Source organism: Dactylosporangium sp. NPDC005555, from assembly GCF_040605635.1.
GTDB lineage: Bacteria > Actinomycetota > Actinomycetes > Mycobacteriales > Micromonosporaceae > Dactylosporangium.
In genome coordinates, this window is record NZ_JBEXDG010000028.1 from 1 (window position 1) to 56,381 (window position 56,381).

Consider the following 56,381-nt stretch of genomic DNA (forward strand, 5'->3'; position numbering starts at 1 on the left):
GCGCAACACCGGCTGCGGACACTGGGCCGGGCGCTGTCGCGGAAGACCGGCCCGGACCGCCGTACCGGGCAACGCCCGTCGAACCGGTGGCAGCGCGCCACCGCCAGACTCGGCCGGGCGCACGCCCGGGTTGCGAACCTGCGCCGAGACGGCCTGCACAAGCTCACCACCCGGCTGACCCGTGAGTACGGCACGGTCGTGGTCGAAGACCTCAACGTGTCCGGCATGCTGTCGAACCGGCGCCTGGCCCGGCACATCGCCGACGCCGGTTTCGCCGAGGTCCGCCGACAACTCACCTACAAGACCCAGTGGAACGGCGGCCGGCTGATCGTGGCCGACCGCTGGTATCCGTCCAGCAAGACCTGCTCGGGCTGCGGCACGGTGAAAACCAAGCTGGCCCTGTCCGAGCGCGAATACACCTGCGACGCCTGCGGCTTGGTCCTGGACCGGGACCTCAACGCCGCACGCAACCTCGCCGCTCTCGCGGCCGAGTACGACACCGCCGGGAGTGGCCCGGTGGCAGGACGTGGAGCCGACCAGAAGACCCGCCACGACGGGCAGGTGGCTGCGAAGCGTCAACCCGGCACGGCACCCGCCGGCAAGACCGGGACCGCCCCACCGCAAGGCGGGACTACTGACCGTGTGCTCACTAAAGCGCACTGAAAGGTAACGGTATCCGGTCACGGTGGCCACACCGGGGAACTCGGTGGAGGAGATCCTGCGCGTCGTCGGGGAGCTGGCGCCGCGGTATGAGCAGGTCGTCCTCGCCGGTTACCCGCCGTTCGTGAAGAACGTCGTCGACGAAGGCGTGCGCCGCGGCGTCGACTGGCCCGCGTACCGGGTGAAGATGCTGCTGGCCGGTGAGGTGTTCAGCGAGGCGTGGCGGGACCTGATGGGGCAGCGCGCCGGGATGACCCGCCCCGAGCGTGACTCGGTGTCGCTCTACGGCACCGCCGACGCGGGCGTCCTGGGCAACGAGACCCCGCTGAGCGTGCGCATCCGCCGGTTCCTGGCGTCGCGCCCGCCGCTGGCCCGCGAACTCTTCGGCGACCCGCGGCTGCCGACGCTCGTGCAGTACGACCCGATGCTGCGCTACTTCGAATGCGTCGACGGCACGTTGGTCTTCACCGGCGACGGCGGCGTGCCGCTGGTGCGCTACCACATCGCGGACGAGGGCGGCCTGCTCAGCCACGCCTCGCTGGTCGAATTCTGCGCGCGGCACGGCCTCGACGTGTCCGGGCCCGGCGACGACGAGCGCCCGTTCGTCTACGTCTTCGGCCGGTCGCTGTTCACCGTGTCGTACTTCGGCGCCAACATCTATCCGGAGAACGTCACCGTCGCCCTGGAGGACCCGACGCTCGCCGACCGGCTGACCGGCAGGTTCGTGATCCAGGTGCTGACCACCGCCGACGAGGACCGCCGCCTGTCCGTCGTCGTCGAACGCGCCCCGGACCGCCCGGCGCCCGATCCGGCCCGCGTCGCGGTGGCGGTGCACGAAACCCTCATGAGGCTCAACAGCGAGTTCGCCAACTACGTGCCGGCGGAGCACCGGACCCCGGTGGTCGAGGTCCGTGAGCCCGGCGACCCGGACTACTTCCCGGTCGGCGTCAAGCACCGCTACAGCCGCTGACCGGACGGGCGCGCTCACGGCTTCGGCTGGACCTCCTTCACCTCGGCGGACAGTTTGCCGCCCGGGCATTTGACCTTGATCTCGCTCCTGTTGGCGGGTGCGACGAGCACCGCCCTGACCTCGTCGGCGGGTCCGGGCCGGTACTCCTGCACGCTGTAGCCCGCGGCGGTGTCCAGGCTGAGGGCCTGCGCCTTCTTGCCGGCGCACTGGGCCCGCAGCACGCCGCCCAGGGCCTGGACCGTGACGCCGGGGGCGGGCGGTGGCGCCGTCGACGCGGGTGGTGTCGGGCCGGGTCCGATCGTCGGTGACGGCGGCGCGGTGCCCTCACCGGCGGGTCGGGCGGTGCCGGTCGTGGCGGCGCCGCTCTGCTCCGGGAGCGCCGCCGGGGCGCTCGTCCACGCCGCGGACGGGGCGGCGACGGCCGGGGCCGCGGCAGAGTCGACCGGCGCGCCTGCCGGGTTGTCGTTCGCGGGGTCGGCGCCGAACGCGATGAGGACCGCGGCCGTGCCCGCCGACGCCACCGCGGCGACAACGACGGCGACGACCGCCGTCCGCCGGCGACGACCGGGGTCGGGGGCGCCCGCGACAGGTGCCGCCGGTGCCGGCAACGGCACGACGATCGTGAACAGGTCGTCCGCCGAGGGCGCGGCGGCCTCGGGGAGCTCGTCCATCGAGGGCGCGACGGCCTCGGGGAGCTCGTCCGTCGGTGGGGGCGCGATGCCCGCGGCGGCGGCGAGCACGGCCGCCACCTCGGCGGCGGGCGGGCGGTCCGCCGGGTCCTTGGCCAGGCACCGGTCGCAGATCTCGTTGACCTCGCCGGGCACGCCGGGCATCGGCGTGAGGGGCTCGGGCTCGACGTAGACGTGCGCGTTGAGCATCTGCGACGGCGTGTCCGCCTCCCACGGCAGCTCGTCGGTGAGCGCGCGGTGGATGAGCAGGCCGAGGGCGTAGACGTCGGAGGCCGGCAGCACCTCGTCCCCGGTCAGCCGCTCCGGGGCGAGATACGCCGCGGTGCCCAGCAGCTGGCCGTCCTCGTCGAGGTCCGGTTGCCCGGCGATGGCGGCGAGCCCGAAGTCGACGACCTTCGCCCCGGACGGGGTCAGTATGACGTTGGCGGGCTTGACGTCGCGGTGGACCACGTTGCGGGCGTGGGCGGCGGCGAGCGCGGCGGCGACCTCGGCACACACGCGCAGGGCGGCCCGCGGCGGCAGCGGGCCCGCGGCGAGCCGCTGCGACAGCGTGCGCCCGGGCAGCAGCTCCATCACCACGTACGGCACGCGGTGACCGGAGCCCTCGGTCGCCTCGCCGTAGTCATAGATGTTGGCGACGTGCGGATGCTGCACCTGCGCGGCGGCCTGCGCCTCGGCCAGGACCCGGCGGCGGGCGGCCGGGGCGGCGGTCTGCGCACCGGCGAGGACCTTGACCGCGACATGGCGGTTCAGCAGCTCGTCGTGCGCCTTCCACACGACTGCCATCCCGCCGACGCCGAGCTCCTCGGTCAGCCGGTAGCGACCGGCGAGGACCTGATCCTGCAACATGCCGATCACCGTCCCCGGATCGGGCGCCTCCGACACATCGTCAAGATCCCAGGATGGTCACGGCCGGCGCCCGCGGACCGTCAGCGGCCGGCGCGCCAGCGGGGGGACCGCTCGGCGCGCGTCACGGCCTGCGACAGCTGGTCCGCCGAGATCAGCTCCTCGTGGGTGCCGGGCGCGCCGCACGCGAACGCCCCGGAGACGGCTCCCGCGAGGGCGCATTCCTCGACGGGACGACCGGCGAACCAGCGGCTCATGAAGGCCGTGCTGAACGCGTCGCCGGCGCCGTTGCTGTCCACGACCGGGCGCTCGGGCTCCGCCACCGGGAAGCGGCGCACCTGGCCGCCGGCGCGGGTCAGCACGCGGCAGCCGGCGTCGCCCTCGGTCGCGACGACGAGTTCGGCGGTGCCCGCGTCGAGCAGGAGGCGCATCAGGTCGTCGATCTTCTCGGGTACGGCGGCGGAGCTGAGGAAGACGATGTCCGCCTGGCGGGCGCACTCCAGCCCCCACGGGTTGACGCCGTCCCACGCGTGGATGTCGCAGGAGGTGGTGACGCCGAGCCGCCGGGCGTCCGCGAACGCGGCCATGTCCCGCCCGCTGACGTGCGCGTGCCGGGTCCGCTCCAGCAGCGGCAGGTAGAACTCCCGCGGCAGGGTCAGCCCGGCCGGGTGCCGCCCGTCGTAGAACGAGAACCGCCGCCCGGCCGCGTCGACCAGGTTGACGCTGCGCGGCGTCCCGTTCGGCGCGGGCAGGCTGCTGAAGTCGAGGCCGGCGGCGGCGTACCGCCGCAGGATCAGCTCGCCCTGCTGGTCGTCGCCCAGGAAGTCGACGAACCTGGTCCGCAACCCGAGCGAGTGGAACCCCAGCGCCACCCCGTTGCCGGAGTGCGCGACGTAGTCCTGGATCGGCGGGACGTGCATGTTGTCGCTCGCCGGGATCGCCAGGTCCGGCACCCGCACGATGGTGTCGACCCCGACCCCGCCGATCACCAGCACATCGAAGTCAGCCACGGGCGTGATCATATGCGGGTCACGCCGATCGGGGCGCCCCGTGCTCCGCCGGTCCCGGCGAGCGGCCCCGGCGTGCGTCTTCAGGCGACCGGCGGAGCGGGGGCGAGACCGGTGCAGCGACGCAGGTCGGCGAACTTCTTGGTGGCGGCCGTCGCGGCGCTGCCGGTGAGCGGCTTCGGCTGCCCGGTGCCCGAGACGACGGCCGGCACGAGTTCGGCGCCGGTGACCGAGCGGCCGCGGACGTGGACCTTGAGCACGCCGGTGTCGGCGGAGCCGACGTACCAGACGAAGTTGCCCAGACCGTAGGCCACGTAGGTCCGTCCGAGCCAGCCGTCGCCCTGCAGGACGTGCGCGTGGGCGCCGATGATCATGTCGGCGCCGGCGTCGGCGAGGGCCTTGGCGAAGGACTTCTGGTTGGCGTTGGGGCACGGGTCGGTCTCGGTGCCCCAGTGGTTGAACACGACGACGAGGTCGGCGTGGTCGCGGGCGGCCTTGACGGCGGCGACGGCGCGCGGCACGTCCCACGCGAGGGCGATCCCGGGCGTCGACGGACCGGCCTTCCAGCTTTCGGCGAGGGTGTGGATCTGGCTGTACCCGACGATCGCCACCCGCACGCCCCGGGCGGTCAGGACGAGCGGCGCGTACGCCTCGTCGGTCGTGCGCCCGCCGCCGAACGTGGGCACCCCGGCCGCGGCGGCCCCGTCGAGGGTGTCGGCGAACCCGGCCCGGCCGTAGTCGAGGGCGTGGTTGTTGGCGATCGACACGGCGTCGATCCCGGCGGCCTTCACCGCCTCGTACGCCGCGACGGGCGCCCGGAAGTGGAACTCCTTCGGCTCCGGTGTGCCCCGCGTGGTCACCGCGGTCTCAAGGTTGACGACGGCGAGGTCGGCGGCCGACAGCACCTCGGCGAGGGGCCCGATCGCGGTCGCCGGGTCCTTCAGCAGCCCCGCGGTCCGCCCGGTGAAGTGCACGTCCCCACCGAACGCCAGCGTCAGCTCCACGGGCGTCGGCGACGACGGCGACGGCGACGGCGGGGGCTGCAACGACGGCGACGGCGACGGGGTGCCGGCGACGGGGACCGGCGTGCCTGCGCTGCATCCGGCGAGCAGCAACGCTGCCGCCACGACCACTGCCTTCACAGCGCACAGCGTACGAGCAACGCGCCCGTGTCCGCTCAGCCCCGCAGGCTCCGGCGCAGTTCGGCCTTGGCGACCTTCCCGCCGGAGCCCCGGGGCAGGTCGGCCACGATCTCGAGGCGCTCCGGCCAGTTGTCCCGGGAGACCCCGCGGGCGTCCAGGTGCGCGCGCAACCCGTCCAGGTCGAGGGATGCCTCCTCGCGCAGGACCACGACGGCGCAGACCCGCTCGCCGAACGTCGGGTCGGGGACGGCGACCGCCGCCACCATCGCCACCGCCGGGTGCGAGCCGACGTGGTCCTCCACGGCCGCCGCGCTGATGTTCTTGCCGCCGCGGATGATGAAGTCGGACTTGCGGTCCACGACCCGCAGGTATCCGTCGGCGTCGACGGTGCAGATGTCGCCGGTGAGCATCCAGCCGTCGGCGGTGAAGAGCGTCTCGTTGGCGGCGGGATCGCCGAAGTACCCCAGGCAGGTCGCGGGACCGGCACAGGCGGCCTGGCCGGGCCCGCCGGCGGCGGTGACGTCCGTGCCGTCCGCCGCGAACAGCCGCACCCGCATCGCGTCGATCACCTTCCCCGCGGTCCGCAGCCGCTGGTCGGTGGTGTCGGTGACCGAGGTCCGCGACAGCGCCCCGGTCTCGTTCGAGCCGAAGAACTGCAGCACCTTCGCCCCGGTGCGCCGCTCGAACTCGGCGGCGCGCTCGAACGGCACGGCCTCTCCGCCGGTGAACATGACCCGCAGCGACGACAGGTCGACCTCGGACGCGAGCGGCGAGTTGAGCATCATGATGAACTGGGTGCTCACGCAGCAGACCACGGTGACCCGTTCGCGTTCGATGAGGCGCAGCGCCTCGTCGGCGGTGAAGCGGGGCATGACGACCGTGGGCGCGCCGAGGATCGTGGGCGTGAAGTTGGCGGTCCACTGCGCGAAGCCGTAGGGCGCCGGGATCAGCGTCAGGAACACGTCGTCGGTGCGCAGGTCGCCGCACTCGACGGCGAGCTCGTGGTAGTAGTACCACCGGTCCTGGTTGTGCACCACGCACTTCGGCATGCCCGTGGTGCCGGACGTGGAGTTCAGCAGGTGGATCTCGTCCCGGCGCAGCTCGTGCGGCCCCTTCGGCGCGTCGGCGGCGTCCGGGAGTTTGTCCAGCAGCAGGTGTACGCCGATGCCGAGTCCCTCGACGAGCGCGCTGACGGGCTCACCGCGGTGCAGCTCCTGGCTGACGAGGGCCGTCGCGCCGCCGACGGTCAGCAGGTGGCGGACCTCGAGGCGGGCGGCCCGCGGGCCGATGGCCACGACGATCATGCCGGCCTTCATCGCCGCGAGGTACACCACGTGCACCTCGACCCCGTCGGGCAGCAGCACACCGACGCGCGCGCCCCTGGGCAGCCCAGCGTCGGCGAGCCGGGCGGCGAACGCGGACGAGCGGGCGTCGAACTGCGCCCACGTGAGCCGGTCGTCGCCGGCGACGAACGCGACGCCGTCCGGCTGCGCGGCGGCGTGCCGGCGGACCGTGTCGGGCAGCGTCTCACCGTCGCGCACCTCGGCGAGCCGGTCGGCGACGTAACGCTCGTGGACACTGCCGGGCGCCGGCGCGGCACCGGCCGGGAACAGGTCGTGCACGAAAACCCCCAAGACCTCTACCAAACAAGCGCTTGGTTGTGCCATTCTGTTCCCGGCCCTTCGAGCATGTCAAGGTAGGGAGCGCCGCGTGCCGGATCTCTGGACCGCCCCCGACGGCACCCCGGCGGACCTCACCGTCCTGCCGCTGCTGCCCGTCCCGCAGGACGCTCACGTCGAGCAGCTCATCTGGTACGGCGACGGCGACAGCACCGGCGACGGCCCGCTGCGGCTGACCACGGTGGACGGCGCCGGCGGCGGGCGGGTCACGACCCTGCGCCTGCTGCGCGGCGACCGCCTCGTCGCCGACCTCCGCGTCCGCACCGGCCCGCCCCGCGACGAGTCCCCGCACCGCCTGCTGCGCACCGACCTGGGCCCCGGCGCCTCGTGCACCCGCACGTTCACGGTGACCGCGGACCAGACCACCGACCACGTCCCGGACACCGAGCCGGTGCTGAGCACGCCGGCACTCATCGCCTGCCTCGAGGACACCGCCGCCGACACGCTCCGCCCGCACTTCGCCCCGGCGACCGCGTCCCTCGGCACGTGGATCGGCATCCGGCACACCGGCCCCGCCCACACCGGCCAGCGGTTCATCGTCACCGCCACCCTCGCCGACGTCCGCGGCCGCCGCTACCTCTTCGACGTGCACGCCACCCTCGACGGCCGCCCGATCGGCGACGGCCAGGTCGCCCAGACCCTGGTCAGCCGCTGACCCGAGCCCGCACCCACCCGCCGAGGGCGGCGACCGCCGCACCGGCCACCTCCGTGCGGCCCGCCGCCGTCGCGGTGCTGACCGCCGCGGAGGACGCCGTCGCCGCCGTCACCGTTTTCGCCGACCCGGGCCTGGTAGCCCGGCTCAGTCCCGGCTGAACATCTACGATGCGCTGGTGGGCGATGACGCGGGGCGGCGGGCGGCGCTGGCGACGATGCACGAGCGGCACGATGCGGTGGCCGAGCGCGTCCAGCGGGTCTACGGGCTCCGCCTGCCGGGGCACCTGGCCGTCTTCTGCGCGTTCTGGAAGAGTGCGAGCGACGCCGAGCGGGCGGCGGTCGAGCATCTGATGGTCCGGCCGTTCGGGCTCACCGAGTATTTCGCCGACGGCGGGCTGGAGCGGCGGGCCCGGGACGGGCTCGACGAGCGCCTCCACGCCCGATACCGGTGTGACCCACCGGAGTTCGTGACGGTCCTGTCCGGTGGCAGCGACGGACTGCACTACGGGCTCTGGTACGACGACCCGGCCGAAGTGCCCACCCTCATCGTGCACAACTACGCCCGGGACAGCGCCGAGACCTGGGCGAACGGGTACCGCACCCTGCTCGGCGAGCTGCACGGGCTGACCACGGCCGTCCTCGACGAGCGCGACGACGACACGGTGGCCGCGCTGGTGGAGCCGCTGCTGGAGGCCCTGGACTGGTTCGTCGACGCGGACAACGAGGCCGTCGACGCGGACGGGCCGGTCCGGTGGTCGGGGGTGCGGCGGGAGAGCACGGCCGTGTCGGTCTTCCCGTTGCTGCCCAGCGACGCGGGCGACCCGCAGCTCGGCCGCTCCCACACCCGCCTCGAGGAGCTGCACGCCGGCGGCGCCGAGGCCGCGGCGTGGATCGCGCGGGCCGAGGCGGAGCTGGCAGCCGGCGAACCCGCGCTGGCCCTCGCCGTCGGCGGGGAACTGCACTGGCTGGCCGGCGACGAACACCGCGACGTCGCCCGACGGCTGCGCGCCGACGGGTACCGTCTCCTCGGCCGCGACGCGATCGCCGGGATCGTCGAGGTGCACGCCGCCGACGCGGGCCTCCGCGACGTCGACGTCCTCGTCGCTACAGGCTGACCCGGACCGTTTCCGGGACCGTCCACCACTGGTCGGGCCGGTCGACGACAGCCGCGGGTCCGGCCGCGCACTTTCGATCGGTGCTGCCAAAGTTTCGGACACCTCATCGAAACATCTGGACACATGGATCTAACGTCCATAGTGTTGGCGGCACGACCCTGAGAGCGCTCTCTCGATGATCCGTTCGGCGCGGATGCCGAAGGTGCGCTCCGCCCCCAGGGCCGACAACACGGCAGCTTCGGCTGCGGCGCGGCGGCGCGCGCCCTGCCTGGCGAGCCGGTCAGGAAAGGGAAACACGTGAAGCGACATCGGTCAGTGCGACGATGGCGGCCAATGGCGGCCGCCCTGCTCCTGGTCACCCCGGCGGTCAGCGTCCTCACCACGGCGGCCACCCCGGCCGCGGCGGCGATCAACGCCGCGGACTTCCAACAGGTCACGCTCGCCAAGGGCGTGGCGGAGACCGGCGAACCCATGGCCATCACCGTGCTGCCGGACCGTTCGGTCCTGCACACCGCGCGCAACGGCACGCTGCGGCGCACCGACGTGGCCGGCAACACCACCGTCATCGCCAACATCCCCGTGTACACCCACGACGAAGAGGGCCTGCAGGGCGTTGCCGCGGACCCGAACTTCGCCACCAACCGCTACATCTACCTGTACTACGCGCCGCCGTTGAACACCCCGGCCGGTGACGCGCCCGCCAGCGGCACCGCCGCCGACTGGACCACGTGGACCGGCGTCAACCGCCTGGCCCGGTTCACGCTCAACGCCGACAACACCGTCAACATGGCCAGCCAGGTCACGGTCCTGGACGTGCCGACCAACCGCGGCATGTGCTGCCACGTCGGCGGCGACATCGACTTCGACGCGGCTGGCAACCTCTACCTGTCCACCGGCGACGACTCCAACCCGTTCGAGTCCAACGGGTACTCGCCACTGGACGAGCGCACCAACCGCAACCCCGTCTACGACGCGCAGCGTTCCGCGGGCAACACCAACGACCTGCGGGGCAAGGTCCTGCGGATCAAGGTCAACGCCAACGGGACGTACTCGGTGCCGGCCGGGAACCTGTTCGCGCCGGGCACCGCGAACACCCGGCCCGAGATCTACGCGATGGGCTTCCGCAACCCGTTCCGGCTGAGCGTCGACAAGGCGACCGGCGCCGTCTACGTCGGCGACTACGGCCCGGACGCGGGCACCACCGACGCGAACCGGGGCCCGTCCGGGCAGGTCGAGTTCAACCGGATCACCTCGCCCGGCAACTACGGCTGGCCGTACTGCACCGGCTCCAACAGCACCGCCGAGACGTACAACGAGTGGAACTTCGCGACCAACGCGACCGGCCCCAAGTACAACTGCAGCGGCGGGGCCACGAACAACTCCTTCCGCAACACCGGCCAGGGCACCCTGCCCCCGGCCAGGGCCGCCTGGATCCGTTACGCCGGTGACGCCGGATCGCCGCCCGCGTTCGGCGGTGGCTCCGAGTCGCCGATGGCGGGCCCGGTGTACCGCTACAACGCCGCCAACCCGTTGACCACGAAGTTCCCGGCCAGCCTGGACGGGCAGTTCTTCGCGGGCGAGTTCGGCCGCGGCTGGATCAAGCCGATCGTCGTCAACGGCGACGGCTCCCCCGGCGCGATCGACACGTTCCCGTGGGGCGGCAAGCAGGTCATGGACATGCAGTTCGGCCCCGACGGGTCGCTGTACGTCCTGGACTACGGCACCGGCTACTTCAACGGCGACGCCAACTCGGCGCTGTACCGCTACGACTACGTCGGCACCGGCGGCAACCGGGCACCGACCGCCGTCGCCGGCGCCAACCGGACCTCCGGCGCGGCGCCGCTCGCGGTGACGTTCTCCTCCTCCGGCTCCAGTGACCCGGAGGGCGGGGCGTTGACGTACTCGTGGGCGTTCGGCGACGGCGGCACCTCCACCGCGGCCAACCCGGCGCACACGTACACCGCCAACGGCAACTACGTCGCGACCCTCACGGTGCGCGACCCGCAGGGCGCCACCGGCACGGCCAGCGTGCCGATCAGCGTCGGCAACACCGCCCCGGTGGTGACCGTCAACAGCCCCGCGGCGGGGCAACTGGCGGCGTTCGGCGACAGCGTGCCGTGGAGCGTCACGGTCACCGACCCCGAGGACGGCACCATCGACTGCGCCAAGGTGACGATGGCCTACGTGCTCGGCCACGACCAGCACGCCCACCAGATCACGTCGCAGACCGGCTGCTCGGGCACCATCACGATCCCGGTCGACGGTGAGCACGACGACGCCTCGAACACCTTCCCGATCTTCGACGCGTCCTACACCGACAAGGGTGGCCTGACCACCCACGCGCAGAACATCCTGGCGCCCAAGCACCGGCAGGCCGAGCACTACAAGACGTCCTCGGGCGTCAACAAGTACGCCAAGGCGACGGCCGAGGGCGGCATGACCGTCGGCGACATCAACAACGGCGACTGGATCCAGTTCGACCCGTACAAGCTCAACAACGCCACCTCGTTCACCGCCCGCGTCGCCTCCGGCGGCACCGGTGGGACACTGCAGATCCGCACCGGTTCGGCGACCGGCACGGTCATCGGCTCGGCGGCCGTCACGCCGACCGGGTCGTGGGAGACGTTCGCCACCGTGACCGGCACCGTCAGCGGCGCGCCGGCGGGCACCACCTCCTTGTATCTCACGTTCGCCGGTACGGGCACCGCAGCGCTGTTCGACCTGGACAGCTTCACGTTCGCCACCGGTACCACACCGCCGGCGACGAACCTGGCGCTGAACAAGCCTGCGACCGCGTCCAGCGTGGAGAGCGCCGCAACTCCTGCCTCGAACGCCGTGGACGCGTCGGCGACGACCCGGTGGTCCAGCGCGTTCTCCGATCCGCAGTGGATCCAGGTCGACCTGGGTGCCACGTACACCGTCAACCGCGTCCGCCTGCAGTGGGAGGCGGCGTACGGGTCGGCGTACCAGATCCAGACGTCGGGCAACGGCACGACCTGGACGACGGTGCGCTCCGTGACCGGCGGCAACGGCGGCGAGGACAACAACACCGCCCTGAACGCCTCCGGCCGTTACGTGCGCATCTACGGCACCGCCCGTGGCACCGCGTACGGCTACTCACTGTTCAGCTTCGAGGTCTACTCCTAGAAAGGCCCGTTCCGTGATCCGCAGACTCGCTTTCTGCACGGCCCTCGTCGTCGCCGCGCTCGGCCTCACCGCCGCGCCGGCCCAGGCGGCGCCGGACTTCACCGTGCTCGTGTTCAGCAAGACCGCCGGGTTCCGCCACGACTCCATCGCCGTGGGCACCCAGGCGATCCGCGACCTCGGCACGGCGAACAACTTCGCCGTCGAGGCCACCGAGGACGCCGGCCAGTTCACCGCCGCCAACCTGGCCCGGTTCAAGGCGGTCATCTGGCTGTCCACCACCGGCGACGTGCTCAACGCCACGCAGCAGACCGCGTTCGAGAGCTACATCCGTGCCGGCGGCGGCTACCTCGGCGTGCACGCCGCGGCCGACACCGAGTACGACTGGGCCTGGTACGGCGGCCTCGTCGGCGCGTACTTCGCCAGCCACCCGGCGATCCAGACCGCGACGGTCCGCGTCGCCGACGCCACCCACCCCGCCACCGCGGGCCTGCCGGCCGCCTGGTCCCGCAGCGACGAGTGGTACAACTACCGCACCAACCCCCGCGCCCAGGTGCACGTGCTGACCACGCTGGACGAGTCCACGTACAGCGGCGGCACGATGGGCTCCGACCACCCCAACACCTGGTGCCGGGCCTACGACGGTGGCCGCGCCTTCTACACCGGCATGGGACACACCCAGGCCAGCTACGCCGAGGCCGGCTTCCGCTCGCTGCTGCTCGGCGGCATCCGCTACGCCGCGCAGGGCACCGGCAACTGCTCCGTCACCACCCAGCCCCCGTCGAGCGACCTCGCCCTCAACCATCCCGCGACGGCGTCCAGCGTCGAGAACGCCGGCACGCCCGCCGCGAACGCGGTCGACGCCTCCACCACCACCCGATGGTCCAGCGCATTCTCCGACCCGCAGTGGATCCGGGTCGACCTCGGCGCCACGCACACCGTCAACCGGGTCCGGCTCGTCTGGGAGGCCGCGTACGGCTCCGCGTACCAGATCCAAACCTCGCCGGACGGCAACACCTGGACGACGGTGCGCTCCGTGACCGGCGGCAACGGCGGCGAGGACGACAACACCGGTCTCACCGGCTCGGGTCGCTACGTGCGCATCTACGGCACGGCGCGCGGCACCCAGTGGGGCTACTCGCTGTACACGTTCCAGGTGTACGGCACCTGATCGCCGGCCTGCCCCGGGCGCCGCACGTGTCCGGGGCAGGCCGTAGCGATTCCTTTCGGGGCCGCGTTCGAGCGGGTGCTGCGCCGCGACGCGATCCTGGTCAAACGCTTCGTCCCGGGGTGACGCGGACCGCCGTCGGGACGGCGAACCACTGGTCGGGGCGGTCGATGACGGGCGCGTCCAGGCCGTCGTCGGCGACGCGGGCGAAGCGGAGCAGGAACGCGGCGATGCCGGCGGAGCCCTGCATCCAGGTCGGGCTGGGCGGCAGCAGCGGCGGGTCCTGCCGGTGCTCCACGAACCGCCAGTGGGCTCCGGCGTCGTCGCGGATCGCGCGGTCGGTGAGCGCGTCGGCCATGGTCCGGGCGCCGGCGAGATACAGCGCGGCATCCTGCGCGACCCCCTGAGCGGCGGACTGGGCGGCGTCGAGGAGGATGTCGCCGACGCCGGCGGTGCCGCAGCAGCGGCCGTCGTTGTCCCAGAAGCCGGGGCGCAGCCGGGCCGGGATGCCGCAGGTGAGCACGGAGTGCAGGCAGCGGCGGCGCAGCTCGTCGACCGGGAAGCCACCGACCTGCGTGATGCCGGCGAGGGCGAGCGCCGGGAAGACCTGGGAGGTGCCCGCCGGTCCGTGGCACCAGTTGTACGTGACCGGCTCCACCTCCCGCTCCGACGGCGGGATCGTGTGCGGGATGACGAAGCCGCCCCCGTCGAGGTCCGCGATCGCGACAAGGTGCTCGACGCCGCGCCCGGCCGCGTCGACGAAGTCGGACCGGCCCAGCAGGTGCCCGGCGACGGCGAGCGCGGCGGCGACGCCCGCGGTGCCGTGGGAGAAGTTCGGCGAGCTGGACCGGTAGCCCGGCCACATCCGCCAGTTCAGGCCCGCCTCGGCCGGCTCGGCGGTCTGCAGCAGCGCCTCGCCGCCCGTGCTCATCAGGTCCTTCCGCCCGGCCCAGGCGGCGGTGTGCACGATGCCGGCGGCGCCCATGACGACGTCGGTCAGCGGGGCGGTCGAGTCGGGCCGGATCGTGAAGGTCGTCTCCCAGCCGCCGGGGGTGCTCAGGTCCGCGAGGCGGTCCAGGGCGACGCGCTCCCGGCCGGGTTCGAGCAGGCGCAGCGCGGTCGTGTCGCCGCCGAGGCCGTCGTACAGCGACGGCTCGACCCGGGTCGCGGCGGCTGCGGAGAGCCGGGCGACGATCGCGTCGGCGAGGTCCGTCTCGGCGCCGGTCAGCGGCCGGTGCAGGCGGATCTCGGCGAGGACCGGCGCGAGCCCGGCGATCCCGGCATACAGCGAGTCCCGGTCCGGTGCCGGGTGCGGCTCGCCGTCGGTGACCTCGGCTGGCAGCCACGGCCCGTCCTCGTCGTGGTGCACGTGGGCGAGGGTCCACGCCCAGGCGGCCTCCCCCAGTTCCCGGTACATGCCTGCACGCTATCGGAGCGGGAACCGCCGGGCCGCGTCGGTGCGCAGGGACGCCTTGTCCACCTTGCCGCCGGTGCCCAGCGGCAGCGACGGCAGCGCGACCAGGTATTCGGGCCAGTTCTGCTTCGACACCCCGGCGGCGTCCAGGTGCGCGCGCAGCGCGTCCAGGGTGAGGTCGGCGCGGGTGACGACGTAGGCGCAGACGCGTTCGCCGAGGACCGGGTCGGGCACGGCGACGACGGCGGCCTGCGCGACCGACGGGTGCCCGCCGACGGCCTCCTCGACGACGAGCGCGCTGACGTTGTGGCCGCCGCGGATGATGAAGTCCGCGATCCTGCCGGTGATGGCTAGGTACCCGTCACCGTCCACGGTGGCCACGTCGCCGGTGAGGAGCCAGCCGTCGGGGCGGAAGAGTGCGGCGTTCGCGGTGTCGTCGTCGAGGTAGCCGGGAGTGCATCCCGGGCCGTTCGCGGCGACCTGCCCCGGTCCCCCGGCGACGTCGGCACCGTCGGCGAGCAGCCGCAGCCGCGCGCCGGGCACCGGACGGCCGGCCGTGGTGAGCCTGGCGGTCCGCGGGTCGTCCACCGTGGTCACCGAGAGCGGGCCGGCCTCGTTGGAGCCGTAGAACTGCAGCACCGCGCAGCCGGTGCGTTCCTCGAACTCGCGGGCCCGGGCGACCGGGACGCGTTCCCCGCCGGTGAACATGACCCGCAGCGACGACAGGTCCGTGGTCGCGAACGCCGGGGAGTTGAGCAGCATGATGAACTGGGCGGTGACCGCGCACAGGACGGTGACCCGGTGCTCCTCGATGCGCCGCAGCGTCTCGGCGGCGTCGAACTCGGCGGTGAGGACGGTCGGGTAGCCGTACATGGCGGGCACGACGTGGGCGCTCCACAGGCCGAAGCCGTAGGGTGCGGGCAGGACGCTGGCGAAGACCTCGTCGTCGCCGAAGCGGCCGGCGGCGTGGGCGAGCGGCCCGAAGTACTTGCGGTTGTTCATCGTCTGGCGAACGCATTTCGGCAGGCCCGTCGTGCCGGACGTCGAGTTCACGAAGAACAGGTCGTCCGCGCCGAGCCCGGCGCCGGTGTGCACCGTGGACGGCAGGTCGTCGAGGTCCAGCACGACGTGCCGGGGTGCACCGCAGCGGGCCGCGATCTCGTGCCCGGGCCGCCCGCGGTGGGCCGGGCGGGTGGCCAACCCGGCGGCGCCGGACTTCGCGAGGATGTGGGTGATCTCGGCGTCGCCGGCGCGCGGGCCGATGCCGACGGTGACGAGGCCGGCCTTCTGCGCGGCGAGGTACGCGATGTGGGTCAGCGCGCCGCCGGTCAGGAGCACGGCGAGCCGGTCGCCCGGCGCGAACCCGGCGTCCACGTAGGACCGCGCGAGGCGGGACGACAGGATGTCGTAGTCGCCCCAGGTGAACGTGCCCTCCGGAGCGATGAACGCGGTCCGCGACGGGTCCTGCCGCGCGACGAGGGACGCGATCGTGTCCTCGGTCCAGGCGCCCGAGGCGTGGTGCGCGGCGACGACGCCCGGCGGGTACTCGGACCCCGGCGCCCCGATCGGGTCCGGTCGGTGCTCAGACACCGGCGCCTCCGTCGAGGCGGAGCACGGCGCCGGTGGCGAAGCGCGCCTCCGCCGAGCCGAGATACGCGATGGCGGCGGCGACCTCGGCCGGGTCGGCGACGGGCGGGTCGAGCAGCGCCCGCGCGTGCCCGGCCAGCCGCGGGTCCTGGTCCGGCGCCGGCACCAGGGACCGCTTCAGTGGCGTGTCGACCGATCCGGGGCAGACGCAGGCGACCCGCACGCCGTCCGGCGCGTACTCGACGGCGAGCGACCGGGTCAGCGCGACGACGCCGCCCTTCGCGGCGGAGTACGCGGCGCTGTACCGCCAGCCGCGGACCCCCGCCAGGGACGCGACGTTGACGATCGCGCCGCGCGAGGCGACCAGGTGCGGCAGCGCGGCCCGGCAGGCGAGGAACGTGCCGGTGAGGTTGACGGCGAGAATCCGGTCCCACTCGGCGAGCGTGACGTCGGTGGTGTGCGCGGACGCGGCCACCCCGGCGACGTTGGCGAGCAGGTCGATCCGCCCGCCCCACCCGGCCGCGTCGGCGACGGCCGCCGCGACCTGGTCCTCGTCCCGCAGGTCGCAGACGATGCCGTGCACCCCGGGAAGGTCGACGGTGGCGACGTCGAGGCCGGCGACGCGGGCGCCCTCCTGCACCAGCCGGGCCGCGGTGGCGGCACCGATGCCGGAGGCGGCGCCGGTGACGAGGGCGACGCGGCCGTCGTACCGGCGCGGCATCAGCGACCGCCGTCCGTGTCCCGCACCGCACGCGGGATCGGACCGGCGGCGGCGTGACCGTGCTGCTCGCGCATGGACCGGGCGTCGTGCCCCGCGAGGGAGTCCTGGCCGACCTCGGCGTTGTGCGCGTGGGCGACGTGGTGCAGGCCGAACACGGAGTCCATCCCGGCGCGCAGCCCCATCAGGTCCTCGGCCTGGTTGACGGCCTTCTTCGTCAGGGCGAGGCCGAGGCGCGGCATCTGCGCGACCCGGTGCGCGATGTCCATCGTGGACGATTCCAGGTCGGCGCGGGGCACGACCCGGTTGACCATGCCGAGCTGCAGCGCGCGGTCGGCGTACACGCGCTCGCCGAGGAACAGGAACTCCTTCGCGTGCCGGGGACCCATGACCCACGGGTGCGCGAAGTACTCGACGCCGGGGATGCCCATCTTCACGACCGGGTCGGCGAAGAAGGCGTCGTCGGCGGCGACGATGAGGTCGCAGCACCAGGCCAGCATGAGCCCACCGGCGATGCAGGCGCCCTGCACCATGGCGATCGTCGGTTTCGGCAGCTCCCGCCAGCGCCGGCACATGCCGAGGTACACCTCGGACTCGCGGGCGAAGCGGCTCTCCGCGCCGGGTTTGCCGACGTGGTCCCACCAGAGGCCGGCGCGGCGCGGGAACGTGGTGTCGATGTCGCGGCCCGGCGTGCCGATGTCGTGCCCGGCGGAGAAGTGCTTGCCCTCGCCCGTGAGGACGATGACCTTCACCTCGTCGTCGTCGGCGGCACGGTACAGGGCGTCGTCCAGCGCGTAGGTCATCGCCGAGTTCTGCGCGTTGCGGTACTGCGGCCGGTGCATGGTCACGACGGCGACCGGGCCGTCGGTGCGGTAGCGGACGACGTCGTCCTCGTCGGTCATGACAGCTCCTTGGCAACGGGAAGGCCGATGGTCTCCGACAGCGCGTCCAGGTGGTCGCCGGGTCCGGCGAGGGCGGCCAGGGCCCAGGCGCGTTTGGCGTAGCGGTGCAGCTCGTATTCGACGGTGTAGCCGATGGCGCCGTGGCACTGGATCGCGGCGCGGCTCGCGGTGTGCGCGGCCTCGGCGGCGAGCACGACGGCCGCGCCGACGGCCGCGCCGACGTCCACGGCGGCGTCCACGGCGGCGTCCACGGCGGCGTCCGCGGATGCGGATGCGGACAGCGCCCAGGCGGCGGCGAGGACGGCGGGGCGGGCGAACTCCAGGCCGAGGTACGCGTCGGCGAGCTGGTGCTTCACGGCCTGGAAGCTGCCGACGGGCGCGCCGAACTGGTGGCGTTGCTTGACGTAGCCGACGGTGAGCTCCAGCATCCGCCGGCCGAGCCCGACGAGCTCGGCGGCGTGACCGAGCGCGGCCCGGGCGGCGGCCGCCTCCACCAGCGCCCTGTCGTCGGTGAGGATCCCGCCGCCGACGGAGAGGACCGCGCCGAGCGAAGTGTCCACTGTGGACGCCTCGGCGGCGGCGACGCCGACCCGCGCGACACCGTCGCCGAGGTGCAGGATCAGGTCGGCGTCCGCACCGAACGGGGTGATGCCGCCGGGTCCGGCGACCGCGACCCGCAACCGCCCGCCGGCGGCCGCGGACGCCCGCTCGTCGCCGAGCGCGGCGAGCAGCGGCACGGCGACGAACGCGGTCGCGGTCACCGGGAGCGCGACCGTGGCGAAGCCGATCTCTTCCAGGACCGGCGCGAGGTCGGTCTCGTCCAGGCCCAGGTCGGTCATGGCGCCGAACAGGCCCATCTCCGCGAGCGCCGGCCAGTCGGCGGCGGCCAGGGGCGCCCGGACCGCGTCGCGGAGCGCGGTCTGGTCCTCGGTCAACGCGAACCGCACGGTGGCTCCTTCACGCTCGGGGCAGGCCGAGGACGCGCTCGGCGACGATGTTGCGCTGGATCTCGTTGGTGCCGGCGTAGATCGGCCCGGCGAGCGAGAACTGGAAGCCGCGGGTCCACGGCGAGTCGAGGACCGCCTCCCCGCCGAGCAGTTCCAGGGCGATCTCGTGCAGCTCGATGTCCAGCCGTGACCAGAAGAGCTTGTTGAGGCTGGACCGGGCGCCGGGCGCCCGGCCCTCGACGAGGTCGGTGACCTGGTTGAGGGTGAACAGCTGATAGGCGCGGGCGTCCAGCCAGGCGCGGGTGATCCGCTCCCGCAGCGCGGGCCGCAGCCGGTCGCCTTGTGCGAGAGCGAGGGCGACGAGCCGCCGCGCGGTGTGCAGGAAGCGGCCCGGGGAGCGCAGCGTGAGGCCGCGTTCGGAGCCGGTGGTGGACATGGCGACCTGCCAGCCCTTGCCGACCTCGCCGAGGACGGCGTCGTGCGGGACGAACACGTCGTCGAAGAACACCTCGGCGAAGCCCTCGTCGCCGTCGAGCCGCCCGAACCCGCGGACGGTGACCCCTTCGGCGTCCAAGGGGACGAGGAGATAGGTGAGGCCGCGGTGCCGGGCGGCCGCCGGGTCGGTGCGGAACAGGCCGAAGATGTGGGTGCTGAACGCGCCGCGGGTCGTCCACGTCTTCTGCCCGGTGATCCGCCAGCCGCCGTCGACGGCGGTGGCGCGGCTGCTGATGGCGGCGAGGTCGCTGCCGGCGCCGGGCTCGGACCAGCCCTGGCACCACAGGTCCTGCGCGGCCGCCATCCTGGGCAGCAGCGCGTCCTGCTGCTCGGGTGTGCCGAACTCGAACAGCGTGGGGGCGAGCAGGAAGATGCCGTTCTGCGTCACGCGCTGCGGCGCGCCGGCGGCGTAGTACTCCTCCTCGAAGATGAGCCACTGCCACAGGGAGGCGTCGCGGCCACCGTACCGGCGGGGCCACGAAACAACGGCCCAGCCGGCGTCGAACAGGGCACGCTCCCAGTGCAGGTGGGCGGCGAAGCCCTCGCGGGTGTCGCCGGACGGCAGCGACCCGGGCACGTTGGCGCGCAGCCACGCACGGGCCTCGGCGCGGAACGCCGCCTCTTCCGGGGTGTCCTCGAGGGAGATGCCGCTCATGCCGTCACCTCCGCTACGCTCCGGCGCCGGCCTGAGCCAACACTGCGCCCATGGTGAGCGGCCCCTCCGCTACGCTCCGGACCACTCACGCCGTCACCTCCCCCTATGCTCCGGGCCGCTCATTGCCCGAACTCGTCCCGGACCTTGTCGGCGACGCCGGTGAGGTTGAGCTCGAACGTGAAACCCTGCTCGTAGCGGTAGCTGCGCTTCGGGTCCCACGGGTCGATGCCGTTGAGGGACTCCTTCGCGGCGCGGATCACCGCCGGGTCCTTGGTGGCGATGTCGTGCGCGACGGCGAAGGCGGCCGCGCGCAGCTCGTCGCGGGGCACGACGGTGAGGACGGAGCCGAACGCGTGCAGCTCGGCGGCGGTCGCGGTCGCCGACGTGTACATCATGGCCCGCATCTTGTGCTGCGGCACCAGCCGGGACAGGTGGGTGGCGGCGCCGAGCGCGCCGCGGTCGACCTCCGGCAGCCCGAACGTGGCGTCGTCGGCGGCGATGATGACGTCGGCGTTGCCGACCAGGCCGATGCCGCCGCCGAGGCAGAAGCCGTGCACGGCGGCGATGACGGGGACGGGACAGTCGTAGACGGCGCTGAACGCGGCCGCGCAGCCGCGGTTGGCGCCGACGAGCGCGCCGTGACCGGTGGCCGCCTGCAGCTCCTTGATGTCGACGCCGGCGTTGAACCCGCGGCCCTCGGCGCGCAGCACGACCGCGCGGACGGCGGGGTCCTGCCCGGCGGCGTCGAGCGCGGCGGCGAGCGCGAACCAGCCGGCGACCGGCAGCGCGTTCACGGGCGGGTTGGCCATGACGATCTCGGCCACCCCGAGCTCGTCCACTGTGGACTCGATCACGCCGTCTCCATGGGGTCAGAGGCAAAGGTGGCCCAGCCGTACACCGCGACGGTGCCGTCCTGGGTGGTGCACGTCATCTCGACGTCGAAGCTGTCGTCGCGGGTCGCCACGACGCTGCCGTCGCAGGTGACGGTGTCGCCCGGGAAGACCTGGGCGGCGAACCGGACCCGGAAGGAGCGGATCGCGGCGGCGCCGAACCGGTCGGTGGCCCAGGTGGCGAGGAACCCGGCCTGCAGCATGCCGAGCGCGAGGGGTGCCGGCATCCCGGCGGCGAGGGCGAACGGCTCGTCGTGGTGGATCGGGTTGAAGTCCCCGGAGGCGCCCTGGTAGCGCACGAGGTCGGTGCGGGTCAGCGGCCCGCGGACGAACGTCATGCCCGCTCCACCCCGGTGAGGCGGACCGTGGCGACGTGCCGGCCGGTCCCGTCGTGGAACTCGGTCACCATCACCGCGAACGCCAGGCCGCCGCTGCGGCCCTCCTTGCGGGTGATCGACTCGATCCTGGAGACCCCGGTGAGCCGGTCGCCGGCGCGTGGCGGCGGGCCGTGGAACACGAACTCCTGCTCGGCGTGCAGGCCTTTGCGCTGGTCCATCGCTACGGCCTGCCACGGGTCGGCGTCGCCGGTCTGCCAGAAGAACGCGGTGGTGAGGAACGTCGGCGGCGCGACCGGGTCCTCAGTGGACAGATATGCCGGATTCGAGGAGCCGGTGGCCCGGGCGAACTCGCGGATCTTGCCGCGCTCGACGTCGAGGGTGAACGGCTCCCCGGTGCGCCCGACGGCACTGTCGTCGACCATGCAGGGCTCCTAGGGGTGTTGGCTGCTGACGGAGACGACCTCGCCGGTCATGTACGAGCTGTACTCGCTGGCCAGGAAGACGATCACGTTGGCGATCTCCCACGGCTCGGCGGGCCGGCCGAACGCCTCGCGGGTGGACAGCTCGGCGAGCAGCTCGTCGGTGGTGACCTTGGCGAGGTGCGGGTGCATCGCGAGGCTGGGCGCGACGGCGTTGACACGCACGCCGGAGCGGGCGGCCTCCACCGCGGAGCAGCGGGTGAGCGCCATGACGCCCGCCTTCGCGGCGGCGTAGTGCGCCTGGCCCTCCTGGGCCCGCCAGCCGATGACGGAGGCGTTGTTGACGATCACGCCGGTCCCGCGCGGGATCATGTGGCGCAGCGCCGCCCGGGTGCAGCGGAAGGTGCCGGTGAGCGTGACGTCCAGGACGGTGCTCCACTGCTCGTCGGTCATGTCGACGACGGCCGCGGTGCCGCCGAGCCCGGCGTTGTTGACCAGCACGTCGAGGCCGCCGCCGAGGTGCTCGACCGCGGTGGCGAAGAGGTGCTCGACCTGCGCCTGGTCGGTGACGTCGCAGGGGATGCCGGGGACGCCGAGGCGTTCGGCGGTCTCGGCGAGGCGGCGCTCGTGCCGGTCGGAGATGACGACGCGGGCGCCTTCCTCGACGCAGCGTTCGGCGGTGGCGGAGCCGATGCCGGTGCCCGCGGCGGCGGTCACCAGCACGGTGCGCCCGGCGAGCAGCCCGTGGCCCTGCGTCCTGTTCGGCATGCTCATGACTCTACCAAGCGCTTGCTTGGTTCGCTAGAGGCGCGCCGGGCCCGGTCGATCGGGATCGCGGTCGCCGAGGACGTCGACAGGCGCGGCCGGTCCGGCTCCTCCGCCGGCAACGGCGAGACCGCGCGCAGCGAGTCCCGGCTGCGCACCGCCAGGGTCTGGTACACGCCCGTGCCGTGCGCCTTCCAGGAAAGCTCCGTGTCCGTCAGGTCCCGCACGATCTTTGCCGGTACACCGGCGGCGAGGGTCCGTGCGGGGACCTCGAACTCGGCACGCACCAGCGAGTGGGCGCCCACGAACGCGAACTCCCCCACGACCGCGTCGTCGAGGACGACGGCGTTGATGCCGATGAGGGCGCCCTCGCCGACCTGGCAGCCGTGCAGGACCGCGCCATGGCCGACGTGCCCGTCGACGCCGAGCGTGAGCGTCGTGCCGGGGAACGTGTGCAGCACGCACGAGTCCTGCACGTTGGAGCCCGCGGACAGCACGATCCGGCCGAAGTCGCCGCGCAGACTGGCCAGGGGGCCGACGTAGCAGCCGGCGCCGACGTGCACGTCGCCGATGAGGACGGCGGTGGGGTGGACGTACGCGGTCGGGTGGACGACCGGGATGACGCCCTCGATGGAGTACGCGGGCATCAGGCCAGCCGCTTCAGCGTGTCCGCGGCCTCGGCCATGATGCGCTCGATCAGCTCCGCACAGCTGGGCAGGTCGTCGATGAGCCCGGCGACCTGGCCGGTGGCCATGACGCCGGCGTCGGCGCGGCCGTCGACCATGGCGGCGCGGATCAGCATCGGGGTGTTGGCGGCCAGGACGAGCTGGCTGAGGCGCAGGTCGTGGCTGCCGCGCATGGCCCGGCCCTCGCGCAGCATGCTCAGCCAGGACCGGCCGGTCGCCTTGCGCAGCGCCCGCGCGCTGGCGACCGCGCGGGGCAGCTTCCGCAGCGCGCCGGCGTCGCCGAGGCCGTCGACGAACGGGGTGCGCAGGACCCGCTGCGGGACGCCGTCCAGCGCGGACGTGACGACGGTGTCGGTGACCGTCGCGTCGAGGTAGCGCTGCTTCACCGCGGCGCCGACGGGGCTGTCACCGGTGAGCAGGAAGCGGGTGCCCATCGCGATCCCGGCGGCGCCGTAGGCGAGCGCGGCGACCAGGCCGCGACCGTCGAAGAAGCCGCCGGCGGCGATGACGGGGATGTCGACGGCGTCGACGACCTGGGGCAGCAGCAGCGTCGTCGGCACGGGCCCGGTGTGGCCGCCGCCCTCGCCGCCCTGCACGACGACGGCGTCCGCACCCCAGGCGGCGACCTTCTCGGCGTGGCGGCGGGCGCCGACGGACGGCACCACCACCACGCCCGCGGCCTTGAGCCGTTCGATGAGCTCGGGCTTCGGCGCGAGCGCGAACGAGGCTACCCGTACACCTTCCCGGATGAGCAGATCGGCGCGCTTCGCGGCATCGGGGGCGTCGGCGCGCAGGTTGACACCGAAGGGGGCGTCGGTGCGGCGCCGGACGTCGGCGATCCCGGTCTCGAGGTCCTCGTAGGAGAGCGTGGCGCTGGCGAGGATGCCCAGCCCGCCGGCGTTCGAGGTGGCGGCGGTCAGCTTCGCGTCGGAGACCCACCCCATGCCGGTCTGCACGATGGGATACCGGACGCCGAACAGCTCACAGATCGGCGTCCGCAGGGCCGTCACCCCTCCACCTCCCGCGCCCTGACCGTGCGAGGGTCGATGACCTCACGGATGAGCGAGAGCTCGGCCTCGGTCGGCAGCCGCGTCTGCGGCACGTCGGCGGGCATGGACAACTCGAAGCCGGTGGCGGCGCGGACCTCGTCGACGGTGACGCCGGGGTGCACGGAGACCAGGCGCATCCGGTGGTCGTCGGTGTCGAAGTCGAACACGCCGAGGTTGCTGACCACCCGGCGGATCTCGTGGTAGCGCCCGGCGGTGGGGTTCGCGGCGGCCCGGTCGTAGCCGATGCCGCTGACCATGTCGACGGCGGCGACGAACGAGCGTTGCCCGTGCCGCGGCACCCAGTAGCTGGTGGGGTGGTTGACGGTGTTGCCGGGCGCGCCGCGGACGCCGAGCAGCGCCCGGGTGGGGCGGGCGAAGTCGCCGATGGCGGAGATGTTGGCGTTGCCGTAGCGGTCGATCTGGCTCGGGCCCATCATGACGTGCCGGCGGCCGGTGGACAGCAGGTCGAACACCGCCCGGAACGGGATCCAGCCCTCGATGACGGGTGGTGTACCGCCGATCGCCCAGGTGCCCTGGGTCAGGTACGCCTCGCCGTCGGACAGCAACAGGTCGGGGGCGAACGTGGCGCGCGCCAGACGGGCGGCGATGCTCGGCACGACCCCTGTCGGGCTGGCGAGGATCTCCCCGTCGCCGCGCCAGACCTCGGCGCAGGCGACGACGCACACCTCGGCTCGGGTAACACCGGTGCTCATGTCAGGACCCCCAGGTACCGGTCGTAGAAGGCGGCCCACGCCTGCGGGTCGGCGGCGGCGGCGACGTATTCGCGCTGGAACGCCTCGTCCCTGCCGTAGTCGGGGTCGCAGGACGTGAAGTGCGCGCCGCGGGGCGCCTCGACGACGCCGTGCACCATCCACCGCTGCAGCAGCAGCGACTGGACCGGCGCCTCCCGGGTCAGCTCGGCGGTGTCGACGATCTGCTCGCACGACACGTAGGCCTTGTCGGCGGCGCTGCAGAAGAGATCGTCGAAATACGGGTCAGCCCCGAGATACTGGGCGTTGCCGTGCACGTCGGCCCGGTTGAGGTGGACCAGCGCCGCGTCCAGGCGCACCGCCGGAATCGCGACGAGCTCCTCGTCGTCGTAGGGCGACGCGACGGTCCGCAGCTCCGGGTTCACCTTCAGCACGTCGGAGCCGAGGCCGGCCCGGCTGGGCATGAAGGGCAACCGGCACGCCGCGGCGTAGAGCGCCCAGCGCAGCATGCCCTCGTCGTACTCGGTCACCTCCACCGCGCCGGACTGGCGGGCGGCCCGGAAGTGCGGCTCCAGGGGGATCGTGTCCAGGGACACGAACCCGTACACCAGGCGACGGATCTTCTTCGCGGCCAGCAGGAGCCCCACGTCGGGGCCGCCGTAGCTGACGATCGTCAGGTCGGTGAGGTCGGAGCGCAGGATCGCGCGCACCAGGGACATCGGTTTGCGTCTGGATCCCCAGCCGCCGATCCCGATCGTCATGCCGGAGCGCAGCTGCGCCACGACCTCGTCTTCGGTCATCTGTTTGTTCGCCATCGCCGCCTTCTTCACCGCGCAGCCTGGACCTTGCCCGGTGAACGTACCAAGCGCTTGCTTGATTACGCTACACTCGCCGACGAGCCGTATCTCACGGCCGCGGCCCACGTACACTCCTGGTGCCAACGGGATCGACGAGGCTGCATCACGACAGCGGTGAGGAAGTACGGAATGGCCCGAGAGCCTGGGGATCGACGCGAGCGGATTCTCGCCAGCGCCGCGGCGCTGTTCGCGCGCAAGGGTGTGTCGGCCACGACCGTGCGGGAGATCGCCGACGAGGCGGGCATCCTGTCCGGCAGCCTGTATCACCACTTCGAGTCCAAGGAAGCCATGGTCGACGAGATCGTGACCTCCTACCTGGAAGACCTGCGGACGCGGTACAAGCGCGTGCTGGACGGCGAGAGCCACCCGCGGACCCGGCTGCACGACCTCATCGTGGCGTCGCTCGAGGTCGTCGAGGCGCATCCGCACGCCACCGAGATCTACCAGAACGACGTCAACTACCTGACCCAGATCGAACGGTTCGGATACCTGCGCACCGCCGGCAAGGAGGTCCAGCAGACCTGGCTGTCGGTCATCGAGGCGGGCATCGCCGAGGGCGTCATCCGCGACGACCTCGACCCGAAGATCCTCTACCGGCTGATGCGTGACGCCGTCTGGCTGTCGGTCCGCTGGTTCAAGCCGACCGCGGCGTATCCGATCACCCGTCTGGCGGAGGACTGCACGTCACTGTTCCTGGACGGCCTCGCCAAGCCCGCCGCCTGACGCTGACGCGGGCCGCCCGCCGCTGTGCCTCAGCGCGGTGTCCCGCCCTCCGCCTGCCGCCGCCTGACAGCTGCCGCCTCGCGGGTGCGCCCCTGCGACTCGAACAGCGCCAGGGCCGCCAGCCATGCGGTGGCGGCGTCCTTGGGGCGGCCCAGTGCCACGTACACCTCGCCGAGGTGGGTGAGCGTGTCGCCCTCCTCGTAGGTGTCGCCGAGCATCCGGCGCAGTTCCAGGGCGCCGCCGTAGTGGCGCAGCGCCTCCGCGGGCCGCCCCCGGTGGCGGGCGATGTAGCCGAGGCTGTCGCGGGTGTACGCCTCGGTCTCCAGGAAGCCGTGCGCGCGGCAGATGGCCAGCGCGCGGCGGCAGTACCCGTCGGCGTCTTCGTGCTGCCCGACCCGGGCGTGATACCAGCCGACGGCGTTGAGCGCCTCGGCCTCGCGCGCCGGGCCGGCGAGGGTGGCCCGGATGCGCAGGTTCGCCTCCGCGTGGGTCAGGGCCTGCCGGTCGTCGCCGGCGTGCTCCCAGGCGAGGGCGAGGTTGAGCTGCGTCTGCGCCTGGCCGTCGGGGTCGGCGGCCGTCTCGTACCCGGCGACGGCCAGATGCAGGTGGTGCAGCGCCCTGTCGTGCCGTCCGAGCGGCACGTACGCGCGGCCCAGCAGCCGGTGGTTGAGCGCGGCGGCACCCGGATGCGCCCCGGTCGCGGGCAGCGCGGTCTCCAGCATGGCGACCCGCTCCGCGAGCAGTGCCCGCCGCCACTGGTAGGTGTCGAGGGCCCACGCGAGCCGCCACACCTCGGCGTGCAGGCCGTCCTCCGCCGCCGCCCGCTGGATGGCCAGCAGGCAGTCGTGCTCGGCCGCGAACCAGGCCATCGCGTCCTTCACCGGCGCACCCGGGCTCGCCACGATCGGCGTGCGTTGCGGCGCCAGCACCCGGTCGGCGGCGATGGCGTCGTCGGTGTAGTGCGTGGCGAGCCGGGCGCGGGCGAGCCTGGCGGTGCCGTCGGGCTGGTCGGCGGCGCAGCACTCGGCGGCGTACAGGTGCACGAGGTCGTGCATGTGGAACCGGCCGGGCGTGTGCTCCTGCAGCAGGTACGCGGCGGTCAGCCGGCGCAGCGCGGCGCGCGTCCGGCCGGCGGGCTGCCCGATCAGCTCCGCCGCGGCCCCCAGCCCGATGTCCGGCCCGGGCGCGGCGCCCAGCAGCCCGAACGCGGCTGCGAGGGGCGGCTCCAGGGCCCGGTACGACGCGGCGAACACCGCTCGCAGGTCGGCGTTGAGGTCGCCGGCGTCGAGCGCGTCCAGCCGCGCGGAGCGGTCGTCGAGCTCCTCCGCCAGGGCGGCGAGCGTCAGCCCGGACTGGATCCTGGCCCGCGCCGCGATGATGCTGGTGGCCAGCGGCAGTCCCGCGCAGTGCGCGACGAGCGCCGCGGCGGCCTCCGGCTCCTGCGCGGCCCGGCTCGTCCCGAGGTGGTGCACGAGCAGCTCCCGGCCCTCCGCGCTGGGCAACGCCTCCAGCGTCAGCGGCCGGGCGCCCGCCGACGTGACGAGGCCGGCGAGCTGCCGCCGGCCGGTGACCAGGACCGTGCAGGCCGGGCTGCCCGGCAGCAGCGGCTCGACCTGCGCGGAGGTGCGGGCGTTGTCGAGCAGCACGAGCATCCTGCGGCCGGCGACGACGCTGCGGTACAGCGCCGACCGGCCCGCCAGGTCCGCCGGGATCTCCGACGGCGCGACGCCGAGTGCTTCCAGGAAGCCACGCAGCGCGACGGATGCCGGCACCGGGTCGTCGGCGGGGTCGAAGCCACGCAGGTCCACGTACAGCTGCCCGTCGGGGAACCGGGCGATGTCGCGGTGCGCCCAGTGCAGCGCGAGGGTGGTCTTGCCGATGCCGCCGGTGCCGCCGATCGTCACGACCGCCATCGCGGCGCCCGCGGCGGCGACGCGGTCGACCTCGGCCAGCTCCCGCTGCCGGCCGACGAACACGGCCGGGGGCGCCGGCAACTGCCGGGGCACCTGCCAAGGTCCGCCGCCGGCGGCCGGCCCGGGACCACCGGCGGCAACCGGGTCGGGGTGGCCGGGGCCGGCGAGGGCGGGGTCGCCGGTCCCGGCGCCGGCAAGAGTCGGGTCGCCGGTCCCGATGTCGGCCGGGGTCAGGCCGCCGGTCCCGGCGCCGGCAAGAGTCGGGTCGCCGGTCCCGATATCGGCCAGGGTCGGGTCGCCGGCGAGAATGCGCCGGTGCAGGCGTCGCAGCGGCGCGCCGGGCTCGCCGCCCACGTCCTCCCGCAGCCGTTCCCAGGTCAGCCGGTAGCGCGCCAGCGCGTCGGCGGAGCGGCCGCCGCGGTACAACGCGAGCATCAGCTGACCGGTGACCCGCTCATCGAGCGGATGCGCCTCGGCGCGGGCGAACAGCTCGCCCAGCAGCGCACCGTGGCGGCCCAGCCGCAGCAGGACGTCGCCGTGGTCCAGCGCGGCGGCGTGCCGGTCCCGGTCGGCGGCCTCGCGCTGCAGGTTGAAGTACGGGGTGTCGAGGTCGCCGAACGCCGTGCCCCGCCACAGCTCCAGCGCCTCGCCGAACAGGCCCGCGGCGGCCTCGTCGCCGGGCGCGGTGCGGGCCCGGGCGCACAGCAGCCGGAACCGGTGCAGGTCCACGGCCTCAGGCTCGGCCGCCAGCAGGTAGCCACCCGCGCGCCGGCGCAGTGCCGCCCCGGCGCCGAGGACCCCGCGCAGGCGCGACAGGTAGCTGTACAGCGTCGGCCGCGCCCGCCGGGGCCTGGCCGCCCCCCACACCCGCTCGACGAGGTCCTCGGTCGGCACGACCCGGCCGGCGTCGACCATCAGCGCCGCCAGCACGCCGCGCTGGCGCGCGGGGCCGACGTCGAGCGGCGCCACCCCGTCGATCGCCTCGACGCCGCCGAGCAACCGGAACTTCAACGCCACCTCGCCCGCCCGATTCAAGGTTGTCACAACGTTCCCGCATGCATCCTCGCGCATCGTGGGCGAATCGTCGGAAACGAAATCACGGGAGATTCCATGGGGTGGGCGTCGGCAAGGGCAGCGACGGTCGTCACCGCGCTGCTCATCGCGGCTCCTTGCTGAGCCGGCCTGTGCCTGACTCGGCCTGGTGACGGGGGCGGAGCGGGCGGGTCGGACGGTTCCCGGTCCGGCCTTCCCGCTCGGCCAGGTGTGTCGGGCAGGAGTTCGTCGGGCCGCACCCGGCACCCCTATGTCCGAGCGCTTCCCTTTGTCAGAATGTCCCGGATCAACGCCGCGGTTTCCGGCGCCGGCCTGGGGCCGTGGAAGTCCACTCGCAGGCTCTTCGCGAGTTCGCCGAGATTCGTGTCGACGACGGCCTCGACGACAGCCGCCAACGCCGCGGCACTGCTTCGGGCACGCAGGTAGGCGACCGCGGCCACGATCAAGCCGATCGGACCGGCCGGCCACCAGTGCAATGCCCACAGCAGGTAGGCGATGCCCCAGGCCGCCAGCACCGTGTCGGCGTAATACCGAGCGGCCGCAGACGTGACCAGCGCCCGCGTCTCGGGGCTGGCGATGAGCCAGATCCTCGGCCAGACATCCGTAACGGGCAGGCGGTATTCCGCGTAGACTCGAACGCCGACCAGTCGGAACGCATCGCCCACACTGGTGGCCCGGTCAGGGACCTGGTATGAGGAATCCGACGCCGGATCCTGACCGCGCCGCCGGCGATATGCCCGCCACCGGGAAGGCCCACGAGCGACCCAGAGTCTGTGAATACCCTCGTGTCCCAGCGCCTCGGCGGCGTAGCCGAACATCACCGAAAGCACAACGGCCAGGACAGCGACCAGCGGGATCGTCACAGGGCCTTGCGGGAGTCCCTGCCACCAGTCGTTGACGTCGCGAATTCCTTGCGAGAGATGCAAAGGATCGGACGGTCCGACCGCGAGCCAGCCGCAGAAGCAGCAATACAGCAGACCAGGAACGAACACCCCCGTGAGCCAGCGCTGCGACATTCGCTGGCCGAGTGAGCCGATGAGCTCAACCATGATTGTTCGACGCTGAACCGTCGTCTGCCACCGGAATTACCACCATGAACGCCTCGTGCACGTTGCAATACGGGACCACGCCCGTCGCCGGATCACGGGTCTTCCGCAACGCGCATCGCCGGGCCTGTCGTGCGGCAGGGCAGCGATAGACCGTGCTGCCCGCCGGAATTTCCTCGGCGAAGCCGCTGGGCAGCATGCCCGGACTCCACGTGCGGGCCGGACCGAAGGCGGACTCAGGAAGACCGTGCGCCGCCAGGCTGTGCGCGGTCGGCTCCCCCGCCCGGATGTCAGCCAGTGCGGACTCGAGTCGCTGCCGACGTCGCGGGTCGCCCACCAGATCCTCGAGCGCGGCCGGCAGGTCGCGGCACAGCGCTGCGGTCAATTCTCGATCGTCGATCGCCATCATGTCCCTCCCGGCGCTGCGAACTGTCCGGAACCTGACGTAAGCGTCAATGCTGTCATGGTCGCCGGTCCAGGCTATACCTCCCACGCCAGGAGGAGATCAGTCCCGATGTCGCTGCAGGACCTGTTCGACGCGCTGACCCGTCGACTTCGCGCATTCCAGCACGGAGACGCCGGCGAAATCCTGGATCCCCGAGCGCTCGACGAAGCCACGACCTTGTTGGATCAATGCGCCGGAACCGAACATGAGCTCGCCGCGATACATGTCGCCGCCGTTCTGCACTACTACCGTTGTCGAGCGCTGCCGGCGGCGGAGAAGGACCATGAATTCGACCGGTCCGTGCGGTTGTTCGCATTGGTGGACCAGGTCAGGCCGGACCTGGTGCCGCCGGATGTGCGGGACCGGCTCGGCCCCCCGGCGGGCACAGCGGATCCTGACCCCGCGCGCCCGTTGCACCTGGCGTCGCAGATCATGGCTGCCGGCGACTGGGCCCGCCTGGACGAGGCCATCGCCGGCCTGGAAACCGTCCTCGCGGCAGTGGTCCCGGACCGTGTGGTGCACGACCTCGCGGCGGCCATGCTGGCGTCGGCGTTGAAGGAGCGATCCGCCAGGGATTCGAACGAGGCCGACCTGGATCTCGCCATCCAGGTCGCGCGCGAGGCGCTGTCGCGGCACATCGACCAGCCCGCACTGAGTGCCCAGATCCTCACCACTCTTGCGGCCGCGCTGGAGACACGGTTTCACCGCTCGGGCGAGGTCGTCGACCTGGACGATGCGATCAGCGCGGGCCGGGAGGCCACCCGCAAGGACGTCGAAAACCCCGCTCCGTGGAACACCTTGGGCATCTCGCTGCTGACCCGATATCGCCGGACGGCGGACATCGCCGATCTCGACGAGGCGGTTGCGTCGAGCCGCGCCGCGGCGCGCTGCACTCCTGCCGACCACCGGTACCGGGGACAGGTCCTCGCCGGCCTCTTCAATGCGATCTCCGTCAGGTCCGCGGCGACGGAGGACCACGCGGACCTGACGGAACTCGTCGACCTGGCCCGCGACCTGCTTTCACTGGCACCGGAGGGCAGCCAGGACCGCGCGACGAAGCAGACGGTCCTGGCGGAGCTGCTGCTGAGAAGGGCCCGGCTGCACCGCGATGACACCACCTCGGCGGACGAGGCCATCGACCTGCTCCGGACAGTCGCCACCACCTCAGCCGAGCCGGCCGTCCGGGCATTCGCGAAACGCCTGCTCGCCCGCCCCCTGTTCCGGCGGCTGGGGAGCGCTCCGCAGATCGGCGCACTGGACGAGGCCATCCGGCTGGCCGAGGAGGCCGTCGCCGCGACGCCGCCGGACGCTTCCTATCTGCTCAGCGACCTCGCTACCGCATGGGAAACGAGGTTCGGTGTCTCGAATCGGCCCACCGATCTCGACAATGCGATACGGACCGCCCGCGAAGCGATGAGCGTCGCACCCGACGATGCGCTGCTCCTGATGCACCTGCGGCACACACTCGCCCGCTGCCTGCGCACACGATATGAACTGTCGGGCCGGGCGGCGGACCTGGAGGACGCCGTCAGCTACGCGCGTTCGGCGGTGGCTTCCACGCCCGCCGGGGAACCGCCGGATCCCGCCGGTCAGGACAACCTGGCCGTACTGTTGCAGAAGCGCTTCGAGCGGCACAGGCGTCCTGACGATCTGCGCGATGCCGTGCAGGCGGCGCGGGAGGCGGTCACCGCCACCCCGGAGGACGCGCCGGAACTGCCAGGACGGATGGCCACCCTGGCGGTGGCGTTACGGAAGCGGTTCGAGGAGTTCGGCGGGACGGCCGATCTGCACGAATCCGTCCGCATCGTGCGTGCCGCCTTCGCGAAGGCCTCCCCTGAGTCTCCCGCGTGGCCGGTCCTCCGGTCCAATCTCGCCTCCGCCCTCCAGGCCCGTTACGACCGGTTCGAGACCGCCGCCGACCTGGACGAGGCCATCAGGCTCCGGCGGGAGGCGTCGGGGGCGCACGACAAGCTCGCGCTTGCCCGCGCATTGATCGAGCGGTTTTCCCGGTCCGCGGCTATGGCGGACGTCGACGAATGCATCGGCGTCGCCCGGCAGGCGATCGCCGGCACCGGGGACAGGACCCGCGAAGACTTTCACAGCGCACTCGGCATCGGCCTCCTCACGCGATACCGCACGACCGGTCAGGCGGAGGATCTGGACGAAGCGGTCGGCGCCCTGCGGGCATCCGCGGATGCCATGACCACGGATGATCCTGATCGTCCGGCCGCATTGAGCAATCTCGCGGCCGCCCTGGAAGCCAGGTTCGAGGCGGCGGGAGCGGAAGCGGACATCGATGAGGCGGAGCGGCTGCGGACAGCGGCGCAGGACAACGCCGCCGCGCCGGCATTCCGCCGGATAGCGATCGCCTACGAACTGGCGCGGACCAGGGCCCTGCGGCACGGGATCGCGGCGGCGCTGCCCCAGTTCGCCACGACGATCGACCTCCTGCCGTTGCTGACCTGGCGCGGCAGCGAGCATCCTGACGTCGAACACCTGCTGCGAACGCACGTTCGTCACCTGGCCTGCGACGCCGCCGCGGCGGCGATCGCCGCGGGTGAGCCCGAGAAGGCCGTCGAGCTGCTCGAACAGGGCCGTGGGCTGTACTGGGCACAGCTGCTGGACCTGCGCGCGGACCTGGGTGGCCTTGCGGGCGTCGCCCCGCAACTCGCCGCCGAGCTCGTGGAGTGCCGGAACATCCTGGATGCTCCCGGCCCGTACGAGCGGGGCGTGTCGGCGGAGTCGCCGACGGCGATGGCGGCGCGGCTGCACGCGGCCCAGCGGTTCGACGACCTTCTCGTCGAGATCCGCAACCTCCCCGCCAGTGAGATGTTTCCGGAACCACAGCGTTTTCTCATGCCGGTGCCCGCCGCCGGGCTCCTTCCCGGACGCGGCCACGGACCGACCGTGATCGTCAATGTCAGTCGATGGCGCTGCGATGCCTTGATCGTCACCGACGAGGGCGTGACCGCGCTGCCCCTCATGGACCAGACCGGTCAGGGCGACCTCACCCTGGAGGAGGTCTACGCGGTAGCCAACCGCTACCTGCGGGCGCTGCAGAACAGCAGGTCCTCACTTGGACTCAACGCCACCGTGCAGGACACCCTCGAGTGGCTCTGGCGGACCGTTGCCAGACCGGTCCTGGACCGGCTCGGACACACCGCGACGCCGCCGGACGGCAGCGCCTGGCCGAGGGTGTGGTGGTGCCCGACCGGGCCGTTGACCTTGTTGCCGCTGCACGCGGCGGGCGAGGCCGGAGCGGGGACGGACAACGTGCACGAGCGGGTGGTCTCCTCGTACACCACGACCCTCCGAGCGCTGCGGCACATCCGGGTACAGCCGGACACCACCGCGCCGCAGTCGATGCTGGTGATCGCACTGCCGGACACTCCCGGCCAGCGGCGCCTGCCCAACGTCGAGATCGAACGTGACTTTCTGGTGCGCATGCTGCCGTCGTACACCCTGCTCGAAGGTGACCAGGCCGGGCGGGACAGCATTCTGTCGGCGCTCGGCAGGCACCGCTGGCTGCACGGCGCCTGCCACGGAATCCAGCGCCCGGGCCTGCCCGGCATCGGCGGGCTGGTGCCCTGGGACTGGCAGAGCGCAGGCATGGTCAGCGTCATCGATCTCACCAGGCTCCGACACGGCGGCGGTGAATTCGCGTTCCTGTCGGCGTGCATGACCGCCGTCGGCGGCACCCTCAACCCGGACGAGGTCATCACCGTCGCGAGCGCGCTGCAGCACACCGGCTGGCGGCACGTCATTGCGACGCTCTGGACCATTCAGGACGACTACGCGCCGCTGATCGCCGAACGCGTCTACCGCGAGATGCTCCGCAGCGACGGCACGCTCGACGCCGGTCTGGCCGCTGCCGCGCTGCACACGACCATCCGCAGGCTCCGCCAGGAGAAGCCGAACGACCCCGGTATCTGGGCTCCTTTCGTCCATACCGGGCTGTGACGCGCGCTCACCCGACCGCGAGGTGCGCGGATCAGGCGCGGTGCAGGCCGACGGGGCTGATCGGGCCGACGGCGCCGGCTTCGAAGGCCGCCGCGACCTTGTCGACCGTCCAGCCGGGGTCGTGGGCGCCGGCGCCCTGGACGACGGGGTGGGCGATCATCGACAGTTCGTCGCCGTCGATGCGGACGATCTGGCCGTGCAGGGCGGCCGCGGCGTCGGACAGCAGGTAGATCACCGCCGGTGCGTTCTGCGACGGGGTTTTGTGGACGTTCTGGCCCTGGGCGGCCTCGCCGAGGTACGCCTCGAACGTGTCGGCCATCCGGGTGTGCGCGTTCGGGGAGACGGCGTTGACGCGCACGCCGGTGCCGGTCAGGTCCGCCGCCCAGCAGTAGGTGAGGGAGGCGACGCCGCCCTTGCTGGCGCCGTAGGCGCCCATCGCGGCCGAGCCGGCGTGCGCGCCGGACGTCACGTTCACCACCGATCCGCCGCCCTGGGCGAGCATCGCCCGGATCGCGTGCAGGCCGCAGTACGCGGTGCCCAGCAGGTTCACCTCGACGACGGCCCGGAACTCGTCGGGGTCCTGCGCCGACGGGTGGGCGAGGCGGAAGATGCCGGCGTTGTTCACGAGGCCGTCGATCGCGCCGTACACCTCGACGCAGCGCGACACGAGCGCGCCGGCGCCATCCCAGGTGCCGATCGTGCCGGCGACCGCGAGCGCGCGGCCGCCGGAGGCGGTGATCTCCGCCGCCACCGACGAGGCGAGGTCGGCGTCGACGTCGTTGACGACCACCGCCGCGCCCTCGGCCGCCGCGAGTCTCGCGTACGCCGCGCCGAGCCCACGCCCGGCACCGGTGACGACGACCGCCTTGCCGTCCAGGGCTCCCATCAGGCGAGCCGCTCGATGATCATCGCCATCCCCTGCCCGCCGGCGGTGCACATGGTCTCCAGGCCGAACTGCGCGTCGCGGTGCACGAGACCGTTGAGCAGGGTGGTCGCGATCCGGGCGCCGGTCATGCCGAACGGGTGCCCGACCGCGATCGCGCCGCCGTGCACGTTCACCCGGTCCAAGGGGGCGCCGATCTGGCGGTACGCCGGGATCACCTGAGCGGCGAACGCCTCGTTGATCTCGACCAGGTCGATGTCGCCGATGCCCAGACCGGCGTGCGCGAGGGCGCGGCGGCTCGCCTCGACCGGGCCGAGGCCCATGATCTCGGGGCTGAGCGCGGACACGCCGGTGCTGACGATCCTGGCGAGCGGGGTCAGGCCGAGCTCGGCGGCCCTGGTGGAGCTGAGCACGACGAGGGCGGCGGCGCCGTCGTTGAGCGGGCAGCAGTTGCCGGCGGTGACGGTGCCGTCGGGGCGGAACGCCGGCTGCAGCGCCGACACCTTCGCCAGGGTGACGCCGGAGCGCGGGCCGTCGTCGGCGCGCACGACCGTGCCGTCGGGGAGCGTCACGGGCGTGATGTCGCGGTCCCAGAATCCGTCGGCGAGCGCCTTCTCCGCGTTGTTCTGGCTGCGGACGGCGAATTCGTCCTGCTCCAGGCGGGTGATCCCGCACAGTTCGGCGACGTTCTCCGCGGTGTCGCCCATGGCGATGTACACGTCGGGCACCTCGCCACGCTCGCGCGGGTCAGACCAGGGCCGGGTTCCCGTGACACCGTCGAACCGGGGGTTGCGGGTGTCCGGCATGCCGTCGGCCTTGCCGGCCGGGTAGTGGGAGACGACCTCGACGCCGGCGGCGACGAACGCGTGCCCCTCCCCCGCCCTGATCGCGTGGAACGCCATGCGGATCGCCTGCAGCGACGAGGCGCAGTACCGGTTGACGGTGGTGCCGGGCAGCGTGTCGTAGCCGAGCTGCATGGCGACCTGCCGGCCGAGGTTGTATCCCTGTTCGCCGGCCGGCTGGGCGCAGCCGAGCATCAGGTCGTCGAGGGTGCGTGGGTCCAGCGCCGGGACGCGGTCGAGGGCGAGGCGCACGATCTGTGCGGCGAGGTCGTCGGCGCGCACACCGGCGAGGGAACCCTTGTAGGCGCGGCCGATCGGCGAGCGCACCGCCGAGACGATGACGGCTTCGGGCATGTTGACCCCTTACTGGGTGACGGTCCCTTTACTGGGCGACGGTCCAGCCGCCGTCGACCGGCAGCAGGACGCCGTTGATGTAGGCGGCGGACGGGGAGAGCAGGAACAGCACGGCCGCGGCGACGTCCTCGGGGCGTCCGGCGCGGCGCATCGGGTTGCGGGCGATGAGGTCCCGGCCGAGCGGCGTGTCGCCGAACCCGGCCATGCGCGGGGTGTCGATGAAGCCGGGGGCGACGGCGTTGGCCCGGACCGCGGGTGCGATGCGGGTGGCGAGGTGGCGGGTGTACCCGGCGATGGCGGCCTTGCCCGCGGAGTACCACGCGGAGTCGGTGCCGACGAGGTTGCCGGCGACGGACGCGACGTTGACGACGGCGGCGCCCTCGGGTGGTCCGGTGCGCAGCCACGCGCCGGTGACGGCCTCGACGCTGCCGGCGGTCGCGAGGAGTCCGGCGCCGAATTCGAGGGCGGCGCCGCCGCTGGCCGGTCCGGCGTTGTTGACGAGGTACCGCGCCGGGCCGCTCGCCTCGAGGGCGCCCGCGACGGCGTCGGGGTCGCGGACGTCGACGACGAGCCCGCCCTCGGTCGCAGTGAGGTCCCAGACGACCGGGCGGAGGCCCTGCGCGGCGGCGAGGCGGACGATCGCGGCGCCGATGCCGCTCGCGCCGCCGGTCACGATGACGGTGTCCATGCTTCAGGCCTCTCCGCGCAGGGTCGTCTTGAGCACCTTGCCGCTGGCGTTGCGCGGCAACGCTTCCAGGAACACGAAGGACCGCGGCACCTTGTAGTTGGCGAGCCGTTCCTTGCAGTACAGGGCGAGGTCCCGCTCCGACAGCGCGAGGCCGGCCCGCGGCACGACGTAGGCGCGGGCCACCTCGCCGAGACGGTCGTCGGGGACGCCGATGACCGCGACCTCGGCGACGCCGTCGTGCCGGGCGAGGGTCTGCTCGATCTCGGCCGGGTAGGCGTTGAACCCGCCGACGATGAACATGTCCTTCAGCCGGTCGGTGATCCGCAGGTAGCCGCGCTCGTCGAGGACCCCGATGTCGCCGGTGTGCAGCCAGCCGTCGGCGTCGATCGCGTCGGCGGTCGACGCCGGGTCCTGCCAGTAGCCGCGCATCACGTTGTACCCGCGGACGAGGACCTCGCCGCTGGCCGGGTCGACGGCGACCTCGACCCCGTCGATCGCGCCGCCGCACGTGGTGGACACGGTGACGGGGTCGTCGTCGGGGCGGCACATGGTGGCGGTGCCGCACGACTCGGTCAGCCCGTAGGCGGTGAGCACGGTGGCGAGCTTGAGCTCCTCCCGGAGCCGTTCGATCATCACGACCGGGACCGTGGTGGCGCCGGTGACGGCGACCCGCAGGCTCGACAGGTCGTGCCCGTGCCGGTCCGGATGGTCGAGCATCGTCGTGTACAGCGTGGGCGGACCCGGCAGCACGGTGATCCGCTCCCGCTCGATGAGCCGCAGCGACTCGGCGACGTCAAGGACGGGCAGCGGCACGATGGTGGCGCCGCGCAGCAGGCAGGCGATGACTCCGGCCTTGTAGCCGAAGGTGTGGAAGCACGGGTTGACCAGCAGATACCGGTCGCCGGCGCGGAGGTCGGCGAGCTCGCTCCAGGCGACGTAGACCTCGGTGCTCTGCCGGTGCGTGAGCATGGCGCCCTTGGGCCGGCCCGTCGTGCCGGAGGTGAAGAAGAGGTCCGACAGGTCGTCGGGCTCCACGGTCGCGGTGACGTCGCCGGTACGGCCGACGAACGCGTCCCACGCGTCGAACGGTACGATTTCCGATAATTCGGGTATCTCAGACCTGTCGAGGGAGTCGACGTAGCGGTTGCCGAGGAAGCCGTCATCCACCAGCAGCATCCGCGCGCCGCTGCGGGCCAGGATGTAGCCGGCCTCCGCCCCCTTGAAGCGGGTGTTGAGCGGCACGAGCACCCCGCCGGCGGTGACGACACCGAGCGCGGCGACGATCCAGCGCCACGAGTTCGGCGCCCACAGCGCGACCCGGTCGCCCTTGCCGACACCCCTGACGGCAAGGGCCCCGGCGAACCGTGCGACCTCCTCGGCCAGCCCGGCGTAGGTGAGCCGGACGGGACCGTCGACGATCGCCTCGCGGTCGCGGTGGTGCTCGGCGCCGGCCCGCACCAGATCCGGCAGTGTCCGGGCACGCAACGGTTCCATGCCACGCACCTTACCAACCAAGCGCTCGCTTGGTAAGGTGCTCATCATGACGGAGGCTTACCTGGTCGAAGCGGTCCGCACCCCGGTCGGCCGGCGGGGTGGCGGCCTCGCCGGCGTGCACCCAGCCGACCTCGGCGCGCACGTGCTCACCGCGCTCATGGACCGCAGCGGCGTCGACCCGGAGGCCGTCGACGACGTCGTCTTCGGCTGCGTCGACGCGATCGGCCCGCAGGCCGGCAACATCGCCCGCACCTCATGGCTCGCCGCCGGCCTGCCCGAGGCCGTCCCCGGCGTCACCGTCGACCGGCAGTGCGGCTCCTCCCAGCAGGCGCTGCACTTCGCCGCCCAGGCGGTCATGTCCGGCACCGCCGACCTCGTCGTCGCCGGCGGCGTGCAGAACATGAGCGCCATCCCCATCTCCGCGGCGATGCTGGCCGGCCAGGCATACGGCTTCGACGACCCGTTCCGCGGCTCCACCGGCTGGCAGGCCCGCTACGGCGACCAGGAGATCAGCCAGTTCCGCGCCGCCGAGCTCATCGCCGCCAAGTGGTCCCTCACCCGCGAGGAGATGGAGGCGTATGCCCTGGACAGCCACCGCAAGGCCCTGGCCGCCTCCTTCGAGCGGGAGATCGCCCCGCTCGGCGACGTGACCACCGACGAGGGCCCGCGCGCCGACACCTCCCTGGAGAAGATGGCGGGCCTGAAGACACTCACGCCCGGCGGGGTGGTCACCGCGGCCCTCGCCAGCCAGATCTCCGACGGCGCCGCCGCCCTGCTCGTCGCCTCCGCACAGGCGCTGCACACCCACGGCCTGCGCCCCCGCGCCCGCATCCACCACATCAGCGTCCGCGCCGACGACCCCGTCTACATGCTCACCGGCCCGATCCCGGCCACCGCCCACGCGCTGCGCCGCAGCGGCCTCACCATCGACGACATCGACCTCGTCGAGATCAACGAGGCGTTCGTCCCGGTGGTCCTGTCCTGGCAGCGCGAGACCGGCTGCCCCTCGGAGAAGATCAACGTCAAGGGCGGCGCGGTCGCACTCGGCCACCCGCTCGGCGCGACCGGCGCCCGGCTGATGACGACGCTGCTGCACACCCTGGAGGACACCGGCGGCCGGTACGGGCTGCAGACCATGTGCGAGGGCGGAGGCACGGCGAATGTCACCATCATCGAACGCCTCTGAACCGTCCGGGCCGCTGGGTGCGATCGTCACCGGCGGCACGCGGGGCATCGGCCGCGAGATCGCCGTCCGGCTCGCCGGCGCCGGCTACCGGGTCCTGGTCTGCGGCCGCCGGCAGCCGTCCGACCTGCCGGCCGGGGTTTCCTTCGCGGCGGCCGACGTGCGGGAGCCCGCCGAAGCCGCTTCGCTGGTCTCGACGGCGGTCTCCCTGTTCGGCCGCCTGGACCTGGTCGTCAACAACGCCGGGGGCTCGCCCGCGGTGCCGGCCGCGACCGCCTCGCCGAACCTCGTCACGTCGGTCGTCCGGCTCAACCTGCTCGCCCCGTTCTTCGTCGCCCAGGCCGCGAACGCCGTCATGCAGGCCCAGCCGTCCGGTGGGCTCATCGTCAACATCGGCAGCGTGTCGGCGTTCCGCCCGGCTCCCGGAACCGCCGCATACGCCGCGGCCAAGGCCGGCCTCGAAACGCTGACCCGCGCCCTCGCCCTGGAGTGGGCGCCGAAGGTCCGCGTCAACACCGTCACCGCCGGCGTGGTCCGCACCGACGACAACGCCGCCCACTACGGCGACGAGGCCGCCCTCGCCGCCGTGGCCGCCACCGTCCCGATGGGCCGCATGGCCACCCCCGCCGACATCGCCGACGCGGTGCTGCTGCTGGCCTCCCCGCTCGCCACGTACCTGACCGGCTCGAGCCTGCTGGTCGACGGCGGCGGCCAGCTCCCCCGCTACGCCGAAACCGCCCACCCCGCGCAGCCCTGACCGGAGGGACCCGCCATCCCGGCTCAGCGGGGGACGCGGCCCCGGCACCGGCAGCCGTGCCTGCCCATGGTCGAGGCCGGACCGGCGGCCGGCCTGCGCCGCCTCGGCGTCACCGCTGCCCGGCCGGCGCGACCGACGCCCGCCACGCGCTGTAGGCGGCCTCGAGGCGGTCGAGCTCCTCCGGGGTGCCGATGTCGGCGCGGTGCTCGGGGCGCTCCACATAGTGGCGGATCACCGAGGAGAGGAAGGCACGGTCGATGTGGGAGCGGCCGACCAGGACGGCGAGCCGTTTCGGGCGGCCGGCCGGGGTCCGCCGCAGCAGCCGCATCGTCTGGCCCGTCGGCGTGTGCGGGCCGCCCGGGAGCAGGTCGTCCCAGGCGACGGTCCGGCTGCGCGGCAACTGCCGGAGCGTGATGCCCGCCGGGGTCAGCGTCACCTCCGGCCGGGACAGCCACAGTATCGCCAGCCCGAGCACCATCAGCACGACCGTCATGGTCATCGCGATCTCGACGAAGCCGGGGAGCGTCGACAGGCGGACCCGGTCGGTGTCCGGCATCCGCTCGACCGGGAGGAGCTGGCCGGCGACCAGCGCCGCCCCGATGGCCTGCAGCCCGAAGTGCTCCGGCGAGACCGGCGCGACGAAAGCGCCCCCGGTGACGGCGAACGTCGCCGGGCGCGGGCGCAGCCCACGGGTCAGCCACCGGAACAGCAGGAACGGCGCGGCCGCGAAGAGCCCGAGCGCCAGCAGGGCGGCCGCGAGGCTGAGCCAGACCGGCTCGATCCGGAAGGTCAGCGGCTGGAGCACGAACTTCTGCACCACGAATCCGGCGAGCCCGCCGAGGGCGACGAAGGTGGCGGTGACACGCCAGCGCAGTGACATGGCGGCAGCGTAGCCGGGGATCGGCCGGCGGGTGATCCGCCTATTCGGTGGACGACCTGCCGCGCATCTCGATGGCGATCTGCGGCACCTGTCCGGACACGGCGACGAGCTCGCCGGAGAACCGCACGACGTGGCTGTACCCGTTCACCGGTGGCATCCCGGCCGGGCGCGACAGACGTTCCATGCCGCCGACGATAGCGACTGTCAGGTCGGCAAATGCGCTCACGTGCCAGCAACAGCGGTGAAACACCGGGTGGCTACCGTCGGGCCACCTTCCGACGAGGAGATCACGATGGGGCAGGGCATGGATCGACGGGCGTTCATCTGGCGGAGCGCGCGGGCGGCGGCTGGGCTCGCCGTTCTCGGGTCGGCGGCGAGTGTGATGGCGGCGTGCGGGGACGATGACGAGGCGCCTGCCACGTCGGCGTCCGGGGGCAGGAACTTCGGCGAGCTCAACTACCAGCTGTCCTGGATCAAGAACGTCGAGTTCGCCGGGGCGTACATCGCCGACACCAACGGCTACTACAAGGAGGCCGGGTTCAGCTCGGTCAACCTCATGGCCGGCGGGCCGAACGTCAGCCAGGACTCCGTGGTCACCGCCGGCAAGGCCCTGGTGGGGATCTCCTCACCGGACATCACCAGCGCGGCCATCCTCAAGGGCGCACCGCTGATCGCGATCGGTGCGCAGTACCAGAAGAATCCCTTCTGCATCATGAGCCTGGCCAGCAAACCGATCAACAGCCCGCAGGACCTGATCGGGAAGAAGATCGGCGTGCAGGCGACGAACGAGCCGGTCTGGAACGCGTTCCTGAAAGCCAACAACCTCGACCCGAGCAAGATCACGAAGGTGCCGGCGCAGTTCGACCCGCAGCCGCTGGTGACGAAGGAGGTCGACGGCTGGTTCTCGTTCTTCACCAACGAGCCCAACCTGCTCAAGACCAAGGGCATCGACACCGCGGTGATGCTGCTCAACGACCACGGCTACCCGATGGTGTCGGAGATCTACGTGGTCCGCAAGGACACGCTCACCAAGGACCGCGACAAGGTCAAGGCCATGCTGATCGGCGACATCCGGGGCTGGACCAGGTCGATCCAGGACCCGGCGCTCGGGGCGAAGCTCGCCGCCACCGTCTACGGCAAGGACCTCGGGCTCAGCGAGGAGGAGCAGGTCCTGGAGTCCGCGGCGCAGAACACCGTCGTGCAGACCGCCGACACCAAGGCCAACGGGCTGTTCACCATCACCGACCAGCTCATCGACGAGACGATCAAGACCCTCGCGCTGGGCGGGATCACCATCGCCAAGGACCAGCTGTTCGACCTGTCCGTCCTCAAGGAGGTCTACCAGGCCGACCCCAGCCTCAAGGCGGCCTCCTGAACGCGGGACCGGCCGACCGCGGGATCGTGCTGAAGGAGCTCACCAAGCAGTTCACGATCCGCCGGTCGGTCGTCACCGCGCTCGACCGGGTCGACCTGGACACGCCGGCCGGGGCGTTCGTCGCGCTGCTCGGCCCGTCCGGCTGCGGCAAGTCCACGATCCTGCGGATCCTCGCCGACCTGGAGCAGCCGACCTCCGGGACGGCGTTCGTGCACGGCGAGGCACCGTCGCAGACCCGCCGCAACCACCACCTGGGGATCGCGTTCCAGGACGCGGCGCTGCTGCCGTGGCGGTCGGTCACCGCCAACATCCGGCTGCCGCTGCAGGTCAGCGGGGTCAAGGTCGACGACGCGGCGGTCGCGGAGCTGATCAAGCTGGTCGGGCTGGAGGGCTTCGAGCAGGCCCGGCCCGCGCAGCTGTCCGGCGGCATGCGGCAGCGGGTCGCGATCGCCCGCGCCCTCGTCGTCGAGCCGCGGATCCTGCTGCTCGACGAGCCGTTCGGGGCGCTCGACGAGATGACCCGGCAGCGGCTCAACCTGGAGCTGCAACGGATCTGGACCGAACGCGCCACCACCACGCTGCTGGTCACCCACTCCATCACCGAGGCGGTGTTCCTCGCCGACACCGTCGCCGTGATGAGCCCGCGCCCGGGTCGCATCGTGGCCCAGGTCGACATCGACCTGCCCCGGCCCCGCACCCCGCAGATGCTGCGCACCCAGCGGTTCCACGAGCTGGAGGACCAGCTCAGTGCGCTGCTGTTCGGCGGTACCACCGCATGAGGCGCGCGGCGGTGTGGCTGCCCGGCACGATCGGCCTGCTCGCGGTGCTGCTGGGGTGGGAACTGGCCGGTCACACGGTCTTCGCGGCGTCCGGGGTCGTGCCGCCGCCGACCGCCGTCGCGGCCCAGCTGGTCGACGACGGCCTGGACTTCTACTGGCCCAACATCGTGACGACGCTGCGGGAGGCGGGCGCCGGCTGGCTGTACGGCAACGTCATCGCCGTCGTGCTCGCGGTCGCCTTCGTGCAGATCCCCCTGGTCGAGCGGGCGCTGCTGCAACTGGCCCTCGCCAGCTACTGCCTGCCGGTGATCGCGATCGGGCCCGTCCTCGCCGTGCTGTTCAGCGACGACACCCCGAAGGTGATCCTGGCGGCGCTGTCGGTCATCTTCACCACGCTCGTCGGCACCCTGGTCGGGCTGCGCAGCGCCGACCGGACCAGCCTCGACCTCATCCGCGCGTACGGCGGCGGCTCCTGGACCCAGCTGTGGCGGGTCCGGCTCCGCGCGAGCCTGCCCGGCATGTTCGCCGGGCTGCGCATCGCGGCGCCGGCGGCGATGCTCGGCGCGATCATCGGCGAGTACCTGGGTGCGGAGTCCGGCCTCGGCGTCGCGATGATCAACTCGCAGCAGAGCCTGGCCGTCGAACGGACCTGGGGCATCGCCCTCGTCGCCACCGCCCTGTCCGGCGCCGCCTACGGGGCCACCGCACTTGTCGGCACGCTGCTGACCCCGTGGGCGCCGCGGGTGCAGCGATGAACCGGGCACTGCGACGGGTCCTGGTCGGGCTCGGCAGCGCCGCGCTGTCGGTCGGCGTGATCTGCGCCGTCTGGCAGGGCCTGATCAGCGGCTTCGACCTCGACCCGTTCCTCACCCGCGGGCCGCTGGACGTGTGGCGCTACCTCATCGACCCGCAGCACGACGCCGAGCGGGCGCTGCTGGCCGAGGCGAGCCGGATCACCGCCCGTGACGCCGTCATCGGCATGCTGGCGGGCACGGCCGCGGCCGTCGCCGCGGCGCTCGCGTTCGCCCTGTGGCGCAGCTTCGAGCAGACCGTCATGCCCATCGCCATGGCGCTGCGGGCGGTGCCGCTGGTCGCGATGACCCCGCTGATCGCGCTGGTCTTCGGCCGTGGGCTGCTGTCGATCACGGTGATCGCCGGCATCGTCACGTTCTTCCCGGTCCTGGTGAACGTCTCCCTCGCCCTACGGGCGGTGCCGGCCTCCTCGCTGGACCTCATGCACGCCTACGGCGCGTCGCCGTACGTCACCCTGCTGCGGGTGCAGGTGCCGTCGGCGCTGCCGGCGCTCTTCGCCGCGATGCGCGTCGCCGCGCCCCTGGCGCTGGTCGGCGCGCTGCTCGCCGAGTGGCTCACCACCGGCCGCGGCCTCGGCTACCTGATGCTGCAGTCGGTGACGACGTTCGAGCTCGACCGGATGTGGGCCGCGGTGACGATCGTGACCGTGGCGTCGATCCTGCTCTACACGCTGATCAGCGTGCTGGAACAGCTGACCCTGGCCCGCTACGCGCCCGACCGGACCCGCCGGGCGCTGTGACGTTGGGATCTCGCGGCGATTCGGGCGGGACGCCGGGTTTTCACCCGCGGATCGGGACGTGGCGGGGCCCGTCCGGCGGATCCGCGCGCCGTTGCCCGGCGACTACGCTCCTGGCATGTCGCTCACCGGCCGGTTCCCCGCCACCGTGGTGGCGCTGACGACGCTGGCCTCGATCGTGACGTACAAGTTCGTGCTCATCCCCGTCCTCTGGCGGGTCGAGTCGGCGGCGCTCGGCACCGGCCTGGCCCTCGGGGTGGCGTTCCTCGCCTCCCTCGCGCCCGCCGCCGTCTACCTGTGGCTGTCCCGCCACCAGTTGCGGCGGCGACCGGCGACGTTCCAGCAGCCGGTGGACGGGTCGGCGTTCGTGGCCTCCCGGGTGCCAGCGCTCACGGGCTTCACCGCCGTGACCCTGATGGTGCCGTGCGCGAACGCGCTGCCGATCGAGCGGATCGACGGCACCGACCGCGTCGGCCTGCCGAGCGATCCGGTGCTGCTCGCCCTCTTCGTCGGTCTGGTCGTCGTGTCGGCGGGGCTCGCGCTGGCCTGCGTCTGGCTGCCGGGCCCGCTGGTGCGCCTGACCGCGGCCGGGATCACCGTCCGCGGCACCGTGCGGCGCCGGGACATCGGCTGGGACGATCTGGTCCCCGGCGGCCCGCATCCGCCGCTGGGCAGGTCGATGCGGCTGCTGTACCGGGCCGGCGGCGAGCAGCCGAAGCGGTGCGACGTGCCGACACAACGGCTGGCGGTGGACCCCGTCTTCCTGGCCACCGTCGTGCGCCACTACGCGGAGCGGTCCGAGCACCGCACCGCCATCGGCACGCTGGGCGAGCTCGAACGCCTCGAGACCGCGTACGCCTCGTGGCGGGAGACGCCGGCGCCGGTCGGCCGGACCGCCTGAGTCGGCTACAGGCCGGAGCGGGCCAGCAGGAGCCGGCGCAGGGCGACGGGGTCACCGGCGAGGAGCCGGGTGGTGGTGGCGCGTTTGAGGTAGCGGTGGGCGTCGTGCTCCCAGGTGAAGCCGATCCCGCCGAGCAGCTGGATCGACGCCCGGGTCACATGCCACGCGGCGTCGGCGGCGTGCAGCTTGGCCAGTGGTGCTGCGGTGGCGAAGGAATCGGTGCCGTGGGCGCGCACGGCGTGCCAGACGGACGACCGCGCCTGTTCCAGCTGGACGACGAGGTCGGCGACGCGGTGCCGCAGCGCCTGGAACGTGGCCAGGGGCACGCCGAACTGCTGCCGTGTGCGCAGGTGCGCGACGGTGAGGTCCAGGGACGCGCGGGCGACGCCGACGGATTCGGCGGCGAGCGCGGCGTGCAGCAGGTCGTGGGCGGGTGCGGCGTCGCGGGACACGAGCCGGCCCGGTGCCTGCCACAGCACGAGGGTGCCCTGTGTGCGGGTCTGGTCCAGGGTCGGCTGCGGGCGGATGTCGGGGTCGTCGACGGCGAACAGACACGTCCCGTCGGACACGATGACGACCCCGGCGTCGGTGGCGTCCAGGACGTGCTCGAACGAGCCGTCCAGCAGGAAGCCGTCCGGGGAGGGCCGGGCGGTGCACGTGCCGTCGAGCGCGACCGCCCCGATCAGGTCGCCGGAGGCCAGCGCGGGCAGCAGGGCGGCGGAGGCGGGCAGCGCCGGGTCCAGCGACAGGGCCGCGACGGTGGTGGCCAGCAGCGGCGACCGCAGCAGCGCGGCGCCGGCCTCCTCCAGGACGATGCCGGCCTCGACAAGGGTCGCGCCGAAGCCACCGTGCTCCTCGCCGATCGCGAGGGCCGTGAGGCCGAGTTCGCCCGTCAGCCGTTTCCAGTCGCCGCCGGTGCTGAAGAAGGCCGCGGCGCTGTCGCGCAATGCCAGATGTTCCGGCGACTCGGTCATGCGGTGCCTCGCGGGATGCGGCCGAGGACGCGGTCGGCGACGATGTTGCGCTGGATCTCGTCGGAGCCGCCGTAGATGGTGTCGGCGCGGGTGAACAGGAACAGGCGTTGGGCGTCGGTCAGCTCGTACTCCCCTGGCAGGGCGACCGTGGACGCGGCGCCGCCGACGTCCATGGCGAGCTCGCCGAGCCGCTGGTGCCAGCCGGCCCACAGCAGCTTCGCCACGGACGCGCCCGTCGGGTCGGGCTCCACGGACGACAGGGCGCGCAGCGCGTGGTGGCGCAGGCCCTGCAGCCCGGCCCAGGCGTCGGCGATGCGGTCGGCGACGACCGGGTCGTCGAAGGTGCCGTTGGCGCGCGCGGCGGCGACGACGGCGTCCAGCTCGCGGGCGAAGCCGAGCTGCTGGCCGAGGGTGGCGACGCCGCGTTCGAAGGACAGGGTGCTGGTGGCGACCCGCCAGCCGTCGCCCGGCGCGCCGACGACGAGGTCCGCGTCGGTGGTCGCGCCGTCGAAGAACACCTCGTTGAACTCCGACGTCCCGGTCAGCTGCTGGATCGGCCGCACCTCGACCCCGGGCTGCCGCATGGGCACGAGGAGGTAGGACAGGCCTTCCTTGCGGGTTGCTGCCGCGTCGGTACGAGCGAGCACGAAGCACCAGTCGGCGACGTGGGCCAGGGACGTCCACACCTTCTGCCCGGTGACGTGCCAGCGGCCGTCGGACAGGGTGCCGCGGGTGCGCACGCCGGCGAGGTCGGACCCGGCGCCGGGCTCGGAGTAGCCCTGGCACCAGAGCTCCTCGGCGCGGGCGATCGGCGGCAGGAACCGCTCCCGCTGCGCGTCGGTGCCGTGCGCGATCAGGGTCGGCGCGAGGAGGTACTCGCCGATGTGGCTGAGCCTGCCGGGCCCGCCGGCCCGGGCGTATTCGGTGAAGAAGACGACCTGTTCGGCGATGGTGGCGCCGCGTCCGTACGGCTGCGGCCAACCGAGACCGATCCAGCCGGCGGCGCCGAGGACGCGCTCCCACTCGGCCCGCAGCTCGAGGTGCTCGTGCTCGCGGCCGGGCCCGCCGCTGCCGACGAGCGGCGTGAACTGTCCGGTCAGGTGCTCGCGGAGCCAGGCGCGGACGTCCGCGGCGCGCAGTGAAGGCTCAGGCGCCATACACGGCCGCCGGTGCGGGGGCGCGGGACAGCAGGTCGCGCACGATCGGGCCGAGCTCGTCGGGGTGCAGGCGGCGGCCCGCGTCGTGGACCTCGCCGTGCTGCCAGCCGTCGGCGACGCTGACCGTGCCGCCGGAGACCTCGAAGACGCGTCCGGTGACGTCGCCGCTGTCGGCGCCGGCGAGCCAGACGACGAGCGGTGACACGTTCTCGGGCGCCATCGCGTCGAAGCCGGTGCCGGGGGCGCGCATGGCGTCGGCGAAGACGACCTCGGTCATCGGGGTGCGGGCGCTGGGCGCGATCGCGTTGACGGTGACGCCGTAGCGGGCGAGCTCGACGGCGGCGACGGCGGTGAGGGCGGCGATCCCGGCCTTCGCGGCGCTGTAGCTCGCCTGCCCGACGCTGCCCATGAGCCCGGCGCCGGAGGTGGTGTTGACGACGCGGGCGGCGACGGTCTCGCCGGCCTTCGAGCGGGCCCGCCAGTGCGCGGCGGCGTGCCGCAACGGGGCGGCGGTGCCGCCGAGGTTGACCCGGATGACGGCGTCCCACTCGGCCTCGGCGAGGTTGACGACCATCCGGTCGCGGGCCAGGCCGGCGTTGTTGACGAGGGCGTCGAGGCGGCCGTGCGCGGTGACGGCCCGGTCGATGAGGGCGGCGGCGAAGTCCCAGTCGGCGATGTCGCCGGGGAACGCGACGGCCCCGGTGCGCTCCGCGACGTCTGCCAGGGCGTCGGCGTCGAGGTCGTTGAGCACGAGCCGGGCGCCGGCGGCGGCGAACGCGAGGGCGTGCGCGCGGCCGAGGCCCTGCGCGGCGCCGGTGACGATGACGGACCTCATACGCGCAGCACGTCCTTCTGGTAGCGGCGGACCTTGTCGCGGACGCCGACGGGGTCGTTCGGGTCGGCCCGGATGACGACCCGGGACACGCCGAGGGAGCGCAGCGTCTCCAGGTCGCCGACGTTGCCGGGGGCCCGCATGGTGATCTCGACGTCGTCGATGGTGCGCCCGGCGGCGACGCATTCGTCGGCGAGGGCGGTGCGCAGTTCGGCGAAGCGGCCGCCGGCGACGCCGAGGGGGTACCAGCCGCTGCCGAAGCGGGCGGCGCGGCGCACGGCGGCCATGGAGTGCCCGCCGACGACGATCGGCACGCCGCCGGGGCGGGTCGGCGCGGGACGGCTGTGCACGTCGCGGAAGCTCACGAACCGCCCGGTGTAGCTGGCGGGGGTCCGGGTCCACAGGGCGTGCATGGCGGCGAGGTACTCGTCGGCGCGGGCGCCGCGCTCCTCGAAGGGCACGCCGACGGCGTCGTACTCCTCGCGCAGCCAGCCGACGCCGATCCCCGCCAGGAGCCGGCCGCCGCTGAGCACGTCGACGGTGGCGAGGCGTTTCGCGAGGTCGACGGGGTGGTGCTCGGGCAGGATGAGCATGGCGGTGCCGAGCCGCAGGGTGGTGGTGTGCGCGGCGGCGAAGGTCAGCCAGTGCAGCGGGTCGGGGATGTCGTCGCCGGCGCCGAGGCTCATCCGGCCGCCCGGGTCGTAGGGATACGCCGAGGTGTAGTCGTCGGGGACGATGATGTGTTCGACGGCCCAGACCGACTCGCAGCCGAGGTCTTCCAGCAGCCGGACGAAGCGGGCGGTGGTGGCGGGATCGGCGGCGCCGGTGCCGCCGAGGACGGGCATGACCCCGAGTTTCAGCTCCACGGCGGCTACTCTACCAAACGCTTGCTTGGTAGCGTAAGCGGATGGATTTCAGGTTCCGTCAGGGCGTCGCGGTCGTCACCGGCGCCACCGGTGGCATCGGCACCGCCGTCGCCCGCCTTCTCGCCGCCCGCGGCAGCCGGGTGCTCCTCGCGTACCGCAGCAACGCCGCCGCGGCCGCCGCGTTGGCGGCCTCGCTGCCGGACGCCACCGCGCACCAGGTCGAGCTGAGCGACCCGGCGTCGTGCGCGGCGCTCATCGAGGCGGCGCCGGTCGTGCACACCCTGGTCCACGCCGCCGGGCCGCACGTGCCGATGCGGCACCTGAGCCAGGTCACCCCCGAGCGCTTCGCCGCGCAGGTCAGCGACGACGTGACCGGGTTCTTCAACGTGCTCGCCGCGAGCCTGCCGCGGCTGCGCGAGTCCCGCGGCAGCCTCGTCGCCGTCACCACCGCCGCCACCCGCCGCTTCCCGGTCCGCGACGGCCTGTCCGCCGCGCCGAAGGCCGCCGTCGAGGCGCTCGTGCGCGGGATCGCGGCCGAGGAGGGCCGCTTCGGCGTCCGGGCCAACTGCGTCGGCCCCGGCATGCTCACCGACGGCATGGCGGCCCGGCTCATCGCCGACGGCGACCTCGACGAGCGCGCCCTCGAGGTGACCCGGGCCAACATCCCGCTGCGGACGTTCGGCACGGCCGTCGACGTCGCCGAGGCGGTCTGCTTCCTCGCCAGCGACCGGGCCCGCTTCATCACCGGACAGAAGCTCGACGTGGACGGCGGGTACGCCGCCTGACGCCCGGACCGGGGCCGACCTGCCGGAAAGCCGGCCCCGGCCGACGCGTTGCCGGTCCGATCACCGACCCGCGCAACGCGGTGACCGGCGGTCTTCAGCACGGGGGCGGTACGGCTGAGCCGGCAGGTACTGGATCCATTCCGCTGCCGTGATCCCGGTGCCGGCCGTCGCGCACACCTCGCGGACCGCGGACGCCAGGTCGGTCTGCCACACCCGGATGGAGCCGTCGGACGCACCCGCGACGAGCGTCGCACCGTCCGGGCTGTAGGCCACGACGTACACGCGGTACGGCTCCTGGCAGGTCCCGAGCAATCCCGTCTGGTCGACGTCGTCCTGCAGCTGGGGCGACACCCGCCACTCCTACGGGATCAACCTGTCATAGGTCGGCTCGCACGAACCCACCGGTGACCCCGGGACCTTGCTCGCGGGAGGGGGGAGGATGGCGCCGCGCCGGGCACGGCCGCGGCGCCATCCTCATGCACGGCCGGTGCGCCGGCGGCCCTCAGTGCGCGGCGGTCTTCAGGACGCCCATGCGGGTGCGGTACTCGCTGTCCAGGGCCGTGCCGCCGTCCTCGCGGGTCGCGACGACCTCGCCGCGGACGAGGACGTAGCCGCGGTCGACGGCGCCGCGGACGGCGCCGAGCGCGGGCTCCGCCATGAGCACCGCGATGCCGTCGGACGCCAGCTGGTTGACGGTGCGCAGCAGCTCCTGCACGACCAGCGGGGCGAGGCCGGTCATCATCTCGTCGAGCAGCAGCACCCGCGGCGTGCCCATCAGTGCCCGGGACACCACGAGCATCTGCTGCTCGCCGCCGGACAGCACCCCGACGAGGCTCTTGAGCCGGGTCCGCAGGATCGGGAACCGGTCGATCGCCGTGTCCACCGCCGAGCGGGGCAGGCGCAGCAGCTCCGCCATGACCTGCAGGTTGTCGGCGACGTTGAGCTTCGGGAACAGCTGCCGGCCCTGCGGCACGACGGCGATCCCGGCGCGGGCCCGGTCAGCCGGCTTGAGCTTGCTGACGTCGTCGCCGTCGAGGAAGACCTTGCCGGTGGCGGCGACGGACCCGTACGCGGCGAGCAGCGCGCTGCTCTTCCCGGCGCCGTTCGGGCCGACCAGCGCCGTGATCTTGCCGCCGGGCGCGACGACGTCGACACCGGCGACGGCGCTGGCGTGGCCGTAGCGGACGGCGAGTCCTTCGAGGCGCAGCTCATGAGCTGACACTGTCGGCCTCCTCGGGGGCATCGGTGGCGACCTCAGGGGCATCGGTGACGCCGAAGTAGACCTCTTGCATCTGCGGGCTGTCGAGGCACTCGCGCGGGGAGCCGTCGAACACGGACCGCCCGCGGTCCAGCAGCATGATCCGGTCGACGAGCCCGGCGACGAGGTCGACGTTGTGGTCGACCAGGATCACCGCGTGGCCGCGCCGCTGCACGGTGCGCACCACCTCGGAGATGCCGGAGACGCCGGCCGCGTCGGACCCCGCGAACGGCTCGTCGAGCAGCAGGACGAGAGGGTCCTGACCGAGCGCCCGGCCGACCTCGACGAGCCGCTGCTCGCCCAGGGACAGGTCGCCGGCGGGCCGGTCGAGGCGGTCGATGCCGAGCTCCTCGGCGAGCGCCGCCACGGCGAGGGTGTCCGCCTTCTCGTACGGGCGGAACGCGCCGCGGAACGAGCCCGCGATCATCTGCCAGATCGTGCCGTGCCGGCGGGCGACGCGGCCGAGCAGCAGGTTCTCCGCGACGGTGAGCTCCAGCGCGAGCTGCGGGTATTGGAACGTGCGGGCCAGCCCGCCCTTGGCGCGCTTGGACGCCGGCCCGGTCAGCCGCTGCCCGCGCAGGGTCAGCGAGCCCTCGGTCGCCGACTGCGCGCCGGAGATGAGGTCGACCAGCGTCGTCTTGCCCGCGCCGTTGGGCCCGACGAGGCCGAGGACCTCACCGGCGGTGAGCGAGAACGACACGTCCTGCAGGGCGGTGACCCCGCCGTACCGTTTGGTCAGGCCGGATCCGACGAGGAGCGTCTCAGCCACGGCGTCCTCCCACAAGCTTGGTGAGCCGGCTCGCGTAACCGATGACGCCCTGCGGCGCGACGAGCAGGATGATCAGCACCCCGAGGGCGAGGATCAGCGTGCCGCTGGTCTCCACCGCGGGGAAGTTCAGGGTCAGCTCGACGGCGATGACCGCGCCGAGGACGGCACCCCAGGGGGTGGCCGACCCGCCGATGAGCGGCATGAAGATGGCCAGGAACACCAGGTTGAGCGTGAACGTGTCCGGGGTGACGCTGCCGGCGGAGTAGGTGAACAGCCCGCCGCCGACGGCCGCGATCGCCGCGCCGATGGCGAGGGACACGAGGTTCATCACCGGCACCCGTACCCCGGCGGCCTCCACCGCCCGTGGGGCGTCGCGCATGGTCCGCACGATCACGCCCCACGGCGACATCCGCAGCCGGTCGAGCAGGAACGCGATGACGCACACGACGACGACGGAGCCGACGACGACCTCGTAGTGGTCCGGCTGCCAGCCGAGGATGTTGAGCTTCCGGAGGCTGCCGAGACCGCCCGAGCCGCCGGTGAAGGCTTCGGCGTCCACCAGCCAGGCGGTGAACGCCATGCCGAACAGCAGCGTCACGGCGGCGAGGAAGAACCCGGACAGCCGCCGGGTGGCGAGGCCGAGCAGCACCGCGACGACCGCGGCGACGATCGGCCCGACGAGCCACGCGACGACGAGCGGCAGGCCGCTCTTGGAGGAGATCAGGCCGACCGCGTAGCCGCCGATGCCCGCGTACGCGCCGTACGCCATCGACAGCGACCCGGCCATCAGGTACGGCACGTACATGCCGAGCGCGATCAACGCGTACGTCGCGGTCGTGGTGACCAGGGTCTGCTTGTAGCCGTCGGCGCCGACCCACAGCAGGATCAGCAGGCCGCCGACGGCGCCGAGCAACAGGCCGAGAGAGCCGGGGATGCGCTTCATGCTCGTACCCTCCGCACGAACAGGCCGCTCGGTTTGAGGGCGAAGAACACGAGGGCGACGATCAGCAGCCCGTACACGTGGGACTGCCCGCCGAAGTAGTAGGGGACGAAGACCTCGACGGCGCCGAGCAGCAGCCCGCCCGCGAGGGGCGCCCACACGGACCCGGTGCCGCCGACGACCATGGCGAGGAAGCCCGACAGCGCCCAGCTGAGCCCAGACAGGGAGCTGACCCCGGCCTTCGGCGCGAACAGCAGCCCGATGATCCCCGCGAGGAGCCCGGAGAGCACGAACGCGATGAGCCGGACCCGGTTCACGGGCAGACCCAGCAGCTGGGCGGCGTGGGTGCTGTCGCCGACGGCCCGCAGCAGCCGTCCGGAGCGGGTGCCGCGGATCCACAGGGCGAGCCCGGCGAACGCGACGACGGTGAAGCCGAGCAGCACGAGCGTGCTCGGCTGGATCACCGTCTCCCCGACCGTCACCGGGTCGAACGTGAACAGCTGCTGGCCGGGCAGGGTGGTGTAGCCGAACAGGTACCCGCCGAGCTGCTGGATGGCGAAGAGCACCGCGGCGACCGCGACCAGCGCGGGCAGTTCGCCGCCGCCGGAGCGTCGTTGCACGGGCCGGACGACCGCGAGCTCGGTGATGACCGCGAGCGCCGCGGCGGCGGTGATCGCCACCGCTGCGGCCACCCACACGTTCATGTCCTCGTACAGCACCAGGTACGACGTGCACAGCCCGCCGACCATGGCGTACGGGCCGATCGCGAAGTTGAAGAACCCGGCGCCGACCAGAACCAGGTAGTAGGCCAGCGCGAGCAGGCCGAAGAAACACCCCATCTCGAGGGCTGACAACCACAGCTGCAGCTGGCCCATACCTGTGTTACCCCCTTACTTCGCGCACGGCGGCTGGAACGTGGCCCACGGGCCCTTGGGCTTGTTGTCCGCGCCGAACTCGATCAGCGACAGCCCGCACGGCCCGTCCGCACCGAGGTGCTTGTCGGCGCCGAAGGAGAGCGTGAAGTTGGCCTGGCCGAACGTCGCCGGGTAGCCCTTGATGCTCTGAATGGCCTCGTTGAGCTTCTTGGAGTCGTCGACCCCGCCGGCCTTCTCGATCGCCTGCTTGAGCACGTGCACCGAGTCCCACGCCTGTGCGTCGTAGGCGGTGATGTCGTAGTCGTTGCCGTACTTGCTCTTCAGCAGCTTGACGAGCTCCTGGGTGCGCGGGTTCGCCGTGTTGATGGAGCCCATGAAGATCAGGCCTTCCAGCGCGCCGGGGGCGGCCAGCTTCCAGGAGGAGGGCTGGTTGCCGATCGAGGCGAGCGAGAAGCGCTTCGTGCCCTTCATCTGGCTGCCGAGGGTGTTCTGGGCGAGCACCTCGAACGCGCCGCCGACGCTGGTCACCAGGATCGCGTCGGGGCCGGCGTTCTTGAGCCGGGCGACCTGCGCGGACAGGTCGGAGGCGTTGGCCGCGCCCTTCTCCGTCGCGACGATCTGCACGCAGGACAGCGCCGGCAGCAGCGCCTTGTCCAGCGCGGCGATCGTGGTCGTGTCGTCGGTGAGGACGCCGATCTTGGTGATGTTCGCGGCCTTGAACGCGCCGCAGTAGACGCTGGCCCAGTCGGTGGTGGTGTTGGCGAGCATGTAGATGAGCTCGTTGTCCGGCGGCTGGACCAGGGTCGCGGTGACGCCGGTCGGTGCGATGGCGGGCAGGCCGAGCTGGGTGAGCGTCGCCTTCGCCTGGAGGATGGCGGCGGAGCCGCTCTGCAGGAACAGGGCCTTGGCGCCCTGGCCGGCGAGCTTCTGCAGCACGGCCGGCACCTTGGTCGGGTCGGACTCGTCGTTCTCGACGACCAGCTTCAGCGGGCGGCCGAGCACGCCGCCCTTGTCGTTGACGTCCTGGATCGCCAGGCGGATGGTCTTGCCGGCGATGGTGCTGTAGGAGGCGCCGGAGCCGGTGCTGTCCTCGTCCAGGCCGATGATGATCGGAGCACCGGAGGCGGTGCCGTTGCTCGGCTTGTCCTCCCCCGCTTTGTTGCCGCAGCCTGCGACGGTGAGCGCCGCCAGCGCAAGACAGCTGACGATGCGAATCGTCGATGAAACGCCCATTTGTACCCCTGTCACGGAATTTATACGAATCGTCAGCCTCAGCGGGAGGGATCGCGGCGGACGCCGCCGGTCATCTCGATAACCTAACAAGCGCTTGGTTTTTATATCTTGGCGAGGGCCGACCAGCGTGTCAAGAACACGAGCGCAGCACGGACGTAACAGAACCGTCAAAACTCGACGAGCGCCGCGGGGCTCCCCGCGGCGCTCGTGGCAGCGCTGCCGCTATACCGCCAGGGAGTCGATGAGCCGGTCGAGGACGGCGCCGATCTCCTGACGGGCCCGGACCGGGTCCTCGGCCTGCGCCAGATAGAGGGCCGCCTCGTCGAGGGCACCGATGAGCACGTGCGACAGCGGCTCGGGC

Annotated in this window: 54 protein-coding genes (1 of these 54 running past the window's edge); 16 read left to right on the top strand and 38 right to left on the bottom strand. The window is 72.9% G+C overall.

Annotated features, from left to right (window positions below; translation table 11 throughout):
- A partial coding sequence (locus ABZS58_RS28340) for an RNA-guided endonuclease TnpB family protein (RefSeq protein WP_354786259.1) occupies positions 1–663 on the top strand: 663 nt, incomplete at its 5' end.
- A 22-nt stretch (positions 664–685) separates the two neighbouring features.
- Entirely contained in the window at positions 686–1,630 is a 945-nt protein-coding gene (locus tag ABZS58_RS28345) for a hypothetical protein (protein ID WP_354786260.1), read from the top strand.
- A gap of 14 nt (positions 1,631–1,644) precedes the next feature.
- Here ABZS58_RS28345 and ABZS58_RS28350 read toward each other — a convergent pair whose 3' ends face one another.
- From ABZS58_RS28350 to ABZS58_RS28365, 4 genes are all read right to left on the bottom strand, one after another.
- Positions 1,645–3,168: a serine/threonine-protein kinase gene (locus ABZS58_RS28350; RefSeq protein ID WP_354786261.1), complete on the bottom strand. Its 1,524-nt coding sequence runs from the start codon at positions 3,166–3,168 to the stop codon at positions 1,645–1,647.
- Positions 3,169–3,248: 80 nt separating this feature from the next.
- Positions 3,249–4,175: a carbohydrate kinase family protein gene (locus ABZS58_RS28355; RefSeq protein WP_354786262.1), complete on the bottom strand. Its 927-nt coding sequence runs from the start codon at positions 4,173–4,175 to the stop codon at positions 3,249–3,251.
- 80 nt (positions 4,176–4,255) lie between these two features.
- A complete protein-coding gene (locus ABZS58_RS28360) occupies positions 4,256–5,314 on the bottom strand; it encodes a CapA family protein (protein WP_354786263.1) in 1,059 nt (352 codons plus the stop codon).
- 35 nt (positions 5,315–5,349) lie between these two features.
- Complete coding sequence (locus ABZS58_RS28365) at positions 5,350–6,948, bottom strand: AMP-binding protein (protein ID WP_354786264.1); 1,599 nt, start codon at positions 6,946–6,948, stop codon at positions 5,350–5,352.
- A 76-nt stretch (positions 6,949–7,024) separates the two neighbouring features.
- On the opposite strand from ABZS58_RS28365, the gene ABZS58_RS28370 reads away from it, so the two are divergent.
- The 4 genes from ABZS58_RS28370 to ABZS58_RS28385 all read left to right on the top strand — a co-directional run bounded on the left by ABZS58_RS28370 (position 7,025) and on the right by ABZS58_RS28385 (position 13,077).
- Positions 7,025–7,648, top strand: a complete 624-nt coding sequence (locus tag ABZS58_RS28370) for a hypothetical protein (protein WP_354786265.1) — start codon at positions 7,025–7,027, stop codon at positions 7,646–7,648.
- Positions 7,649–7,823: 175 nt separating this feature from the next.
- Positions 7,824–8,762, top strand: coding sequence for an ADP-ribosylation family protein (locus ABZS58_RS28375; protein ID WP_354786266.1), 939 nt, complete (start codon positions 7,824–7,826; stop codon positions 8,760–8,762).
- Positions 8,763–9,095: 333 nt separating this feature from the next.
- Positions 9,096–11,909: a PQQ-dependent sugar dehydrogenase gene (locus tag ABZS58_RS28380; RefSeq protein ID WP_354786267.1), complete on the top strand. Its 2,814-nt coding sequence runs from the start codon at positions 9,096–9,098 to the stop codon at positions 11,907–11,909.
- A gap of 13 nt (positions 11,910–11,922) precedes the next feature.
- Positions 11,923–13,077, top strand: a complete 1,155-nt coding sequence (locus tag ABZS58_RS28385) for a ThuA domain-containing protein (protein ID WP_354786268.1) — start codon at positions 11,923–11,925, stop codon at positions 13,075–13,077.
- Positions 13,078–13,177: 100 nt separating this feature from the next.
- Here ABZS58_RS28385 and ABZS58_RS28390 read toward each other — a convergent pair whose 3' ends face one another.
- From ABZS58_RS28390 to ABZS58_RS28455, 14 genes are all read right to left on the bottom strand, one after another.
- On the bottom strand, positions 13,178–14,491 hold the full coding sequence (locus ABZS58_RS28390; RefSeq protein WP_354786269.1) for a lanthionine synthetase LanC family protein: 1,314 nt from the start codon (positions 14,489–14,491) through the stop codon (positions 13,178–13,180).
- 9 nt (positions 14,492–14,500) lie between these two features.
- Complete coding sequence (locus tag ABZS58_RS28395) at positions 14,501–16,078, bottom strand: class I adenylate-forming enzyme family protein (protein ID WP_354786270.1); 1,578 nt, start codon at positions 16,076–16,078, stop codon at positions 14,501–14,503.
- The gene (locus tag ABZS58_RS28400) at positions 16,071–16,796 is read right to left on the bottom strand and encodes an SDR family oxidoreductase (protein WP_354786271.1); all 726 of its coding nucleotides are present in this window, start codon (positions 16,794–16,796) and stop codon (positions 16,071–16,073) included. The genes ABZS58_RS28395 and ABZS58_RS28400 overlap by 8 nt, the downstream gene beginning before the upstream one ends.
- Positions 16,796–17,695, bottom strand: coding sequence for an enoyl-CoA hydratase (locus ABZS58_RS28405; RefSeq protein ID WP_354786272.1), 900 nt, complete (start codon positions 17,693–17,695; stop codon positions 16,796–16,798). Before ABZS58_RS28405 ends, ABZS58_RS28400 begins: the two co-directional genes overlap by 1 nt.
- The gene (locus ABZS58_RS28410; RefSeq protein ID WP_354786273.1) at positions 17,692–18,642 is read right to left on the bottom strand and encodes an acyl-CoA dehydrogenase family protein; all 951 of its coding nucleotides are present in this window, start codon (positions 18,640–18,642) and stop codon (positions 17,692–17,694) included. Before ABZS58_RS28410 ends, ABZS58_RS28405 begins: the two co-directional genes overlap by 4 nt.
- Positions 18,643–18,652: 10 nt before the next feature.
- On the bottom strand, positions 18,653–19,792 hold the full coding sequence (locus ABZS58_RS28415) for an acyl-CoA dehydrogenase family protein (protein ID WP_354786274.1): 1,140 nt from the start codon (positions 19,790–19,792) through the stop codon (positions 18,653–18,655).
- A 119-nt stretch (positions 19,793–19,911) separates the two neighbouring features.
- Positions 19,912–20,646: an enoyl-CoA hydratase family protein gene (locus ABZS58_RS28420; RefSeq protein WP_354786275.1), complete on the bottom strand. Its 735-nt coding sequence runs from the start codon at positions 20,644–20,646 to the stop codon at positions 19,912–19,914.
- Positions 20,643–21,020 (bottom strand): MaoC/PaaZ C-terminal domain-containing protein, encoded by a 378-nt coding sequence (locus ABZS58_RS28425; protein ID WP_354786276.1) that lies wholly within the window; start codon positions 21,018–21,020, stop codon positions 20,643–20,645. Before ABZS58_RS28425 ends, ABZS58_RS28420 begins: the two co-directional genes overlap by 4 nt.
- Entirely contained in the window at positions 21,017–21,442 is a 426-nt protein-coding gene (locus ABZS58_RS28430) for a MaoC family dehydratase N-terminal domain-containing protein (RefSeq protein WP_354786277.1), read from the bottom strand. The genes ABZS58_RS28425 and ABZS58_RS28430 overlap by 4 nt, the downstream gene beginning before the upstream one ends.
- A 9-nt stretch (positions 21,443–21,451) precedes the next feature.
- Positions 21,452–22,207 carry an SDR family oxidoreductase gene (locus ABZS58_RS28435; RefSeq protein WP_354786278.1) on the bottom strand — a complete coding sequence of 252 codons (756 nt, stop codon included), beginning with the start codon at positions 22,205–22,207 and terminating at the stop codon, positions 21,452–21,454.
- Positions 22,208–22,209: 2 nt separating this feature from the next.
- Positions 22,210–22,851, bottom strand: coding sequence for a gamma carbonic anhydrase family protein (locus ABZS58_RS28440; RefSeq protein ID WP_354786279.1), 642 nt, complete (start codon positions 22,849–22,851; stop codon positions 22,210–22,212).
- Complete coding sequence (locus ABZS58_RS28445; protein ID WP_354786280.1) at positions 22,851–23,900, bottom strand: nitronate monooxygenase family protein; 1,050 nt, start codon at positions 23,898–23,900, stop codon at positions 22,851–22,853. The genes ABZS58_RS28440 and ABZS58_RS28445 overlap by 1 nt, the downstream gene beginning before the upstream one ends.
- Positions 23,897–24,652, bottom strand: coding sequence for a CoA-transferase (locus ABZS58_RS28450; protein ID WP_354786281.1), 756 nt, complete (start codon positions 24,650–24,652; stop codon positions 23,897–23,899). The genes ABZS58_RS28445 and ABZS58_RS28450 overlap by 4 nt, the downstream gene beginning before the upstream one ends.
- Positions 24,649–25,464: a CoA-transferase gene (locus ABZS58_RS28455; RefSeq protein ID WP_354786282.1), complete on the bottom strand. Its 816-nt coding sequence runs from the start codon at positions 25,462–25,464 to the stop codon at positions 24,649–24,651. The genes ABZS58_RS28450 and ABZS58_RS28455 overlap by 4 nt, the downstream gene beginning before the upstream one ends.
- A gap of 171 nt (positions 25,465–25,635) precedes the next feature.
- Here ABZS58_RS28455 and ABZS58_RS28460 point away from each other — a divergent pair, with 171 nt between their 5' ends.
- Positions 25,636–26,229: a TetR/AcrR family transcriptional regulator gene (locus tag ABZS58_RS28460; RefSeq protein WP_354786283.1), complete on the top strand. Its 594-nt coding sequence runs from the start codon at positions 25,636–25,638 to the stop codon at positions 26,227–26,229.
- 29 nt (positions 26,230–26,258) lie between these two features.
- On the opposite strand, the gene ABZS58_RS28465 is transcribed toward ABZS58_RS28460, so the two are convergent.
- From ABZS58_RS28465 to ABZS58_RS28475, 3 genes are all read right to left on the bottom strand, one after another.
- On the bottom strand, positions 26,259–29,153 hold the full coding sequence (locus tag ABZS58_RS28465; RefSeq protein WP_354786284.1) for a BTAD domain-containing putative transcriptional regulator: 2,895 nt from the start codon (positions 29,151–29,153) through the stop codon (positions 26,259–26,261).
- Positions 29,154–29,443: 290 nt separating this feature from the next.
- Positions 29,444–30,244 (bottom strand): hypothetical protein, encoded by an 801-nt coding sequence (locus ABZS58_RS28470; protein ID WP_354786285.1) that lies wholly within the window; start codon positions 30,242–30,244, stop codon positions 29,444–29,446.
- On the bottom strand, positions 30,237–30,650 hold the full coding sequence (locus ABZS58_RS28475; protein WP_354786286.1) for a hypothetical protein: 414 nt from the start codon (positions 30,648–30,650) through the stop codon (positions 30,237–30,239). The genes ABZS58_RS28470 and ABZS58_RS28475 overlap by 8 nt, the downstream gene beginning before the upstream one ends.
- Before the next feature lie 105 nt (positions 30,651–30,755).
- On the opposite strand from ABZS58_RS28475, the gene ABZS58_RS28480 reads away from it, so the two are divergent.
- The gene (locus ABZS58_RS28480) at positions 30,756–34,646 is read left to right on the top strand and encodes a CHAT domain-containing protein (RefSeq protein WP_354786287.1); all 3,891 of its coding nucleotides are present in this window, start codon (positions 30,756–30,758) and stop codon (positions 34,644–34,646) included.
- A 31-nt stretch (positions 34,647–34,677) separates the two neighbouring features.
- On the opposite strand, the gene ABZS58_RS28485 is transcribed toward ABZS58_RS28480, so the two are convergent.
- Genes ABZS58_RS28485 through ABZS58_RS28500 form a run of 4 tightly spaced genes read right to left on the bottom strand, consistent with a single transcriptional unit; the run spans position 34,678 to position 38,907 of the window.
- A complete protein-coding gene (locus ABZS58_RS28485) occupies positions 34,678–35,532 on the bottom strand; it encodes an SDR family oxidoreductase (protein WP_354786288.1) in 855 nt (284 codons plus the stop codon).
- On the bottom strand, positions 35,532–36,725 hold the full coding sequence (locus ABZS58_RS28490; RefSeq protein WP_354786289.1) for an acetyl-CoA C-acetyltransferase: 1,194 nt from the start codon (positions 36,723–36,725) through the stop codon (positions 35,532–35,534). Before ABZS58_RS28490 ends, ABZS58_RS28485 begins: the two co-directional genes overlap by 1 nt.
- Before the next feature lie 28 nt (positions 36,726–36,753).
- The gene (locus tag ABZS58_RS28495; protein WP_354786290.1) at positions 36,754–37,413 is read right to left on the bottom strand and encodes an SDR family oxidoreductase; all 660 of its coding nucleotides are present in this window, start codon (positions 37,411–37,413) and stop codon (positions 36,754–36,756) included.
- 3 nt (positions 37,414–37,416) lie between these two features.
- Positions 37,417–38,907, bottom strand: a complete 1,491-nt coding sequence (locus ABZS58_RS28500) for a FadD3 family acyl-CoA ligase (RefSeq protein WP_354786291.1) — start codon at positions 38,905–38,907, stop codon at positions 37,417–37,419.
- A gap of 46 nt (positions 38,908–38,953) precedes the next feature.
- Between ABZS58_RS28500 and ABZS58_RS28505 the strand changes: the two genes are divergently transcribed.
- Positions 38,954–40,093, top strand: a complete 1,140-nt coding sequence (locus ABZS58_RS28505; protein ID WP_354786292.1) for an acetyl-CoA C-acetyltransferase — start codon at positions 38,954–38,956, stop codon at positions 40,091–40,093.
- Entirely contained in the window at positions 40,068–40,847 is a 780-nt protein-coding gene (locus ABZS58_RS28510; RefSeq protein WP_354786293.1) for an SDR family oxidoreductase, read from the top strand. The genes ABZS58_RS28505 and ABZS58_RS28510 overlap by 26 nt, the downstream gene beginning before the upstream one ends.
- 109 nt (positions 40,848–40,956) lie before the next feature.
- On the opposite strand, the gene ABZS58_RS28515 is transcribed toward ABZS58_RS28510, so the two are convergent.
- Positions 40,957–41,727, bottom strand: a complete 771-nt coding sequence (locus ABZS58_RS28515) for a hypothetical protein (protein ID WP_354786294.1) — start codon at positions 41,725–41,727, stop codon at positions 40,957–40,959.
- A 40-nt stretch (positions 41,728–41,767) separates the two neighbouring features.
- Positions 41,768–41,911 carry a hypothetical protein gene (locus ABZS58_RS28520; protein ID WP_354786295.1) on the bottom strand — a complete coding sequence of 48 codons (144 nt, stop codon included), beginning with the start codon at positions 41,909–41,911 and terminating at the stop codon, positions 41,768–41,770.
- Between the two features lie 108 nt (positions 41,912–42,019).
- Between ABZS58_RS28520 and ABZS58_RS28525 the strand changes: the two genes are divergently transcribed.
- The 5 genes from ABZS58_RS28525 to ABZS58_RS28545 all read left to right on the top strand — a co-directional run bounded on the left by ABZS58_RS28525 (position 42,020) and on the right by ABZS58_RS28545 (position 46,331).
- The gene (locus tag ABZS58_RS28525) at positions 42,020–43,102 is read left to right on the top strand and encodes an ABC transporter substrate-binding protein (protein WP_354786296.1); all 1,083 of its coding nucleotides are present in this window, start codon (positions 42,020–42,022) and stop codon (positions 43,100–43,102) included.
- A 26-nt stretch (positions 43,103–43,128) separates the two neighbouring features.
- Positions 43,129–43,881 (top strand): ABC transporter ATP-binding protein, encoded by a 753-nt coding sequence (locus ABZS58_RS28530; RefSeq protein WP_354786297.1) that lies wholly within the window; start codon positions 43,129–43,131, stop codon positions 43,879–43,881.
- The gene (locus ABZS58_RS28535; RefSeq protein ID WP_354786298.1) at positions 43,878–44,636 is read left to right on the top strand and encodes an ABC transporter permease subunit; all 759 of its coding nucleotides are present in this window, start codon (positions 43,878–43,880) and stop codon (positions 44,634–44,636) included. Before ABZS58_RS28530 ends, ABZS58_RS28535 begins: the two co-directional genes overlap by 4 nt.
- Positions 44,633–45,433 carry an ABC transporter permease subunit gene (locus ABZS58_RS28540; RefSeq protein WP_354786299.1) on the top strand — a complete coding sequence of 267 codons (801 nt, stop codon included), beginning with the start codon at positions 44,633–44,635 and terminating at the stop codon, positions 45,431–45,433. Before ABZS58_RS28535 ends, ABZS58_RS28540 begins: the two co-directional genes overlap by 4 nt.
- Positions 45,434–45,548: 115 nt before the next feature.
- On the top strand, positions 45,549–46,331 hold the full coding sequence (locus ABZS58_RS28545; RefSeq protein ID WP_354786300.1) for a hypothetical protein: 783 nt from the start codon (positions 45,549–45,551) through the stop codon (positions 46,329–46,331).
- 5 nt (positions 46,332–46,336) lie between these two features.
- Here ABZS58_RS28545 and ABZS58_RS28550 read toward each other — a convergent pair whose 3' ends face one another.
- From ABZS58_RS28550 to ABZS58_RS28565, 4 genes are read right to left on the bottom strand one after another with little or no spacing between them, the layout of a single operon-like run.
- Positions 46,337–47,305: an acyl-CoA dehydrogenase family protein gene (locus tag ABZS58_RS28550; protein WP_354786301.1), complete on the bottom strand. Its 969-nt coding sequence runs from the start codon at positions 47,303–47,305 to the stop codon at positions 46,337–46,339.
- Positions 47,302–48,462 carry an acyl-CoA dehydrogenase family protein gene (locus ABZS58_RS28555; RefSeq protein WP_354786302.1) on the bottom strand — a complete coding sequence of 387 codons (1,161 nt, stop codon included), beginning with the start codon at positions 48,460–48,462 and terminating at the stop codon, positions 47,302–47,304. Before ABZS58_RS28555 ends, ABZS58_RS28550 begins: the two co-directional genes overlap by 4 nt.
- Positions 48,452–49,297, bottom strand: a complete 846-nt coding sequence (locus ABZS58_RS28560) for an SDR family oxidoreductase (protein ID WP_354786303.1) — start codon at positions 49,295–49,297, stop codon at positions 48,452–48,454. Before ABZS58_RS28560 ends, ABZS58_RS28555 begins: the two co-directional genes overlap by 11 nt.
- Positions 49,294–50,160 (bottom strand): LLM class F420-dependent oxidoreductase, encoded by an 867-nt coding sequence (locus ABZS58_RS28565; RefSeq protein ID WP_354786304.1) that lies wholly within the window; start codon positions 50,158–50,160, stop codon positions 49,294–49,296. The genes ABZS58_RS28560 and ABZS58_RS28565 overlap by 4 nt, the downstream gene beginning before the upstream one ends.
- 41 nt (positions 50,161–50,201) lie before the next feature.
- On the opposite strand from ABZS58_RS28565, the gene ABZS58_RS28570 reads away from it, so the two are divergent.
- On the top strand, positions 50,202–50,945 hold the full coding sequence (locus ABZS58_RS28570) for an SDR family oxidoreductase (RefSeq protein WP_354786305.1): 744 nt from the start codon (positions 50,202–50,204) through the stop codon (positions 50,943–50,945).
- Positions 50,946–51,005: 60 nt separating this feature from the next.
- Here ABZS58_RS28570 and ABZS58_RS28575 read toward each other — a convergent pair whose 3' ends face one another.
- The 7 genes from ABZS58_RS28575 to ABZS58_RS28605 all read right to left on the bottom strand — a co-directional run.
- Positions 51,006–51,296, bottom strand: a complete 291-nt coding sequence (locus tag ABZS58_RS28575) for a hypothetical protein (protein WP_354786306.1) — start codon at positions 51,294–51,296, stop codon at positions 51,006–51,008.
- A 151-nt stretch (positions 51,297–51,447) separates the two neighbouring features.
- Positions 51,448–52,167: an ATP-binding cassette domain-containing protein gene (locus ABZS58_RS28580; RefSeq protein WP_354786307.1), complete on the bottom strand. Its 720-nt coding sequence runs from the start codon at positions 52,165–52,167 to the stop codon at positions 51,448–51,450.
- Positions 52,154–52,972 (bottom strand): ATP-binding cassette domain-containing protein, encoded by an 819-nt coding sequence (locus ABZS58_RS28585; RefSeq protein WP_354786308.1) that lies wholly within the window; start codon positions 52,970–52,972, stop codon positions 52,154–52,156. Before ABZS58_RS28585 ends, ABZS58_RS28580 begins: the two co-directional genes overlap by 14 nt.
- Positions 52,965–53,915 (bottom strand): branched-chain amino acid ABC transporter permease, encoded by a 951-nt coding sequence (locus ABZS58_RS28590; protein WP_354786309.1) that lies wholly within the window; start codon positions 53,913–53,915, stop codon positions 52,965–52,967. Before ABZS58_RS28590 ends, ABZS58_RS28585 begins: the two co-directional genes overlap by 8 nt.
- Entirely contained in the window at positions 53,912–54,787 is an 876-nt protein-coding gene (locus ABZS58_RS28595) for a branched-chain amino acid ABC transporter permease (protein ID WP_354786310.1), read from the bottom strand. The genes ABZS58_RS28590 and ABZS58_RS28595 overlap by 4 nt, the downstream gene beginning before the upstream one ends.
- A gap of 15 nt (positions 54,788–54,802) precedes the next feature.
- Positions 54,803–56,020: an ABC transporter substrate-binding protein gene (locus ABZS58_RS28600; RefSeq protein WP_354786311.1), complete on the bottom strand. Its 1,218-nt coding sequence runs from the start codon at positions 56,018–56,020 to the stop codon at positions 54,803–54,805.
- Between the two features lie 222 nt (positions 56,021–56,242).
- Positions 56,243–56,381, bottom strand: partial view of a TetR/AcrR family transcriptional regulator gene (locus tag ABZS58_RS28605; protein WP_354786312.1) — the end only. The gene runs 464 nt beyond the window's last position; only the last 139 of its 603 coding nucleotides appear in the window; the start codon falls outside the window, past its right edge; the stop codon is at positions 56,243–56,245.

Excerpts from the sequence above, each read along its gene's own strand:
- ABZS58_RS28545 (WP_354786300.1), top strand. The coding sequence starts at position 45,549 with ATGTCGCTCACCGGCCGGTTCCCCGCCACCGTGGTGGCGCTGACGACG.
- ABZS58_RS28590 (WP_354786309.1), bottom strand. The coding sequence starts at position 53,915 with ATGAAGCGCATCCCCGGCTCTCTCGGCCTGTTGCTCGGCGCCGTCGGC.
- ABZS58_RS28520 (WP_354786295.1), bottom strand. The coding sequence starts at position 41,911 with ATGGAACGTCTGTCGCGCCCGGCCGGGATGCCACCGGTGAACGGGTAC.
- ABZS58_RS28480 (WP_354786287.1), top strand. The coding sequence starts at position 30,756 with ATGTCGCTGCAGGACCTGTTCGACGCGCTGACCCGTCGACTTCGCGCA.
- ABZS58_RS28380 (WP_354786267.1), top strand. The coding sequence starts at position 9,096 with ATGGCGGCCGCCCTGCTCCTGGTCACCCCGGCGGTCAGCGTCCTCACC.
- ABZS58_RS28540 (WP_354786299.1), top strand. The coding sequence starts at position 44,633 with ATGAACCGGGCACTGCGACGGGTCCTGGTCGGGCTCGGCAGCGCCGCG.
- ABZS58_RS28490 (WP_354786289.1), bottom strand. The coding sequence starts at position 36,725 with ATGCCCGAAGCCGTCATCGTCTCGGCGGTGCGCTCGCCGATCGGCCGC.
- ABZS58_RS28350 (WP_354786261.1), bottom strand. The coding sequence starts at position 3,168 with ATGTTGCAGGATCAGGTCCTCGCCGGTCGCTACCGGCTGACCGAGGAG.
- ABZS58_RS28485 (WP_354786288.1), bottom strand. The coding sequence starts at position 35,532 with ATGGGAGCCCTGGACGGCAAGGCGGTCGTCGTCACCGGTGCCGGGCGT.
- ABZS58_RS28595 (WP_354786310.1), bottom strand. The coding sequence starts at position 54,787 with ATGGGCCAGCTGCAGCTGTGGTTGTCAGCCCTCGAGATGGGGTGTTTC.
- ABZS58_RS28405 (WP_354786272.1), bottom strand. The coding sequence starts at position 17,695 with ATGACCGACGAGGACGACGTCGTCCGCTACCGCACCGACGGCCCGGTC.
- ABZS58_RS28515 (WP_354786294.1), bottom strand. The coding sequence starts at position 41,727 with ATGTCACTGCGCTGGCGTGTCACCGCCACCTTCGTCGCCCTCGGCGGG.
- ABZS58_RS28505 (WP_354786292.1), top strand. The coding sequence starts at position 38,954 with ATGACGGAGGCTTACCTGGTCGAAGCGGTCCGCACCCCGGTCGGCCGG.
- ABZS58_RS28440 (WP_354786279.1), bottom strand. The coding sequence starts at position 22,851 with ATGCCCGCGTACTCCATCGAGGGCGTCATCCCGGTCGTCCACCCGACC.
- ABZS58_RS28525 (WP_354786296.1), top strand. The coding sequence starts at position 42,020 with ATGGGGCAGGGCATGGATCGACGGGCGTTCATCTGGCGGAGCGCGCGG.
- ABZS58_RS28555 (WP_354786302.1), bottom strand. The coding sequence starts at position 48,462 with ATGGCGCCTGAGCCTTCACTGCGCGCCGCGGACGTCCGCGCCTGGCTC.
- ABZS58_RS28455 (WP_354786282.1), bottom strand. The coding sequence starts at position 25,464 with ATGGCGAACAAACAGATGACCGAAGACGAGGTCGTGGCGCAGCTGCGC.
- ABZS58_RS28435 (WP_354786278.1), bottom strand. The coding sequence starts at position 22,207 with ATGCCGAACAGGACGCAGGGCCACGGGCTGCTCGCCGGGCGCACCGTG.
- ABZS58_RS28510 (WP_354786293.1), top strand. The coding sequence starts at position 40,068 with ATGTCACCATCATCGAACGCCTCTGAACCGTCCGGGCCGCTGGGTGCG.
- ABZS58_RS28415 (WP_354786274.1), bottom strand. The coding sequence starts at position 19,792 with ATGAGCGGCATCTCCCTCGAGGACACCCCGGAAGAGGCGGCGTTCCGC.
- ABZS58_RS28495 (WP_354786290.1), bottom strand. The coding sequence starts at position 37,413 with ATGGACACCGTCATCGTGACCGGCGGCGCGAGCGGCATCGGCGCCGCG.
- ABZS58_RS28460 (WP_354786283.1), top strand. The coding sequence starts at position 25,636 with ATGGCCCGAGAGCCTGGGGATCGACGCGAGCGGATTCTCGCCAGCGCC.
- ABZS58_RS28500 (WP_354786291.1), bottom strand. The coding sequence starts at position 38,907 with ATGGAACCGTTGCGTGCCCGGACACTGCCGGATCTGGTGCGGGCCGGC.
- ABZS58_RS28560 (WP_354786303.1), bottom strand. The coding sequence starts at position 49,297 with ATGAGGTCCGTCATCGTCACCGGCGCCGCGCAGGGCCTCGGCCGCGCG.
- ABZS58_RS28535 (WP_354786298.1), top strand. The coding sequence starts at position 43,878 with ATGAGGCGCGCGGCGGTGTGGCTGCCCGGCACGATCGGCCTGCTCGCG.
- ABZS58_RS28600 (WP_354786311.1), bottom strand. The coding sequence starts at position 56,020 with ATGGGCGTTTCATCGACGATTCGCATCGTCAGCTGTCTTGCGCTGGCG.
- ABZS58_RS28475 (WP_354786286.1), bottom strand. The coding sequence starts at position 30,650 with ATGATGGCGATCGACGATCGAGAATTGACCGCAGCGCTGTGCCGCGAC.
- ABZS58_RS28450 (WP_354786281.1), bottom strand. The coding sequence starts at position 24,652 with ATGAGCACCGGTGTTACCCGAGCCGAGGTGTGCGTCGTCGCCTGCGCC.
- ABZS58_RS28400 (WP_354786271.1), bottom strand. The coding sequence starts at position 16,796 with ATGCCGCGCCGGTACGACGGCCGCGTCGCCCTCGTCACCGGCGCCGCC.
- ABZS58_RS28390 (WP_354786269.1), bottom strand. The coding sequence starts at position 14,491 with ATGTACCGGGAACTGGGGGAGGCCGCCTGGGCGTGGACCCTCGCCCAC.
- ABZS58_RS28430 (WP_354786277.1), bottom strand. The coding sequence starts at position 21,442 with ATGGTCGACGACAGTGCCGTCGGGCGCACCGGGGAGCCGTTCACCCTC.
- ABZS58_RS28570 (WP_354786305.1), top strand. The coding sequence starts at position 50,202 with ATGGATTTCAGGTTCCGTCAGGGCGTCGCGGTCGTCACCGGCGCCACC.
- ABZS58_RS28425 (WP_354786276.1), bottom strand. The coding sequence starts at position 21,020 with ATGACGTTCGTCCGCGGGCCGCTGACCCGCACCGACCTCGTGCGCTAC.
- ABZS58_RS28550 (WP_354786301.1), bottom strand. The coding sequence starts at position 47,305 with ATGACCGAGTCGCCGGAACATCTGGCATTGCGCGACAGCGCCGCGGCC.
- ABZS58_RS28470 (WP_354786285.1), bottom strand. The coding sequence starts at position 30,244 with ATGGTTGAGCTCATCGGCTCACTCGGCCAGCGAATGTCGCAGCGCTGG.